This is a genomic window from Streptomyces sp. WMMC940 (genome assembly GCF_027460265.1).
Taxonomy (GTDB): Bacteria; Actinomycetota; Actinomycetes; order Streptomycetales; family Streptomycetaceae; genus Streptomyces.
On record NZ_JAPZBC010000001.1, the window covers coordinates 5,322,060 to 5,378,083 of the forward strand.

Genomic DNA, 56,024 nt, shown 5'->3' on the forward strand with positions numbered 1-56,024 from the left:
GGCGAAATCCTCGACCGCGCGCCGGGCACCGGGAGAGCTGTCCACGGCCGTGATCGTCTCGATGGAGATCCGCAGGTCGCGCTGGGCGGTGTCCAACTCGTAGAACGCAGCTGCGGCGGCGTCCTTCGCGGCCTGGGCGTCGGCCCGGTGGCTCTCGCCGCGGCCCCCGAACCATCGCCGCGTCCCGCCTCCCGCGAATGCGAAGGGCAGCGAGGCGACCACCAGCGGCAAGGGCAACAACACCAGGGCGGCCACATCCCGCACGACACCCGCTCTTGCCTTCGCTCCTGCGTGCGGCCGTGCGTGTGTCGCCGTCACATCCCTCTCCCGTGCCGTGTCCGCCCTGCCGCTTCATTCTCCCACTGGGTAAGGACGAACACACGGGCCTGTCAGTTCATGCTTCACATGACAATCCTGCGGGAGCGGGAGCGGAGGCGGACGACGTGGCCGGGAGTCGCGCCCGGGGACGCGCCGGCGTGACGCCGTGCCCGCGAAGCCCCACGCACCCGGGTGTCTCGCTCGCTGGTGCAGCCCGGGGAACACCCTCCTCACCGCGAGCCGCGTGGAGTACCTGTCGACGGGGCCTCGTGTCGTTTCGGGCGCCGACGGCGGCACGATCTGCGGAACAAACCTCGATGGCTCTTGTCCACGCCCCACCCGAGAGCCGCCCCCATGGCGGGCGGCAGGGAAGCCCACCCTGCGGCTGGCCCCGGACCGGGTCTCGGGCCCCGCTCACCACGGAGGATCCCCTTGTGATCTGGTTTGCGGCACCCACCCCGGGGCCATGTAGGCTGTTGCCTCATTCTCGGGTGCGTAGCTCAGGGGTAGAGCGCTGCTCTTACAAAGCAGATGTCGGCGGTTCGAAACCGTCCGCGCCCACCAGTGCAGAGGCACAACAAAGGCCCAGGTCATCCGGCGGTTTCCGGAAGCCTGGGCCTTGTTCGTTCCCCAGCCGTGGCGACGGCACAGGGGGCGTCGTGCCAGTTACGTGCCAGATGGCTCGTCGGGCTCCGCCGGCCGCGCCTTCCTGATCTGCTCGTCGACGTGCGCGACGATGACGTGCGCGACGATGGCGTGGTCGCGGCCGTTCACCAGGTGCTGATAGATCAGCGCGGCACGCACCGAGGAGTGCCCCATCCGCTGCATCAGCTCACGCGTCGTGGCACCACCGGTCGCGGCGAGAGTGTTCCCGGTGTGGCGCAGATCGTGGAAGTGCACATCCCTCAGCCCGGTCGTCTTCAGGGCTCGCAGCCACACGCGGCGGAAGTTGTTCCGGCAGAGCTGGCCGCCCCGCTCCCCGGTGAACACCAGCCCAGTACGGCCGAGCTCGGCGTACGCGGCGAGGTGAGCGGCCAGCTCCGCCGTCAACGAGGCAGGAAGGCCACGGTGCGCACACCGGGCGCGCTCTTGGGCGTCTTGACCACGATGCCGTCCGTCCGCGTCTCTGCCAGCACGCCGTACGGCCAGGGTTCGCCGGTCGAGGTCGATGTCATGACGCTGGGGTCCTGCCAGCTCCCCAATCGCGTGCCGGTGAACGCCGCCAGGAGGATGAGCACCCGGAAGCGCGTCGGCGAGCTGGATGAACCGGGAGACGTCGAGGAACGGTCGCTCCGCTGTCTTGGCCGCTCCAGCGCCCTGGCTCGCGGGGGCGGGATCGACGCAGGCAAGGGCCACCACTGGGCTGCGGTAGTCGACGAGGCCGGTGCCACGCTGTGGTCAAAGAAGATCGACAGCGACGAGTCGGCAATTCTGGCCGCGCTCGTCGAGATCCTGGACCGGGCGGACGAGGTCTACTGGGCGGTGGACATCTCCGGGACGTCGTCCGCGCTGCTGCTGGCCATGCTGGCGGAGATCGTCGAGTCCCTGCCCGGCACGGGCCCGATACTCGGGGCCGAGTTCTTCGTCGTGGCAGGCGACCTGTCGGCCTACGCCGACGCCGGTCACCTGGCTTCGGCGGCAGGGCTGGTGCCGGTCCCGCGCGATTCCGGCCGCCGCACCGGCAACCTGCACCGCCCCAAGCGCTACCGCCGACGCCTCCGCCGCGTCTTCTGTTTGTCCGCTCGGACCAGCATCATCCGCGAAGGACCGAACCGGGACTTCTGCCTCAAGAAGCGCGGCGAGGGCTACAGGCACGTCCAGGCCGTCATCGCTCTGGCCCGTCGACGGGCGAGCGTGTTGTGGGCGCTGCTGTGTGACGGACCGGGCCTTCACCGCCGCCCCACCGGTCACGCAAGCGGCTTGCCCTCGTCATCGAGACCCCCGCCCAAAGCCACTACACCGACCCAATACGCCAGCTGTAGACCGTGATCGGCGTCGTGAGACGCTGCCCTTCATGATTGCCAAGCTGCAGTGTGTGGTGCTGGACTGCGCCGATGTCGTTGAGTTGTCCCGGTTCTACCAGTCGGTTCTCGGCGGCGTTGTGAACCAGCCGGATCCGCGGTGGTCGCTCGGCGACGGCTGGGCGACGCTCCACACCGACGGGCTCGTGCTGGCTTTCCAGCGGGTGGAAGACCATCAGCCACCACGGTGGTCGGACCCCGCTCGGCCCCAGCAGTTCCACCTCGACCTGGGTGTCAAGGACCTGGACCAAGCTCAGGAAGACGTCCTCGATCTGGGCGCCTCACTGCTCGATGAGGGGGACAGAAAGCGGAGTTGGCGCATCTTCGCGGATCCGGCAGGGCACCCGTTCTGTCTCGTCCGGGACTGACAGGAGACGCCGCCGGGTGCGGCCACCGCCTCCAGCGCCGCTCAACGGCGGCGAGTTCACCGACGGTGACCTTGATGCCGTCCACGACCCGGCGGCGCCCGTCCACGCGGACGGCGAGTTTGTCGATGCCGGACTGGGCCTCAGGTCCGACGCCCTGAACAAGCTCACCTGGATCGTGATCCGCAAGGGCGGGCTGGTCAGCGACATCAGCGTCGGCGACTGCATCGAGCTGACCGCCGCACTGGAGGAACACCACTTCCGCGGCAGCGCCGTCCGGCCGCTGTTCCACGCCCTGCTCAAGGAGACCGGGGTGCTCCCGGCCAGCGCACCGCTGCGGCTGCGGGCGCATCGCATCGAGGGTCGCCGCAGCGTCGAGCAGATCGTCGACGCGTACGGCATCGAGTGCCGGCCCGGTGGCCTGCTGGTCGAGTACTTCACTGAGCGGGCTCCCGAGCTCGACCACGTCTCGCTGCGGTCCATGCCCGAAACCTGTGCCGGTTGTTCTGGCGCGACCTGGAGGTCCACCATCCGGGCATCGACTCGCTGCGACTGATGCCCGAGGTCGCGAAGGCGTGGAAGGAACGACTGGCCTTCATCCGTGACGCCCGGGCCAGCCGGTGCGGGAGCGGGTGAACTTCCGCAGCGAGCTGGTGTTCGTCCAGGTGTTCTACCAGGACATCGCCGGCTGACGATCCAGTGCGGTGGGCGCCCTGCGTGGCACCGTGTCCGATCAAGGTGAGCGAGTGCGCGACGAAGAAGTCCAGGTCCGGGGTGAAGTCCCGGATGGACCAGCGGACCCGGACCCAGCTGCCGCTACTGCCCGCCCTGCTTCGCGCCGTCGAGCGGCAGCGCAAGGACGCCGAGGATCGCATCACCGCGGCCCGCGCGACACCAGCCGGTGGACGGTTCCTCGTTGCCGGGGAGGAGTTCGAGCGCTGCGGGTCCGGGCTGGCCCGCCGCGTCCACGTCACCGAGGTGGCCGCCGGCAGGCGGCGGGACCTGATCCACGAGGAGGAGGCGGCGTCCTTCCCCTCGGATCCTAAGCTTCGCGGATGAGCTATGAGGAGTTGTGCTGGGAACCGATAGCGGTGCTTCCAGAAGGCGAGCCCGAGACGTCCTTCGGTGGGCGTTGGGAGGACCGGCTCTGGTTGAACGTTCCTGGCCCCTTCTACACCGGCATCGCCGACAACTGTTGGACGGGCCGGCTGGGTCGTGTCCCTTCTCGTGGTGTAGCCGATCATCCGGCGGTCGTGTTGGTGGTGTCGGGTAGCGCGGGGGCGCTTTCGGAGCGCTCGGCGGGGTAGAGCTGGTCCATGCTTCCTTCGGGCAGGTAGCGGCGGGGGAAGGCGATCCATTCGTCGTGCAGTTCGAAGAGCACGGCGGTGACCAGCCGTAGGAGCGCGTCATCGTTGGGGAAGACCTGGACGACGTCGGTGCGGCGCTTGACCTCGCGGTTGATCCGCTCCAGTGGATTGGTGGACTGGATCTTCTTCCAATGTCGCTCCGGGAAGGCGGCGAAGGCGGTCAGATCGTCCTTCGCGTCCAGCAGCATCTCCCTGACCTTCGGGAACTGCTTGCCGAGCATGTCGGCGACGGTGTCGAGCTGGGTGCGGACCGCGTCGGCTGTGGGCTGGGCGAAGATCGTGCGGATCGTCGCGGCGACCATCTCCGCCGCTTCCTTCTTGATCACGCTGAACACGTTGCGCAGGAAGTGAACGCGACACCGCTGGTAGGCGGCTCCGAGCATGACCTTGCGGATGGCCTTGACCAGCCCCAAGTGGTGGTCGCCGATCACGAGCCGGACCCCGGTCAGACCGCGTTCGCGCAGGTGACGCAGGAACTCGGTCCAGAACATCTCGGTCTCGCTGTCGCCTACCATCACGCCCAGCACCTCGCGGCCGCCGTCCTCGGTGATCCCGGTGGCGATCACCACTGCCCTCGACACGATCTGGTGATCGACCCTCGCCTTGCAGTAGGTGGCGTCCAGGTAGATGTACGGGAAGCGGACGTGGTCCAGGGTCCGGGCACGGAACGCGGTCAGCTGGCCGTCCAGGTCCTGGCAGATCCGTGAGACCTCGCTCTTGGATATCCCGGTGTCCGCGCCGAGGGCCTTGACCAGGTCGTCGACCGACCGCGTGGAGACGCCGTGGACGTATGCCTCCATGATGACCGCGTAGAGGGCCTGGTCGATGCGGCGGCGTCGCTCCAGCAGCGCGGGGAAGAAGCTCCCCGACCGGAGCTTGGGGATCGCAAGGTCCAGGTCGCCGGCCTGCGTGCTGACCGTCTTGTCGCGGTGGCCGTTGCGAAGCGCGGTGCGCGTCTCCGTGCGCTCATTCCACTCCGCGCCGATCCGGGCCGTGGCCTCGGCCTCGATCAGCTCCTGGAGCATCCGCTCGGCCACGCCGCGGACGAGTTCAAGCCCGTCCGCCGAACGTAGTGACTCCAGCAGGCGTAGTAGGTCAGACTGGGACAGGGCCACCGTGCACCTCCCGGGTTGAACTGGCCGTTCACCAAGGAGAGTTGCAGGTGGCCCGCCTGCTGGGCAGGGAGCGGAATCGCTGTCAGCGCACGCCCCCGGCGCACTCCCTAACCGTGATCGGCTACACCACGTCAAGGGACGCCATCGCCGGCTGCACGCACCGCGTCATGTGCTCTACGGCGGCGAGTACTTCGGTGAATACGTGTATCGCCAGCCGGCGACCACGGCCGAGGTCCTGAACCTGGTGACAGCGGCCCAGGAAGATCCGTACCGCGGCTATGCCTGCGACGGCGACAGCCGATGGACACCCGAGGCTGTTCGGGACTGGTGGCGCGACCGTGGGCGGGTTACCGAGTACCTGGAGTCCCTCCTGCCCGCATGGTCGTCCAGCGACAGGTCTGACGAGCGGGAAGCCGCGGAGGGGCTGAGGGACTTTGCCGCCTACATCACTGGAGGGCTCGGCGCGGACCTCCGGAAGTACCTCTTCCGGCTTGAAGAGGGCTGCTACCCAAAGAACTCCGGACCACTGCCTGAGCTCCGATAAGCGATGACGGCTATGGGGTGCTCGGTGCGCTCGCACCTGGATACCCGTGGAGTGGGCTCAGGTGCGAGGTGGGGCGACCTCGATGGCCGTGGCTGTGCCACACGATCGGCTCCGTGAGGCCCAGGAACAGGGTTGGCTGGGCGAAGTCGCCGCGATCGAGGCCAGCCTTGCCGCCGAACAGGAGCTCGCCGCCATGCGCGACTTCGCGGCCCGACACAGCACCGTCCCTCTCGGTATGCCCGGTTTCCGCAGCGTCGTCGCGCGCATCGACTCCGAGCAGCCAAACGAAGGTGCGAAGCAGTGCGCTCGTAGTGTCAGGCGGGGACCAGGGGGACTCGGCCGTTCTTGTCGCGGACCCGGCGAATGATCGTGGAGAAAACCTCGGCGAGCTCGCGGCTGACGGCATGACGACCTTGTCATCGGGCCGGTCGTGGAGCGGACGGGCCCCACGACCGGCCGGTCCCGACCTGGAACGACGCGACGCGGGGTGAGGGCGCCGCCCCTCTGATGCACGGGCGCGAGCCCGGACGGCGTCCCAGCCGATCACCGGTCTCCGCTGCCCGCGGGGTGTTCTCCGCCCGGGCAAGGGCAGGCACCCCGTGGTGAACCGGTGTGCCGTGCCCGGACGGGCCGTGTCGGAGCATCCTTCAGGCCCTGTCCGGCCCACCCTCCTTGTCCACGAAGAAGGAGTCGTGCCGGACGAGGAAGTCGGCGAACTCCTTGCCGCCCTTGCGCGCCATCTCGCCGACCCGCTCGAAGTACTCCTCGCGCGGCGCACCCGGCACGAACAGCAGCAGCATGGACACGGGTGCGTCCGCGTCGTTCCGGAAAGCGTGGAGTCCGCCGACCGGGACGTAGAGGAAGTCGCCCGGGTGCCCGGACGTCCAGCGCTCGCCGTCGAACAGGCTCAGTTCTCCGTCCAGGACGAAGAACGACTCCGAGATGGCCCGGTGGAAATGCGTGCTCGGCCCTGGTGAGTGCGGGGCCAAGTCGACCCGGTACAGCCCGAATTCCCCGCCCGTCGTGGTGTGCGTCGCGAGATAGCTCGTTCTGTTGCCCGATTCCGAGGCTGTGTCGGCAGGGGTGTCCGCCGATCTGAAGACGGCGTTGACCTCACCTCCTTCCCCGAGGTACCGCGGTTCCGGATACTCGGGGTACGACATGGTCGGCTCCTTGAGATGACGGCTCACGGCAGACGTTCCGCGCCCCTCGTCCACTATGGCGCGGTGGGCCGAAGCGCGCCGCTCGGCCGCGCGGTTCGACACCGGAGGGCGGCTCCGTACCCCTCCGGTGCCGGGCCGTGACCCCTCCGGTTTCGCGCCGTGCGCGTGCCGGTTCGGTGCGTGGGGCGCGGACTCGCAGGTGGGTGGTCACTCTGTGGCGGCGTTTCCGGGACCGCCCTGCGCACGTGGCCCGCACACCGGGGGGTGGGCTCGTGTCTGTTGGACGGGGCGAGCCTCTGCCAGAATCAGGCGCGTGAACCGGGTTTCGACGTCCGCGAGACTGAGCAGGGCTCTCGACTGGGCGGGGCTCGTACCGTCGGGCCTGCTGCTCACCGCCGGCATCGGGGAGTACCAGGAGAACGGGTCCGTGCTGTGGCCGGCGGGCGGAGTGCTGCTGGTCCTGGTCAGCGTCTGGGTGGTCTGGCGTGGGAGGGCACGCGGGAAAGGCGGGACCGCGGGGGTGCCGTAGAGGCGGGGCGGCGGCGGCGCGGACGCCTGAACTCCCGTGGCCCCTCGCCGGGGCGACGGGCCACGCGTCCCGGCTCCGCGTCGGCGACCGGATCCCGGGCGCCCCTCCCCGGGGCGAGAGGCCCTGCGGCTGGACCGGCCTCACCGGGGTCTTCTCCGCCGCTGTGCACCCGGAGATCGACAGACAGGGCCCGGTGGCAGATCCGTGCCGTTGCACGAGGTACCGGTGGCGCCCGGGGCGGCGGGCATGGACGCGCCTCGGGTCCTCGTGGAGACACCGAGGCGGTTCCGGCCTTGTCCGCGCTGGACGTTCCGGGGTCGGCGCGCGCCACGGGTCTGTCCACGGGGCGGGCCCGGAGCGCCGGTGTCACGCGCGTCCCGCTGAGCCCTTGGCTCACGAGCAGCGGGTGAACTCTCGTCCGGCGCCGCCCTCTTCGGGCCCGGTCGGGGCGGGGACGTGGACGGCTCGGGGCGGGGTCGTGGACGGCGAGGCTGCTCGACACGGTCAGCTGCGGAGGGTGGCGCCCGGGCTCGTTCCGTACACACGGCGGTAGGCCGCGGCGAACCGGCCCTGGTGGGCGAAGCCCCAGCGGGTCGCGATGCCGGCGACGGTGACGCCGGCCCGGGGGTCCGCGGCCTCGAGGTCGGCATGGGCGCGGGCGAGCCGTACGCGACGCAGATAGGTGAGCGGCGTGGTGTCGGCGTGACCGCGGAATGCGTACTGCAGCGCGCGGGGTGTGACGTACACGGCGGCGGCGATGTCGGCCAGGGAGACGTCGGTGTGGGCGTGGGCGTCGATGAAGGCGATCGCCCGGCGCAGGGTGTCGGGGGTGGCGTCGCGGGTGTCGGCCGGCGACGAGCCGTCGGTGGTGGTGGCGGTGTTGGGGAAGACGGTGAGTGCCGTGGCCGCCAGCAGTCGGCCCGCCTGCCCGAGTACCAGGGGCGAGCTGACCCCGGAGGCGAGCGTTTCGGCGACGAAGGACTGGGTGCGCGTCCACAGGGCGGTGAGCGAGGGGTCCAAGGGGGTGGAGCCGGTGAAGCGGGGGAGGCCCGGACGCCGGGGGTTCGCGACGGCGGCCGCCTCGGTGAGCAACGCGGCCGACAGGTTCACCGTCGTGCAGCGGGTGTCGGTGTGGCGGGCGAAGCAGGACCGTCCGCCGGGACGTACGAGGAGGACGTCCCCGGCCGCGAACCTCTCGTCCACTCCGGCCGCGGTGCGCTCGAAGAGACCGGCGGACATCGCGACGACGGTCAGGGCGGTGACCTCGTCCGTGGTGAACTCGATCCGGGCGGGCAGGGACACCGTGCCGTCGGCGAAGGCCCCGGCATCCGTGCGGACCATCCCGTACTCGGGCCCGTCCGCCGCGGCGCCCAGCCGCAGGTCCAGTCCGTAGGCGGCGCCCAGGATCCGCCCGGCCTCCTCGGCTCGGCGGGTACGGAACTCCGTGCGCACCACGCCACCGGTTCGCGCCGCGGCCGGACCGGGGAGCTCCGCGCGAGCGACACCGTCGGTGCGGTCGGCGGCCGGACCGGGGGACCGGACGTACGCCTCGGGCTCGTGGATGGTGGTGGCCGGACCGGGGGACTCCGCGTACGTGACGGCCGGACCGGGGACTTCCGTGGGCGCCACGGGGCCGGCGCCCGTCATGACGGGGCTGTCGTCGCGCCGCCGTCGTCCCGCAGGGTCGTCGAGGGGGAGACGCCGTACGTCCGGCGGTAGACGACCGAGAAGTTCCCCGGTTTGCCCCATCCCCAACGTGCGGCGATCATCGCGACCGTCTCACCGCCCGCCGGGTCGGCCTCCTGCAGCTCGCGGTGTGCGCGTTCGAGGCGTACCCGGCGCAGATAGCCCATGGGGGAGGTGCCGTGGCGGCGGCGGAAACCGTACTGGAGCGCCCTGGCGGACACGCCCGCCGCGGAGGCGATGTCGGACAGCGAGACCGGCCCGTGGGCGTGGGCGTCGATGTACGCGACGGCCCGGCGGATGGTGGCCGCGCCGACGTGGCCGGGGCCGCGCGACAACGGGTCGTGCGCCGTGAAGGTGTTGGGGAAGACGGTGAGTGCCGCCCCGGCCAGCATGCGGGCGGCCGCGTCCAGGACCAGTGGAGTGCCCGCCGCCCCCTCCGCGCCGAAGAGGTCCCAGACGTAGCGCGTCGCCGACCGCCACACGGCCGCGTGCGTCGGCTCGGCGGACGCGTGGAGCCGCAGCAGACGCAGGGGTGTGCGCGACTCCTCCCGGTCCAGACCCGCGACCTCGCGGAGCAGCGCCGGTTCGATGACCGCGACCCGGGTGCGGAGTCGGTCCAGATGCGAGTGGAACGGGACGTCCGGCTGGGCGGGTGCCATCACGGCCCCGACGGCCGAACTGCTGCTGACGCTGTCGCATTCGACCCTCATGGCTCCCGACACGACCTCCAGCACCATGAGCGGGCCCACCGGTTCCACGTCGTAGGACGCGTCCACGGGGAACGTGATCGAGTCCAGGGCGAGGGGGCCCACCGCGCGCCTCTCGTAGCGGTAGTGCCCGCCGCCGACGGCCGGCCGCGTCACCTGGATCCGCGTGCCGTACGCGGAGGCCAGGGACGCCAGGGCCCGCTCCACGTCCGGTGTCGAGAAGGTGCTGCGGACCACGTCGCAGCGGCGGCTCCCAACCACGGCTTCTCGCCTCATTCCACAGCACGGTCGCCGCGCGCGCGGCCGGGCGGCCGGATGTCGGCCCCGCCTCTTGCCGTGCCGACGCTACGCCGGACTTACCGGGTTGCGCGCAGGAAGCCGTGCCGCACATCTGCCCACAGGGTCACCCGGCGGGGTCGGCGCGCCGAGACCCGGGCCCGGGGTGGCACCCTGCCGGGGCGGCGGCCCGGAGCGCGTACCCGCGGCGGTGCGCGGCGGACCGGACCGCGGGAAGGGCGCGTTCGACCTCGGGCGCTTCGAACTGCCCGCCGCGATCTGCGCGCTGGTGCGGACGGCGATCGCGCTGATCGTGCCGGCGGTACCGGGGGAGGTGCCGGCTCCCGCTCCGGTCGTGGTCGGCGCGCTCGCCGTCGGGGGTCGTTCTTCCTCGGCAGGCTGGTCCTCGACCCGGCGCGCCGGAGTGCGGGCCCGGCGACGCGGACGTCTTCCGGCATGGGGCGTCCGTATGACGGCAGGACTCATTCCACCCGTGGATCGATATGCAATCGCAGGTTTGAGAAAGGCTTTCGCGGATTCACGTACGGCAAGCAGGCAGGGCATGAGCAATTCCCATGAACCCATGCCGGTAAATGAACCCTACGACCCCTGTCCCCCGCAGCGAGAGGGTTATCATCCCAACCGGGACGGCGCCGGAGCAAACCGGGCGGCCCTGATCATCCACACGATGGCGGACATAGCCGCTGGATTTCTGATCCTCTGGATCCTGCTCCATCTGCTCGGCGCCAACCAGGGAAACGTGTTCGTCGGCTTCGTGCACGATGTGGCGAGCTGGCTGGCGGGCTGGTCGCAGGACGTCTTCACCATGGACGGCGAAGGTCTCCGGGTCATCCTCAACCACGGGCTTCCGGCGGTGATCTATCTGCTGGTCGGGCATGGGATCGCCGCGCGGGTACGCCGGCTCTGACGGATTCCTCATCGACTCGGCCGCACACGCGGGTGAGGTCCGTGATCCGATTCCCCTCGCCTGACGGCAATCATGCGGAAAGTCGCGGACCTCACAAAGCGGCGTCCCCGTCGTCCGATTCGTGGTGACCGGGCCGGGAACACCCGGGACGGTCGTCGGGAAATCTTCGCAGCAGCATCACAAGGGCTGCGCGTTCCGTTCGGCTCGGGCCGTTAGCGTTACTGGCCGCTCGATCCCGCGTGCGTGAAAGTTCGCCGGCGTCCCCGGCGGCGCAGTCAGCACAGAAAGACCGCAGATGGACTACTGCTCTTCGTGCCGCAGAGACCTCAACGGGGCACTCGTGTGCCCGGGGTGCGGTGCCTATGCTCCGGATATCGCCCCGCCCGCACATCGACGTCACGGCGGCGGAGCCTCGACCGTGACCGCATGCCTCGCGACGGACGGGCAGGACGTCCGCGACCGGGGGGCCCACCCCGGCGGTGCCCTGTACGTCGACGTCCCGCCGGCCGGCGCCGGCCCGGACGGGTACCTCGACACCGGTGACGCAGACAGCGGGGTCGGCGACGACGCCGGCATCTCCGGCGAGGCGGCAACCGGGCAGGGCCGTGCGGCTCGGCGGCGGCAGCTCGCGCGCTGGAGGAAGCACCGGCGCCGGGCCGCGGCGGCGACGGCCGTCGCCCTGGTCGGCGGCGGGCTGACGTTCGCCGCACTGTCCAACGGCAAGCCCTCCGCCAGTCACGCACAGGCATCCGCACCGCCGGAGCCGGCGTCCGCGGCCACTCCGTCCGGATCGGTGTCGTCCGGCGGCGCGCCGGCCGAGGTACCCGACACCGCTGCACAGCCCCGGCCCGGCGCCGACCGGCCCGCGGTGGGCGGCGGCCGGCAGGGCGGCGCCCGGGCCGTGCCGCCCCCCGCCGACGCGGAGGCGACGACGAGGGCGGCCGGGCAGCCGGAGTCCGCCGCCCCGCACGAGCCGGCCAGGCAGCGAACCTCCACCGTCCCGCGCACTTCCCCGCCCTCCGCGCCCCAGGCGCCCGCGGACACCCCGGCGACACCGGCCCCCGGGGCCACTTCGCCGCCCCCCGCCGCCGCAAGTCCCGGACCGGCCGCACCGCCCGCCGGACTGCTGCCGACGGCGCCGGGCGAGTCGCCGGTCCAGGTGTGCCTCGTCGGGCTGTGCATCGGCTGATCGCCGCGTCGTGCCCGAACGCGGGCGGCCTCGGCGCTGGCTCCGGCGGCGCCGGTACGTCGCCGTCCCCTCCGTCCCCCCGCCCGAGTCACCTCCGTCCCCTGCGTGGCTGAACGAGTGCCGCACACCGGCCCACCGCTCGCCGTACGCGGGCTCGCCCGTACCCGTGGAGGCGCCCGTCGAGAGCCCGTCGAGCGCCTGCGGAAGCCCTCGCGATACCACCGGCGCCCGCCGCCGAGAGCCGAAGCGTCACACCCGGCGCCCGTCGCCGAGAGCCGAGAACCGAAGGAGGCCGAGTCCCCATGAGCACTGGCTACCGAGCACGGCTGCGCAGAATCGGCCGCTGGTGGGCCGTCGACATTCCGGAACTGGCGATCCACACGCAGTGCCGCACCCTCGACGAGGCCGAGGACATGGCCCGCGAGGCCATCGCCGGGGTTGTGGGGACACCTCCGGACGCGGTCGCCGTGGACCTGGTGGTTCCGGAGTTCGCGCCCCTGCTGCACACCGTGACGGAGGCGCGGAGACGGCGGGCGGCGGCCGATTCGGCCGAGCGCCAGGCGCTGTCCGACGCCGTGCGCACCCTGGTCGAGGACCTGCGCATGAGCCAGGGCGACGCGTGCCGGCTGCTCGGCATGTCCCACCAGACGGTGGCCCGGCTGTCCCCGGCCCGCGGCTCCGCCGACCCCCGCCCGCGGCACCTCGACGGGCGGCCCGAGCCGGGGCCACGCGGTTTCGGCGGCATGGGACGCATCGGCGCCGCGGGCGCCGCCCGTGCGGGCGGCGGCGACGGCGTCGGTGGTGGTGACGGCTTCGGGAACATCCGCGGCGGGGGTGTCGGCCGTGCGGGCGGCGGCGACGGCGTCGGTGGGCGCTCCGGTGCCGGTGACGGCCTCGGGAGCCTCGGTGATGCCGACACGGGGCACGACGTGCACGGGCATCGGCGTACGGCCGATAACCGCCTGGCCGGCTCGCCCCACCCGGGCGGCACGACGCTGCCGCACGGTCATCGGACGGCCTCGTCGACGGTCCGGCCGCGCTGGGCGGTCGGCGCGGAGGACGAGGTCTGAGAGTCGCGGGCACGGCGGCGTCGACGCGCTGTTCCGGCGCTGCGGCCGGCCCGTGCAAGCCGGGCCGGGACCGCCTGCCCGCCCTGCACCTCCGCCGGCGGCCGGGGCAGCCGGGGGTTCGGGGGCGGCTCGGTCCCGTTCCCGCCCCGGCCCTGCTCCCCACCCGGTCCCAGTGCGGTCTCCGTACCGGCCCCGTTCCCGCCCCGGCCCTGCTTCCCACCCGGTCCCAGTGCGGTCTCCGTACCGGTCCCGGGCCCGTTTCGGCTCGGCGCCCGCCCCGTGTCCCGGTCTGTCTGCCTTGGGTCGTCCTGTGCCTGCGGGCCCTGCGGCGCCCGGGCGCGCGGGGTGCCGGGTGCGCCGCGACACTGGAGGCATGACAGGCCAGACCCCTGCCCACTGCACTCGGGCGGCGCCGCCGACCGCCGCCCGGCGGGGTGACTACACCGGTGCCGTGTACGGGTCCCTCCTCGCCGCCTCGGTGGTGGTCGGGGCGGGGACGCTCGGGTCGTTCCCACGGCTGGAACTCGTCCTGCTTCTGCTCTGCACGGGCGTGGTCTTCTGGGCCGCGCACGTCTTCGCCCGGCTCTTCGGGGAGCGCATCGCCTACGTGTCGCCGAACGGGCACGAGATCCGGCGCGTGTGCCGTGCCGAGCGACCGATCCTCGAGGCGGCGGTCCCGCCGGCCGTCGCGGTCGCCGTCAGCCCTCTGCTGGGACTCGACCTGGAGGGGACGGTGTGGCTGGCGCTCGCCGTCGCGGTGGCGGGCCAGGTCGGTTGGGCGGCCACGGCGGCGTTCCGGGCGGGAGCCTCGGGGCGCATCGTGCTCGCGGCCGGAGCGGTCAACCTGGTACTCGGCCTGCTCATCGTGGCGTTCAAGGTCGCCCTGAAGCACTGATCCACGTCCCGAAGGGACTTCTCCCATGCCTCTGCGCATGTCCTGGCAAGTGTCACCGGTGGCGTCGGCGGGTGAGGAAGTGCCCGACGTGGAGGGCGCCGTGGCCGCGCTGGACCGTTCCGTTCGACGCATCCGGGAACGCATCCTGAACGGACCCGAGGGCAGGGACCTGGGCGAATCGGCACGGCTGATGCGTACCCGCATGCTCGACGACGGGCGTGCGGCCGTGGAACGCGGAGAGCGGTGGTCGGCGACGGTCGGAGAGATCGAGGTGACCTTGTCGCCGCTGGACGAGCGCGCCTGAGCAAATGACGTGAGGGTTTGACCGGGTGACGTGAACGCCTGACCGAGTGAGGGAGCGGTCGCGTCGCCACGATCTGCCGGGCAGCCGGTTCTCGACGGCAGGGGCCTGCGGCAGGACGCTTCCGCCACCCCCTGGCTCATGCCGGCTCCTGCCGGCTCATGCCGCGAATTCCACGGTTGCGGCACTTTTGCTGGTGTATGAGCATGAAGAGGTGCTTTCTCTGGAGGTGTGCCATGTCCGCACGCGGCCCGGCCCTGACCGAACGAGGGGCAGCACTCGAGGAACGGGGTCCCGGTCCGGTCCGGGTCAGGCTGTCGATCAACGGCACCGAGCACACACTGGACATCGAGCCCCGCGTCAGCCTGCTGGACGCACTCCGTGAACGGCTGGATCTGACGGGTGCCAAAAAGGGATGTGACCAGGGCACTTGCGGGGCGTGCACGGTGTGGGCCGACGGGCGGAGGGTGCTGGCCTGTCTCACCCTCGCGGTGACCTGCGAAGGCCGCGAGGTGACGACCGTCGAGGGCCTGGCCGAGGAGGGTGAACTGCACGAGATGCAGCGGGCCTTCATCGCCGAGGACGCCTTCCAGTGCGGCTTCTGCACCCCCGGGCAGATCATGTCGGCCGTGGCGCTGATCGAGGAGGGCCACGCCGGTGACGACGACGAGATCAAGGAGTGGATGAGCGGCAACATCTGCCGCTGCGCCGCCTACCCCAACATCCGGGCTGCGGTACGCGCCGTCCGCGACCGTACGTAGTCCGCGACCGAACGCCGGCCCCGAGGACACGGCGCGGTCCGCGACCGAACGCGGTCCGGGGCCCGACCCAGTCCGCGACCGAACGTAGGGAGCCCCGCCGTGCGGCCGATCACCTACCTCCGCGCGACCGACACGGCGACCGCCGTCGCCGCCGTGAGCACCGACCCCACCAGCGACTTCCTCGCCGGCGGGACCACCGAGGTCGATCTGCTCCGCCAGAACGTGCTCAACCCCCGGCGGCTCGTCGACATCAACGACCTTCCGCTGACCGGTGTGGAGAGCACGCCGGAGGGCGGTCTGCGCATCGGCGCGCTGGCCCGGATGAGCGACGTCGCCGCCGCTCCCGTCGTCCGTGAGCGCTTCCCGATGATCGCCCGGGCCCTGGAGCTGGGCGCGTCGGCGCAGCTGCGCAACATGGCCTCGATGGGCGGCAATCTGCTGCAGCGCGTGCGCTGTTCGTACTTCCGCGACGCGGAGTCCGCGTGCAACAAGCGGGAGCCCGGCTCCGGCTGCTCGGCCGTCGAAGGGTTCAGCCGCGGCCACGCGGTGCTCGGCACGAGCGAACACTGCATCGCCACGCACCCGTCCGACGTTGCCGTGGCGCTGACGGCGCTCGACGCGCTCGTGCACACGCTGGGACCGAACGGCGAACGGACCTACCCCATCGACGACTTCTTCCTCCTGCCCGGCGACTCCCCGCACCGCGAGCACCCCCTGGAACACGGGGAGCTGATCACCGGGATCGAGGTCCCCGCCACGCCTCCTGCCCGGCACTCCCTCTACCTGAAGGTCCGGGACCGTGAGTCCTACGAGTTCGCGCTCGTCTCGGTCGCGGCCGCGCTCTCCGTGGTGGACGGGACGATCGCGGATGTGCGGATGGCCCTGGGCGGGGTCGCCACCAAGCCCTGGCGGGCCAGGCGGGCCGAGGACTTCCTGATCGGCGCGGCCACCGTGCGGGACAACTTCGCCATGGCCGCCCGCGTGGAGATGGCCGACGCCCGGCCCACTCCCATGAACGCCTTCAAGGTGGAACTCGCGCAGCGCGCGATCGTCCGTGCCCTCGAAACGCTCGGCGACGGAACGGGCAGCGGTGTCGGCACCGACGCCGGAACCGGCGCGGGGAGCGGGAGCTCATCATGACCACGACCACCCCCTCCGCCATCGGACAGCCGCTCGACCGGGTCGACGGCCGCGCCAAGGTCACCGGTCACGCCCGCTACTCCGCCGAGATCCCCGTCCCGGACACGGCGTACGCGTACGTCGTCGGTTCCCGCATCGCCGCCGGCCGGGTAACCGACATCGACGCGAGCGCCGCGCAGGCCGAGGAGGGCGTCCTCACGGTCCTCACCCATCGGAACCTCCCGAGGATCGCGGAGCAGCCGCCGCTCATCCCCTCCCTGGCGGGCACGGCGGCTCCCGGGCAGACGTTCTTCCCCATGCAGGACGACACCGTCCACTACGCGGGCCAGCAGATCGCGATCGTCGTCGCCGACACCTGGGAACGCGCCCAGCACGCGGCACGCCTCGTGCGCGTCTCGTACGAGGAGACCACCCCCGTCACCACCCTCGACCAGGGCCGGGACCGCACGTACGTGCCCCAGCGCATCTTCGGTGGCTGGATACCCGGCCGACTGGAGCGCGGAGACGTCGAATCCGGGCTCGTGGAGGCGGACGTACGGGTCGAGGGCACGTTCACGTACGCGGCGAACAACCACAACCCCATCGAGCCCGCGTGCACGACGGCCCAGTGGGAGGGCGACGAACTGCTGCTGTACGACACCACCCAGGGCGTCAACGCCACGCAGATGACCGTCTCCCGGCTGCTCGGACTCCCGATGTCGAAGATCCGGGTGATGGGCCACTACGTCGGAGGCAGCTTCGGCTGCAAGGCGATGATCCACGCCCATTCGGCGCTCGCGGCGATGGCCGCCCGCGAGGTCGGCAGGCCGGTCAAGCTCGTGCTCACCCGCGAGCAGATGTTCACCTCCGTCGGGCATCGCGAGGAGCAGGAGCAGCACCTGACGCTGGGCGCGAAGCGCGACGGGAGGCTGACCGCGATCCGGCACCACAAGCTGTCCCCGACCTCCCACTTCGACGACTGGGCCGAACCGTCGATCGGCGTCTCCTCGGAGATCTACGCGTGCCCCGACTACGAAGGGCTCTACCGGCTGTTCCGGGCCAACACCATGACCCCCACGTTCATGCGGGCACCGGGCGAGGCGAGCGGGATGTTCGCACTCGAGTGCTCGATGGACGAACTCGCCCACGAACTCGGCATGGACCCCATCGAGTTGCGGCTGCGCAACCACACCGACGTGGACGCCATGTCGGGCCGCCCGTGGTCCAGCAGTGGTCTGCGGGAATGCTACGAGCGCGGCGCCCGGCGCTTCGGCTGGTCGGGTCGGGCCCCCCGGCCGGGCACCCGCCGGGAGGGCGACTGGCTGATCGGCACCGGCATGGCGACGGCCTGCTATCCCGTGGCCCCGCCCGCCAACCCCCAGCGCGCCCGTGCCCGTCTGTACGCCGACGGCACCGCGGTCGTCCAGGCCGCCACCCCGGACTTCGGTACCGGAGTCGCGACGGTCATGACCCAGGTCGCCGCCGAGGGCCTCGGCATGGGCGTGGACCGCTGCCGCTTCGAGAACGGCGACACGGACCTCCCCAACATCGCCGCCGCGGTCGGTTCCGCGGGCGCCGGCATGATCAGCGCCGCGGTGCACGCGGCGGCCACCGCCCTGCGCGAGCAGCTGATCAGACGGGCCGTCGGCGACCCCCGTTCACCGCTGCACGGGGCGGACCCGGTCGACGTGGTCGTCCGGGACGGCGTCATGTCAGCCGGTACCGCTTCCGACGCCTACGCCGATCTGCTGCAGCGCAACTTCCAGCCGGACGCCGAGGCCTCCGGCCAGTGGAGTCCGCCGTCGGGGGACGTCCCCTACGGAATGATGACCTTCGGCGCACAGTTCGCCGAGGTCGCCGTGGACGCGGAGCTGGGTCTGGTCCGGGTGAGGCGCATGACCGGCGCCTTCGCACCCGGCCGCGTGCTCAACGCCAAGACCGCCCGCAGTCAGCTGATGGGCGGCATGCTGTGGGGCCTGGGCCAGGCGCTGCTGGAAGCCAACTACATGCATCCGGGCACCGGGCGCTGGGCCAACTCGAGCCTCGGGGAGTACCTGGTAGCGGTCAACGCGGACGCGCCGGACGTCGACGTCGAGCTCATCGAGGTCGAGGACGCCATCGTCAACCCCCTGGGCGTGAAGGGAGTCGGGGAGATCGGCCAGGTCGGCGCGGCGGCCGCGATCGCCAACGCCGTTCACCACGCCACCGGCCGCCGGGTGCGCAAGCTGCCGATCACGATCGAGGACCTGCTCTGAGGGACCGCTGGGAGGGGGCGCGGGTGTGCGCGGGTTCCGTGGGAGGGACTGCCGGTACCACCGGGAACCGTTTCCCCCGGAGGAGTGCCGTGTCCGACGTGGCAGCGGCGTTCACCGCATCGGGTGTCGCGGTACGCGCGGGAAGAGCGTGAACCTGAGCCGGTGCTCCGGTGTCGGTGCCCAGCGCCGCGTGCAGTGCGTGCAGTACCAGCGCCACCGGTCCTCGAAGCCGGGCGCGGTCCGGCTGGTGTCCTTCCACAGCGGCGGACGAGAGGGGCACTGCGGGCACGACGGAGGTTTCGGCACCATGCGGACTCTCCTTCAGGTCCGGTCCAGCGTGGTGCTTCGACGTCCGGTCGGGGGCGCGGACCGGCTGCCGCCACCCGGATGGGGGAGCGGGCCGGGCGGCCCGGACCGCGACAGGGCAGCCGGTGGTGAGGGCGGTCGGCGAGGCGACGGCGAGCGCGGAGGGCTCGGCCGGAAGCGCATGGTGTCCACGAGTCCGGTACGGATACCGCTCTTCCGTCGGTGTGTCATCCACCCCGTGAAGGGTGCGCGGAAGCCTGGAAGCGGCGAACGTACCGGCGCTGCCAGGGCGTTTCGACGGCGTGGCGGTCGTAGTGCCGCCGCACGAAGGCAACCGCCTCGGCGGCCGGTACGCCGTCGAGGACGGCGAGGCACGCCAGCGCCGTGCCCGTTCGGCCCCGTCCGCCCCCGCAGGCGATCTCGACCCGCTCCGTCGCAGCTCGCACCCAGACCTCGCTCAGCGCGGCGTGGGCACGGTCCCGGTCGCCGGGCAGCCGGAAGTCCGGCCAGCGCAGCCACTCGGCCTCCCAGGGGACCTCGGGAGGCCGTTTGCCCAGTAGATACACGGCGTACGTGGGTGCGGGCCCGTCCGGCAGCGGACGCCGCAGCCCGCGCCCCCGCACGAGCCGCCCGGAGGGCAGACGGAGGACACCGGGAGCGGTCGCCGGCCAGGGCTCGGTCATGGGCCCAGCAGACCACGTCGTCGGCCGGTTGCGCGACGGATCGACGACGGGACCCGCCGCGTCCGGGCGGCGGGCGGTACCTCGCCCGAACGGCGGGGGACCGGTCCCGTCCGGGAACGGGTCGTCGATCCTCGTCGACGCCGGAACGGTGATCCCGTGAACTCCGGGCGCCGGCAGTGGCCGTTGAGAGGTGTGAGAGAGGACACGTCGCGCACGGGTGCCGGGCGCCCCCACCAGCCACGACCACGCTGCGCGGGCCCGTGGCGTACGTCACCGCGGCGGTTCGACGGGCCACGGTTGTCGGTCCCGCCGCGTAACCTTGTGCCCATGTCCCCAACCCTTCGCGAGCTTGGTTCCGTGCGGTCCGCTGCCATGGTGAATGCGGAGATTCGTGCGTTGTGGGCGAAGTCCGGGAGCCGGCTGTCCGCCGCGGACGAGGCGAAGTACCAGCACCTGCTCGTGGAGTGGGCCGCGGCCGTGGACGCCGAGCGGGCCGAGGACGCCGAAGCCGACGAGGAGGCCGGCACCGCTCCCCCGGCCCCGCGCACGGGCGCTCCCCTCCGCCTGACCCGCGCCGCCTGACCCACCGCGCCTCGTCCGCGTCGGCCGTCCGTTCCCGCGCCGCCCGCGCCCGCCGTTCTCGCGCTCCATGAGCCACCCACGAGGCAGGTCCCCCGAAGTCCTGGGACCGGTGCGGGACCACGCCCGTCCCGTGGCCCGAGGCGGGCCCGTGGGCGGTCGCCGGCGTCTGCGTACGTACGTCCTACGGACACAGCCCGACACGCGGCGGAGTCATCGGCACGGAACGGCGCCGGCGCGCTGACCGGACGGCCCCAAGAGCGGGGTGACGGGACGGCCCGCAGGGGAGAGGGCGTCTGTCGGCGGTGTGGCCCACACTGGACTCATGTGCCGCAGCATCAAGACGCTTCGACCGCCGGTCCTCCCCGAAGAAGCCACCGAGGAGGACATCAGGGCCGCGGCCCTGCAGTTCGTACGGAAGGTGTCCGGGTTCCGGGCGCCCGCCGCGCACAACCGGGAGGTGTTCGAGCGCGCCGTGGACGAGGTGACGGAGGCGACGCGCAGGCTCCTCGACGGGCTGGAGGTGCGCGGCGGCGGAGGCGGGGCCGGGAAGGCTACGCGGGCTCCGGCGCCGGACGCCGCATGACGTAGGCCGCGACGAAGCCCGCGGCGAAGAGGGCGAGGACGGACACCGTCAGGCCCACCCAGGTCGCGCCCAGCCACTGTCCGCCGAACCAGCCGAGGCCGACGCTGTAGCCCGCCCATGTCACGCCGGCCAGGGCCGACCAGGGCAGGAACTCCCGCACCCTGCGGTGCGCCGCGCCCGCGCCCAGCGAGACGACGGAGCGGCCCGCCGGTGCGAACCGGGCGATGACGACGAGCAGTCCGCCGCCCCGGCTCAGCGCCGTGCCGAGACGTTCCTGCGCCGTGACCAGCCGCCGGGAGCGGGCGATCGCCCGGTCCAGCCGCTCCCCGCCGCGCCGGGCCAGCCGGTAGGCGACCAGGTCGCCGAGCACGGACGCGGTCGCCGCGCACAGCAGCAGCGCCAGGAGCGAGGGCACCTCGCCGGACACCTTGCCGGCGGCCGACGCGACCGTCGTCGACCCGGCCACGGCGCTCTGACCCGCGGCGGCCGTCGATCCGGCCGCCGCGGCGGTCGCGGCGGTGATCACCAGCACACCGCTCGGCAGTACGGGCAGGAACACGTCGAGGAGTACGGAGAGAGCCACGACCGCGTAGATCCATGGGCTGCCGGTCAGCAGCTCCACCGCCTCGAACACCACGACTCCCCACAGGACGACAACGCCGCGACGTCGCAGGGGGGCGGCAGGAGCGGCATGACAGCCACAGAGCGTACGCCTGTGCAGATCGGAGAGATCGCCAGGGGGCGGGTGAAGTCGGACACGGCCGTACGAGTGCAGTCCGCCGCGCCGTCGCCCGGGTCCGGGCGCGGCTGGGCACACCGTCGGTCCTGCCCGCGGTACGAGGGCCTGGTGCGTACGCCGGTACGGCGCGTACGTGCGAGGCGAACACCCGGACACGAGGAGTGGCACATGGCGGCAGCGGCAGGCGCACTGGCGGGGGCGGCGGCCCTGGTGACGCTGGCGGTGGGGGCCGTGGGCGCGGCCTGCGGTGCCGGTGACGGGCCCGGCGGGGGCGATCGGTCCGGCCCGGCCGCCGGAGCCGGGGCAGCGGTCCTGTCCGGCGGCGCCGTCCCGGCCGACGGTCCCGGGTCGGGCGTAGCCGGACCGTACGACGTGGCCCGCCTGTCCGGTGCGGTCGGCGAGCCCGTCGCGGGCGAAGGGGTGGCGCTGCGGGCGTACGGGCGGTTCGCTCCGCCCGGTTCGTTCGTTCCGTCGACGGCTCTCACCTATGACCGGACGCTCGTACCGGCGGGGGCCAGGATCGTGGTGGAGCAGTCGACCGAGCGTTCGGGGACCGTGGTGCGGGCGCGTGTGGGCGGGCTGAAGGCGGGGCACGCCTTCGGCGCCCATGTGCACACCGCGCCGTGCGACGCGGACCCGGCCGGGGCCGGGCCGCATTACCAGCACAAGGCCGCACCGGGCGCCCATCCCGCGAACGAACTGTGGCTGGACTTCGTCACCGACGCCGCCGGGGAGGGCAACGCCGAGACGCGGCACGACTGGGGGCTGCGGCGGGGCGGGGCGCAGTCGGTCGTCCTGCACGCCGAGCAGGGCGGGGCGGGCACCCGAGTGGCGTGCTTCACCGTCCCGTTCGGCGGATACGGCACACCGTGAGGCCTTCGACGCCCGAACCCGGTCCCGGTGCCCGGGCCCGATCCTGAACCCTCGGTTCCGCTCTGGGCCCCCGAGTTCTGGACCCGGGTTCGATCCCGGCCACCGACCGTCCTCCGAGCCCGATCCTCAACTCCCGTGCCCGATCCTGTGCCCGATCCCGGGTCCTGGGCCCGATCCCCGCTTCGCGCGGTCGTGCGGCGGGGTCGGGGCCGCGCACTCAGGCCCCGCCCCCGCCGCCGACGCGTTCGCCTCAGGCCGCGACCGGCGCCGAACCCTCCTGCCCGGCCCCCTCGTTCGCGCCACGCGACGAGAACAGGCCGTCCAGCGCCAGGGCCCCGGGCCCGGTGAAGACCAGCAGCAGGAACGCCCAGCTGTAGAGGGCCGCGCCCTCGCCGCTGTTCTGGATCGGGAACAGGCCCTCGGGCTGGTGCACCGTGAAGTACGCGTACGCCATCGCGCCCGACGCGACGAACGCCGCGGCGCGGGTGCCCAGGCCGACCAGCACCAGGACGCCGCAGACGAGTTCGATCACGGCTGCGTACCAGCCCGGCCAGGTGCCCGCCGCCACCGTGCCGCCCGCCTTCTCCGCGCCCAGCACGCCGAAGAGCGAGCGCGCTCCGTGGCAGGTGAACAGCAGGCCGACGACGACGCGGAACACGCCGAGCGCGTACGGACGGGCCTGATCCAGCCGTGAGGTCAGCTGACGAGTGGCCATGTGGGGGGTCTCCTTCGGTCTGGGGACATGAACCGATGGGACGTAAGTTAGGCGGACCTAATCAATACTTGCAAGTTCAATATTCTGTCGGCGATCGCCCTTCATGAGAAGTTCACGCCGCGCGCTCACGCGCAGTGCGGCCCGTGCCACCGCGTCCGCGTCGGAGAGTGTGACCGAGTCCACGCCGGGCCGCGCCCCCGCGGCCGTCACCCAGTGCACTCCCTCGGTGGGGACCCCGATGGCGAACCGCCCCGGGTGCGGCCTGCCCTGACGATCAATCAGGTGATAGGGGCGCCCGGTCACGTCCAGGCCGCCCGTTTCGTAGCCGTCGATCGTATGCGGCCTGCACTGGCCGGTCCGCAGCATCCGGGACAGCAACTCGTCCCGGCTGCGGCGCAGATCGGGTTCCGGCAGCCGCGCCTCGATCAGTGCCGTCGCGGTCACCGCGGAACCCGGCACGTCGGGCGACTCGGCCACGAAGACCCCGCCCTCCGCCCGCACGGTCGTCCTCGGGCCGACCACCACCAGCACCCCGGCCGCGATCAGCGCCGCCATCTCCTCGATCCGCCGGCGCGGCGGGCCGATCGAGAGGAAGGCGTTCAACGGGGTGTACCAGCGGTCCAGGTGGTCCCGCCGCGATCTCCCGGACAGCCCGCGGTGGTCCACGATCTGCCGCACCTCGTTGCGGACGTCCCGCAGCACGTCGAGGGCCGCCTTGACCGGCCCGTCCACGTTGCCGAGCGCGGCGTGGCCCGCGTCCCGCCGCAGATGGCCGAGCAGCCAGTCGCGGAAGGAGTCCGGATCGTCGAAGGTCTCTCCCGCGTACGGCCGGGAGATCCGCTCCCAGGACCAGCGTGCGGATTGCGGGCAGCCGTGGGCGTCGAGGACCGCCGCCTCCTCCGCGCTGCCGTGCGCGGTGGCGAGGAACGCGGCCCGGAAGCCGGTGTCCGGGGCGGCGGACGGTCCGAGCAGCGTCTCGTAGTAGACCGTCTCGACCTCCTTGGCGATCCTCGGCCATATCTCGCCCAGGAAGTCCGGCGGATCGCCCGCGTCGACGCGCCTGCGGAAGCGCGTGATCACATCCGGGGTGAGCACCAGCGGGTGGTGCCGGCCGGACGCGCCCTTCGCGTTGTCCCCGCGGGCGTGGTGGGGGATGCCGCGCCGTGAGCCCGCGTACAGCCTCGGCTCCTGGCCGGAGGGCCGGTACGCCAGCCGTTCCCCGCCGTCCGCGGTCCTCTCCCGTGCGTACGAGCCGCCGCGGCCCGTCGTCAGCAGCGCCATGTGGTCGAAGAAGTTGAGTCCGAGGCCGCGCAGCAGTACTGCTTCGCCGGGCGCGATCCCGCTGAGGTCCAGATCGGCCGGGTTGGCGGGGGCGAAGTGGCGCAGCCCGTGCCGCCGCGCGTACGCGCCGAGCCGGGTCGGCACCGCCCCCGGCGCCACCGGGAGATGACCCTGCGCCAGCACCACCGCGCTCAGACCGGACAGTGTGGTCCCGTCGTCCAGGACGAGTCGTTGTGAGCCGTCCTCGGCGTCGTCGAGGCGCACCGCACGCGCCCGGTGCGTCTCCACCCGGACCGTGTCCGGGGCGTCGGCGACGACGGTGCGGAACGCCCAGGCCAGATAGCGGCCGTAGCAGGCGCGCGTCGGGTAGTCGTCGGGCCCGAGCGCCGGGTCGCCGCCGGCCGCCGCCCAGGCGTACAGGCTCGGGCCCGGCCGGACCGGCCCCTCGCAGGCCACGCTCTCGTCGGTGAACAGCGTCACCTGCGAGGCGACCGTGTTCATCAGCAGGCCGGCGGGCTGGTCCGTGCGCCACACCTGCCCGGGGCCCGCCGGGGCGGGGTCTATCACATGCACGGTCAGCGGGACGTCCGGTGCCAGCTCGGGGACCGAGGCGCAGAGCCTTTCGAGGACCGAGGTGCCGCGAGGGCCTGCGCCGACGAGGGCCATGACGGGGGGAGCTGGTGGGAACACGGACAAAACACTGACTCCCGGGGCGATGTGGCGGTGTGTGGCGGCGGGGGAAGCGGATCGTCCGCCTCATCATGCCGTTGTCGTGTGAGGAGTCCGGGGGGCGGGGGTGAGGATCGTCGCCCGCCGTGTGAAGTGTCACGGGCCATTCGTCAGGTTCCGCTCGTCCACGGTCAGGAGTCGCGTACCCGCACGATCCGCACGGACCTGGTCCAGCCGGAGCTCGGCCGAACGCCCGTTCAGGGTCAGGGTCATCAGCTGGTTGCCGAACCAGGGGCCGCCGGTCTTGTCCCAGTGGACGACCGGCCGTCCGACCCTGCCGTGCCGGGCCATGGCGTGCCCCAGGCGCCGCCCCGCCCGGCTCCACCCGAAGCGGAATCCGACCCGCACCGAGGCGTGGATCGCGTTGTGGACGGGGGAGCAGGTCAGCTGGAGCACCCGGGCGGCCGGTTCCGGCTCCGGCCAGTGGGGCTCCGCGACATAGGCGTGGTGGACGTCCCCGGAGAGCACGCACACCGTCGACGGTGCCAGCGGTCCGCTGCCCACCTCCCCGATCAGCGCGGTCAGCTCCTCGAACGAGGACGGGAACGCGGCCCAGTGCTCCAGGTCCGCCCGTCTGCGCAGATTCTCCCCGACGCGCGCCCACCGCTCGCCCCGCTCCCCGCGGCACAGCGCCGCGTTCCAGCTCTCGACGTCGTGGATGGCGGGGGGCAGCAGCCAGGGCAGCGAGGTCCCGAGGAGCAGATGGTCGTACGAGCCCGGCGCCTCCAGCACCTGCTCGCGCAGCCAGCCCGCCTCCTCGTCGTCGAGCATCGCCCGGCGCCGCTCGTCGAGGACGCGGCCGGCACGGGTGTCGATCATCAGCAGCCGCGTCCTGCCGAAGTCGCGCCGGTAGCTCCAGCGGACCGAGGCCGGGTCGGTGTCGGCCCGGGCCGCGAACGACCGCAGGGCGTCGGTGCCGTCCGGGGTGGCCCGCACGGCCGCGTAGAGCGGGTCGTGGGCGAGTTCGGCCGGGGAGAGGTTGCCCAGGTGCTGGTGGACCCAGTACGACATCAGACCGCTGAGGATGCGCTCCCGCCACCACGGCGTCGCCCGCATCTCCGCCAGCCAGGAGGCGCTGGTGTTCCAGTCGTCGATGACGTCGTGGTCGTCGAAGATCATGCAGCTGGGGACGGTGGAGAGCAGCCAGCGGACCTGGGGGTCCAGCCAGGACTCCTCGTACAGCCGGGTGTACTCCTCGTAGTCCGCGACCTCCGTGCCGGGGGGCTCGCTCAGGTCGCGGCGGGACGCGAGCCACCGCTGGGTCTCGCGGGAGGTGGCGTCCGCGTACACCTGGTCGCCCAGCAGCACGAGCACGTCGGGGCGCTCGCCCTCCGGCTCGGCCGCGATCCGGGCGGCGAGGGTGTCCAGCGCGTCCGGTCCGATCGGATCGTGCTTGCGGGCGGGCGGCGCGGCCCAGCGGCAGGAGCCGAACGACACCCGTACGCCCTCGGCCGGGATCGCGGGCGTGCGGATCACGCTCGGCGGGTACGGCGAGTCGGCCGGCGGCCAGACCCGGCGGCCGTCGAGGAGCACCTCGTACGCGGTCGACGAGGCGGGGGCGAGGCCGGAGACCGGGACCAGCGCGTAGTGGTGGCCCTCGATCTGGAACGTGCGGGCGGAGCCGCCCGCGCACTTGGACGATCCCGGCCGGGTGCCCTCCGGCGGGCCGTCGCCGCGGGGACCCTCATCGCCGGGGCCGCCTCCGCGCGCGTCCCCGCCATTGGGCCCGGTGCCCTCACCGGGGGGTGCGCCGAGGCAGCGCACCTCGGCCGTGCACGGCCGGTCCGCCTCGATCCAGACGGTCGCGTGCTCACCGGTCTCCCAGTCCACGTACCGCAGTAGTGGTCCCAGGCGCAGCCCCGCTGCCATGTGCCCTCCTCCGTCGCCCCCGTACGGTACGGAACGACGGGGGAGGGTAGCGCGGTTCCATGCCGCAGGACCCGGTTCGGAGCGTGTCCGGGCGGTCCGGCGCGTCCGGGTGCGTTGCCCCGGCCCGTGGTGCCCACGGCCCCTCGGGCGGGACGCCCCCGCGGCCGGCCGGCGGGGAACCGGTCCCCGTCGGCCGGCCGCGGGCGGTGGGTCAGCAGCCGTTGAGGACGGACTGCAGGGCGGACTTCTCGGCGGAGTCGACGGAGAGGTTCCAGTAGTACTTCGTGTGCACCCACATGCGGGCGTACATGCAGCGGTAGGAGCTGCTCGGCGGCAGCCACTCGGCGGGGTCCTTGTCGCCCTTGGCCTGGTTCACGTTGTCGGTGACGGCTATCAGCTGCGGGCGGGTCAGGTCGTTGGCGAACGCCTGGCGGGAGGAGGTGGACCACGAAGCGGCCCCGGAGCGCCAGGCCTCCGCGAGCGGTACGACGTGGTCGATGTCGACGTCGGAGGCGGCGTACCAGGTGGCGCCGTCGTAGGGGGAGTACCAGCTGCCGCTGACGGCTGCGCAGCCGGAGTCCTGGACGACGCCGGAACCGTCGCGCTCGAGGACGACCTCGCGCGTATTGCAGGCGCCCGACTGGGTGATCCAGTGCGGGAACTTGTCGCGGCTGTATCCGGTGGAGGAACCTTCCGCCTTGACCGTGAGCCAGCCCAGGTACGTACGGGCGGTGGAGGCGCTGACCGGCGTGGGCGGGGCGGCCTGGGCGGCGGGCGCGGTGAGCAGCGCGGTGGTGGACGCGAGGGCGACGGATGCGGCGAGGACGGCGGTACGGATCACTCGACGCGCGTAGACACCTGACATGCGGACTCCCGTGAGGGTGGGGGGCGTTGACCGGAGCGGGCCCTGTGCGGCAGGGCCCGCGCCATCGTTGCGGCGCCGGATTGCCTGGGGATGGGCGCCGGGTAACAGAGTGGCGACATGAACACGTCACTTCAAGGGGTCTGACGCCCCGGTAATTCACTTCGCCCGGCTTAGGGTTGATGCGTGCTGTTGCCGGTCAACATGACGTTCGGGATCGTCCTCGCCGTGCTCCTGGCCGCTGCCGCCTGTGTCGCCGCCGCCGCCCACCTCGGCCCGGGCCGCGCCCGCGAGATGGCGGTGGCGGGCCTGCGTGCCGCGGTGCAACTGGGCGCCGTCTCGCTCGTCATCGGCTGGGCGGTCCGCTCCGTCCCGCTGCTGCTCGCCTTCCTGCTGGTGATGTACGCCGTGGCCGTACGCACCGCGGGCCGCCGCGTCACCCCGAACGGCACCTGGTGGCTCACCGCGCTGCCGATCGGCGCGGGCGTCGTGCCGGTCGTCGCCGCACTGCTGCTCACCGGTCTCGTCCCCGTGAAGGGCATCGCCCTCATCCCGGTGACCGGCATCCTCATCGGCGGCGCGCTGACCGCGACGGTCCTCGCCGGGCGGCGCGCGCTCGACGAGCTCACCACCCGGCGCGGTGAGGTCGAGGCCGGGTTGGCGATCGGACTCCCCGAGCGCGACGCCCGTCTGGAGGTGGCCCGGGACGCGGCCGCCGACGCGCTGCTGCCTGGGCTCGACCAGACCAGGACGGTGGGGCTGGTCACACTCCCTGGCGCGTTCGTCGGGATGCTGCTGGGCGGGGCGTCACCGCTCCAGGCGGGCGCGGTCCAGCTGTTCGTGCTGGTCGCGCTGATGGCCGTGCAGGCGGTCGCGGTCGCGCTGGTGCTGGAACTGGTGTCGCGGGGGCGGCTGCACCGGGAGCCCCCGATCGTTTCGGCGCCGGGCAGGGACCGGGGTGTCTGATGGTGGGTCTGCCGGGGTGGGGCCGTGGTACCTGAAGGCGGGTCCGCCGGGGCGGGATCGAGGCCGCTGACGGCCGCCCGCCGGCATCCCGTACCCTGTACGGAGCAGAAGGGGAGTAGCTCTTCGCCGGAACGTCGACATGCTGCCGGGCTCGCCCGGCCGGCGCCCGGGGGCGGTCGCGCAGCGGTCCGCCGGCGAGACCTTCGGCCAGTAGTGACCATGACCATTCATGGCCGCTGCCGCGCCGAAGCGACCCCTGGAACACTCTTGCTCAGGTCTCTCGGTGCGGCAGGGCCCGACCGATCGAGGAACCCTTTCCCGTGCTCAGTATCACGATCATGGCGATCACCTTCGGCGTCGTCTTCCTCGCCGAGCTCCCCGACAAGACGGCCCTGGCCGGGCTGATGCTCGGCACCCGATACCGCGCCTCGTACGTCTTCGCCGGAGTCGCCGCCGCCTTCGCCGTGCACGTCGCGCTGGCGATCGCGGCGGGAAGCGTGCTGAACCTGCTGCCGCAGCGGTTGGTGCAGGCGGTCGTCGGCGTGCTCTTCCTCGCGGGCGCGGTGATGCTGCTGCTGAAGAGGTCCGATGACGGCGACGAGAGCGTCAAGGCTCCGTCCGACCAGTCCTTCTGGAGGGTCTCCGGCGCGGGGTTCATGCTGATCCTGGTCGCGGAGTTCGGCGATCTGACCCAGATCATGACCGCGAACCTCGCGGCCCGCTACGACAGTCCGCTCTCCGTCGGCCTCGGCGCGGTACTGGCCCTGTGGGCGGTGGCCGGACTGGGCATCGTGGGCGGCCGGACGCTCCTCAGGTACGTGCCGCTGAAGCTGATCACGAAGATCGCGGCCGGGCTGATGCTGGTGCTCGCCGGCCTGAGCCTGTACGAGGCGATCGCGGGCTGAGCCTGTACGAGACGATCGCGCGGGCTGAGCCGGACCGGGCGGCGCGCGTTCGGCGCGGGCTTCCGGGGGCTTCCGTGGAGTTTGCGGTGTGCGTTCGCCGGCGGAGTGCCCGTACGGTCGGCGGCCGGAGCCCTCGCGGCCGTGGTTCCGGGTGCGGGGGCGCGCGTGGCGGTGTGCACGCCCGGTCGTGGTTCGGGGTGTGCCGGCGGGTGCCCGCTCGTCGCCCGCCGTCCTCGTGCTGCGCCTTCCACCCGCAGGCCCTTCCGGCTCTCCGGCATCCCCGGCCGTCCCCGCGGGGGCGTTCCGGGACCCGGATTGGCGCTGAGGCGTTTTGGTTTGTATCGTTAAGGAACAAAGTGGCCTCCGCCCGCATTCCCTGACCGGCGGGTGGAGGCCGCTCTGCACCCGGGCCCGCGGCCTCCCGTCGACGGAGCCCGCCATCCGCACCGGACTCCTAGGACGGCCCCGTTGTCCCGCTCAGAGACGCCCGCAGAGACCACGGCCCCGGCATCTCGCCCCGAGGCCATCGGCGCCTTCAGGGCGCTGCTGCTCGACATGGACGGCACGCTCGTCAACTCGGACGCCGCCGTGGAGCGCGTCTGGCGCTCCTGGGCGATCGGTCACGGCCTCGACCCGGACGAGACGCTCACGGTCGTCCACGGACGCCAGGGATACGCGACCATGGCCGCGCTGCTCCCGGAGCGGCCGATGGAGGAGAACCTGGCCGAGAACCGGCAGTTGCTCGCGCAGGAGACGGCCGACCTGGACGGCGTCGTGCCGATCGGCGGAGCGCCCGCATTCATGGACGCCGTCGCCGCCCTGCCGCACGCGCTGGTCACATCGGCCGACGAGGCGCTCGCCACGGCCCGGATGAAGGCGGCCGGGCTGCGCATGCCGGAGACGCGGGTCACCGCCGAGTGCGTCGGGGCGAGCAAGCCCGACCCCGAGGGCTTCCTCAAGGGCGCGGCGGAACTCGGCTTCGCACCGGAGGACTGTGTGGTCCTCGAGGACTCCGAGGCCGGCATCACGGCCGCGCGTGCGGCGGGAATGCGGGTCCTCGGCATCGGCCCCCGTGCCGCGGCCTTCGCCCCGGACGCCCACGCGCTCGACCTCACCGACGTCCACGTCCGGGCCGACGCCTCGGGCGCGCTGACGTTCGCGCCGGCGCGCTCGGACTGATCGGGCGGCAGGCTCCCGGCGCCACGCGTCCGCGGGGTGTCCGGCGCGCCCGCCACGCCGAACACCTGTCGGCGCAACGCCCGCCGGCGGGCGTTACGCCGCGGATGTGTCGCGGACGCCGGCGGGTCCTCGCGGATGTGTCGCGTGCGCCGGCGGGTCCTCGCGGATGTGTCGCGTGCGCACCTACGGGTTTCCGCGAGGGCGGGTGTTCCCGCGACCGCGGCGCGCGCACCACCCGTTCCCGCAGCCGCGCCGCGCACACCGACGGGTCCCCCGCGACCGCGGCGTTCAGCCGCGGCCGTCGCCGTCCCAGCCGCCATTGCCGCCGCCGTCGTGGTCGTACGGGTAGCGCGTCTCCGCCTCCAGGGCGCGGCGGGTCGCCGGGCCGTAGACGCCCTCGGGGTCGTCCCGGATGCCGTTGTCGTCCTGGTACTCCGCCACGGCGTCCTCGACGCGGCCGTCGTAACGCCCGTGGGACCGTCCGCCGTACAGGCCGACCTGCTCCAGCCGTTCCTGCAACTCGACCACCTCGGGGCCCTCGTCGCCGCGCTGCAGCGTGACTCCCGGGGCGGGGGAGGAGGGCGCGGGCGCGGTCCCGCCCGTCGGGGTCGCCGACGGGGACGTCGGGCCCGCGGCGAGCGGGGCCGGGGAAGACGCGCCGGGACGTGGAGAGGCGGAGGCCGGGGTCGACGCCGCGGATGACCCGGACGCCGAGGGCGAAGCGCTCCGGGGCGCCGACTCCGAGGCGGACACCGAGGCGTCGGGTGCGTCGGGCGCCGCCGATACGAACGGGGCCGTCGTCTCGCTGTCGGGCAGGGCGTCGTTCCCACCGTCGTCCTTCGTGAGCAGTCCGCTCGCGTAGGCCGCGGTCCCCAGCACCGCCACCACGGCGGCGACGGCCACGGCCACACGCCGCCCGCCACGGCCGCGTCCGCGCCGCCGCCCTCCGGCCGCGAGGTCCGGCTCCGCCCCGGTCATGTCGTAGGCACGGCCGTGTTCGTACCGGTGGTCGTACGCGCCCCCGTGTCCGGCCGCCCCGTGCGGCGCGTCGGGCGCCCCGTCCTGCCCGGCGGCGCCGTGGACCGCGGGTGCGAGCAACTGCGTCAGCTCGGGCGGCGGCCCGGCCACGGTCGCGGCCGGGGCGTTGGCCGGATCCGGAAGCGCCACGTAGGGCCGGACCCGCAGCGGATCGAATCCCTCCGTCGTCGCGGCCCGCCCGCAGTCGCAGCCCCGGACTCCGCCGGATCTGCCGTCCGCGTCGTCCTGCCTGCCGCATTCAGGACAGACGTGTCCCGTCATCGTGGGTTCCCTCCCCTTGCGCTGCCAGCGATTATGCAGCCCCTGTCCAGTGCCCGGACGGTGAGCCTCCGCTCGGCAGGCCGTAGCCGGGCGAAACACCCAGGATGGGAGGAGCAGACGAGCGCGCTGCGGACCGGAGGTCGACTCCATGGCGCAGGAAGCGAACACGCCGGCCGCCGGCCCCGGACCGATACCCCGGCCCGGCGAGGGTGCGAACCGCCGGACCGTTCTCGTGGCGATCGGCGCACTGCTGCTGGGCCTGCTGCTCGCCGCGCTCGACCAGACCATCGTGGCCACCGCGCTGCCGACGATCGTCAGCGACCTCGGCGGCCTGGAGCACCTGTCCTGGGTGGTCACCGCCTACATCCTCGCTTCGACGGCGGCGACCCCGCTCTGGGGCAAACTCGGTGACCAGTACGGCCGCAAGAAGCTCTTCCAGACGGCCATCGTCATCTTCCTGATCGGCTCGGCGCTGTGCGGCATCGCGCAGGACATGCCGCAGCTCATCGCCTACCGCGCCGTCCAGGGCCTCGGCGGCGGCGGCCTCATCGTGCTGTCGATGGCGATCGTCGGCGACATCGTCTCCCCTCGCGAACGCGGGCGCTACCAGGGGCTGTTCGGCGCCGTCTTCGGGGCGACCAGTGTGCTCGGGCCGCTGCTCGGCGGCCTGTTCACCCAGCACCTCAGCTGGCGCTGGGTGTTCTACATCAATCTGCCCATCGGCGTGGTCGCGCTCTTCGTCATCGCCACCGTCCTGCGCATCCCGGTCCGCCGGACTCACCACACCATCGACTACCTGGGCACGGTCCTGATCGCGGCCGTCGCCACCTGCCTGGTCCTGGTCGCCTCGCTCGGCGGCACCACCTGGGCCTGGGACTCGCCGCAGATCGTCGCCCTGGCCGTGCTCGGGGTCCTGCTCCTCGTCGCCTTCGTCCGCGCGGAGCGCCGCGCCGCCGAGCCCGTGCTGCCGCTGAAGCTGTTCCGGAACCGGACGTTCACCCTCGTCTCCGCCGTCAGCTTCATCGTCGGGTTCGCGATGTTCGGCGCGCTGACGTACCTGCCGACGTTCCTGCAGATCGTCCAGGGCATCACTCCCACCATGTCCGGCGTCCACATGCTGCCGATGGTGGTCGGACTGCTGATCACCTCCACCGTGTCCGGTCAGATCGTCAGCCGGACGGGCCGGTGGAAGGTCTTCCCGGTAGCAGGCACCGCCGTGACCGCCGTCGGCCTCCTCCTGCTCCACCAGCTGGAGCCGGGCACCCCGACCTGGGAGGTCAGCGGCTACTTCTTCGTCTTCGGTTCCGGCCTCGGCCTGGTCATGCAGGTGCTGGTGCTGGCGGTGCAGAACGCGGTCGGGTACGAGGACCTCGGCGTCGCCACGTCCGGCGCCACCTTCTTCCGTTCCATCGGCGCCTCGTTCGGCGTCGCGCTCTTCGGCACGGTCTTCACCGGCCGGCTGCGCGAGCTCCTCGCCGAGGCGCTCGCCGGCCGCCCGCTGCCGCCGGGGACCAGCCCCGAACGGATCGCCGCCGATTCGTCCGCCATCGCCCTGCTGCCGCCCGGACTGCGCCCGTCGGTCCTCCAGGCGTTCTCGACGTCCATCACGGACGTCTTCCTGTACGCGGCGCCGGTCGTCGCCGTCGGCTGCGTCCTCGCCCTCTTCCTGCGGGAGGACAAGCTGCGCGGCTCCGTCACCGCTCCCGAGGTCAGCGAGACCATCGCCCCCAATCCAGTCCAGCGCTCGTCGTACGACGAATGCGCCCGCGCGCTGTCCCTCCTCGGTTCGCGCGAGGGCCGCAAGGCGGTCTACGTCAAGATCACAGACAGGTCCGGGCTGGATCTCAGTCCGGCGGCGAGCTGGCTGCTGCTGCGCGTCAAACGCCACGGGCTGGTGGAACCCGCCCGGCTCGCCGAGGCCACCAACGTGCCGGTCAGGGCCGTCACCGACGCGTCACGGGAGGTCGAGGAGCGTGGGCTGGCCCGCCGGGAGGGTCTGTCGCTGATGCTCACCGACAAGGGCGTGGACGCCACGGCGAAGCTGTCCGAGGCGCGGGAGGAGTCGCTGGCGGAGCTGCTGGGCGACTGGTGGGGACCGGACCGGCCCACCGACCTCGTCCAGCTGGTGAAGGAACTGACCGCGGAGCTGTGCGGCTCCGACGGCGAGCGCCCCTCCAGCGGCGAACCGCACCGGGACCACCAGGCCTGGAACTTCCCCACGCACTGAGCGGCCCCTGGACGGCCCCGGGAGGGCCCTCCGAGGGCCCGGGGGGCCCGGGAGGAACGGGGCCCGTGCTGCCCCCGGCCCCGGGAGGGCGGCACGGCCCCAGGACGGGCGGCGGGAACGCTCCGTGCCGCCTGTCTCGTCTGCCCCGCGCCGCCTGTTCCGTGTCGCTGCCCCGCGCTCCCTGTGCCCCGCAGGCGGACCGGATCAGGCCGACGCATCCCCTTCCCGGGGCACAGGTTCCCCGAGGGTCAGCTCCTTGCCGTACCAGATCTCCATGTACGGCCCCTCGCAGTACGCGGGGATCTCCCGGTAGCCGTGTCGTGCGTACAGGGTGCGGGCCCCGACCAGGTCCAGCCGGGTGTTGAGCACCATCCGCCGCGCCCCGAGCCGCCGGGCCGCCTCCTCCAGAGCCGTCAGCAGGGCCGCGCCGCCTCCCGTGCCGCGGAACGCGGGGCGGACGAACACCCTGGTGAGCTCGGCCCGTTCGGAGTCCAGCAGCAGCACCCCGCCACAGGCCGCCGGCTCGCCGTCGTGGCGCCCGACGACGAACCCGCCGGTGGGGGCGCCGAGCCGGGCCACGCCGTCGTCCGCGAGGCCCTCGTCGACCTCCGCGTTCGTGGCGGGCCGCCCCCAGTAGCTGCCTGCCACATCGGCGTAGTAGTCGCGCCGCAGCGCCGTGGCGTCAGGGCTGTCGAAGTGCTCGGGAAGCACGGTCCATCGCGTCATACCGATGTCTGTACCTGGCCGGCCGGCCGCATCGCGAGCGGTTTACGGTTCCCCGCGACCGGTGCCGCCCGGCCCCGGACCGCGCGTCCCGAACCACCCGGCGCCCGCCGTTCGTTGCCGTCTTCCGTTGCCGTCTTCCGGTGTCGTCTTCCGGTGCTGGCGGCGGTGCCGCCGTCCGGCGCCGGGCCTGCTGTCGCCCGGCTTGTCGCCGGCCCGCGGCCGTCGCGAGGCAGGTGTGTCCGGCCGGGCCCAGAAGCGCGATCCGGCGCACGTGCCCGGCGGCGGGCGCGAAACCGAGCGGCACCATGATCGACGATATCGGGCCCCGCTTCCGTATCTGTACCTGTGACTCCACCCACGATTGAAGTCGCGCGCTTCCTGCGTCGGTGGCCAGGCCTCCGCGCAGAGGGCCGGCCCGGTCCCGTGCTCGACGTACAGCGCGCCGACGATGTCGGCGTTCTCCACGAACCCGCACCGGACGCACTCGAACTTCGCTTGGGTGACGGAATCGATTCCCCCACCGACTGAAGCCGGTGGCCCCTCGAAAGAAGCTCTGATGGCCGACACACGTCCTCCGACCGGCAGACACGACATCGGTCCGCGCCCGGGGCGGGTTGCTACGCGTCGCCGGTCGCCGCGCGGGGCCCGCCGGTACGCGTCCCCGGTCGCCGCGCGGGGCGGGCCGGTGCGCGTCCCTCGTCCGCGCCCGGAATCAGCCGGTACGTGTCCCCGGTCCCCTCCGCGCCGTTGACCGTCTGCGCCGCACGGCCGGGGAGTGCGGAAGGACCCGCGACCCGGCCCGCGCGGGGCACACCCTCACGGCACCGCACAGCACCAGTCCCGCCGACGGGAAGGAACCCGATCGATGCCCTCCATCTCCTCCAGCACCACCACCTCCCTCGACGACCTCGAAGCGGACATCCGGCGCCGCAACCCCGGCGAACCCGAGTTCCACCAGGCCGTCCACGAAGTGCTGGAGACACTGGGCCCCGTCCTCGACAGAAGGCCCGAACTCCGTGAGGCCAGGATGGTCGAGCGCATGGCGGAGCCGGAGCGGCAGATCATCTTCCGGGTGCCCTGGCAGGACGACCGCGGCGGGATCCAGGTCAACCGGGGCTTCCGGGTGGAGTTCAACAGCGCCCTCGGCCCCTACAAGGGAGGCCTGCGCTTCCACCCGTCCGTCAACCTGGGGATCGTGAAGTTCCTCGCCTTCGAGCAGATCTTCAAGAACGCGCTGACCGGCCTGGGCATCGGCGCCGGCAAGGGCGGCAGCGACTTCGACCCGCGCGGCCGCTCCGACGCCGAAGTGATGCGCTTCTGCCAGTCGTTCATGACCGAGCTGCACCGGCACCTCGGTGAGCACACCGACGTGCCCGCCGGCGACATCGGCGTCGGCGGCCGGGAGATCGGCTATCTCTTCGGCCAGTACCGGCGCATCACCAACCGCTGGGAGGCGGGCGTGCTGACCGGCAAGGGCACCGCCTGGGGCGGTTCCCACGTCCGCCCCGAGGCCACCGGCTACGGCAATGTGCTCTTCACCGCCGAGATGCTCAAGGTGCGCGGGGAGCAGCTCGCCGGCCAGCAGGTCAGCGTCTCCGGTTCCGGAAACGTGGCCCTCCACACCGTGGAGAAGGCACAGGAGCTGGGGGCGCATGTGCTCACCGTCTCCGATTCGGCCGGGTACGTCGTCGACGACAAGGGCATCGACCTCCCCCTCCTCAAGCAGATCAAGGAGGCCGAGCGCGGCCGGGTGAGTGACTACGCGAACCGCCGAGGCGCGTCCGCGCGGTACGTGCCCGGCGGCAGTGTCTGGGAGGTGCCCACCGATGTGGCCCTCCCGTCCGCGACGCAGAACGAACTGACCGCCGACGACGCGGCGGCCCTCGTGCGCAACGGCGTCAAGGCCGTGTCCGAGGGGGCGAACATGCCCACCACTCCCGCGGCGGTGCGTCTCCTCCGCGACGCCGGCGTCGCCTTCGGCCCCGGAAAGGCGGCGAACGCGGGCGGCGTGGCCACCAGTGCGCTCGAGATGCGGCAGAACGCGGCCCGGGACAGCTGGTCCGCGCCCCGTGTGGAGGAGGAACTGGCCCAGGTCATGTGCGCCATCCACGACACGGCGTACGAGACGGCGGCTCGCTACGGCAGGCCCGGCGACTACGTGGCGGGGGCGAACATCGCAGGCTTCGAACAGGTCGCGGACGCCATGCTCGCCCAAGGCCTCATCTGACGCACCCGGCGGGCGCGCGGCGCCCCGACGTCCGTCCGGACGTCTCCGCCCTCCCGGTGCCCGGCCGGCCGTGCCGGGCACCCGGTCCCCGTCCGACGTGCCGGCCGCCCGCGCAGGCTCGTCCGGCACAGCCCGATCGGCCTGCCGGCAGATCTCCTCCGGAAGCGGCCGCCTCCTGGCACACTGCACCCGGAAGCGGAAGAAGCGGGTGACGGGGGGCGGTTGCGGTGGACGACACGGCGAGTACGGAACGAGCAGGTGCGATACCCGGGCCACCGCTCCGGCCGGGTCCGTACCCCGGACGGGCAGGAGCCGTCCGGGCCGTCGGGGAGCGGTGGTTGCGGCAGTTCGACGGGCGAGGCGACTTCGTCTGCTCGCCCGCCGGGCTGTGGCTCGCACTCGGTGCCGTGGCGGCGGGCGCGCGCGGCGGCACCGCCGAGGAGCTGCGGGCGCTGCTCGGCACGGCCGGGGACGACGCGGCCGCGGCCGTCACCTCCGCGGCCCGGGAACTCGCCGACACGGAGGCGTTGGCCGTGGCGACCCGCGTGTGGAGCAGGGTCCCGGTCCACCGGGCCTACCGTGGGGCGCTGCCCGGCATCGGATTCGCCCATCTCGGCGACGGCCGGGACGACATCGACGACTGGGTGAAGCAGGCGACCGGCGGGCAGATCGAGAGGCTGCCGGCCCCCGTCCTCCCGGACACTCTCCTGGCCCTGGTCAACGTCCTCGCGCTGAAAGCCCGTTGGCAGACGCCCTTCCCCGGCCATGCGACCCGGCCCGCGCCGTTCACGGACGCATCGGGGACGCTCCACCAGGTGCCGACGATGCACCGGCGGCTGGCCCCCGGCGACGCGTGGACCACGGGCCCGGCCCAGGTCGCCCAGCTGCGCTGCGAGGGCGCGGCGGGCGCGGTGGTCCGGCTCGTCCTCGGCGCGCCGGACGCCGGCCCCGCCGACGTGCTGCCCGCGGCCTGGGCGCCGCGCGAGGCGTGCGCACCCGTCGAGGCGGAGGCCGTCGCCCTCGCCGTGCCCCGCCTCGCCCTGCGGACGACGACGGACGTCACACCCCAACTGCCCGCGCTGGGCGTCCGGCAGGCGACCTCGTCGCTCGCCGACTTCTCCGGACTGTCGCCCGAACGACTGGCGATCTCGATGGTCGTCCAGGAGGCCGTCCTCAAGATCGCGGAACTCGGCGTGGAGGCGGCGGCCGCGACGGCGGTCCTCACCCGCGCGGGCGGCGCGCCTCGTCCCGACCGGACCCTCCGGCTCGCCTACGACCGCCCCTTCGGCGTCGTCGTCCTCGACGCCTCCGGCCGGCTCCCCCTCTTCGCCGCCTGGCAGTCGACCGCCCCGGCGGGCGACCCGGTGCCCGAGCCGGACCACCTCGGCACGTTCCCGCCCCCGCCGCCGCTCCCGCCGGGGGCGACCGGTCCGGGACGCTGACGCCGTGTGGCCGACGGCACCGGAGCCCCGCCGGAACGACGCTCCGACGGGGCTCCTCGTCGCGGAACCGACTCAGGAAGGGGTCAGCGCAGGCTCCAGACGACGTCGAAGGACTCCGACGGATCGTCGGACCCGATGACTCCTGTGCCGCCGAGAAGGGCGGAGACCTTCTGGCACTGCACGTAGCCCGCACCGCTCCCGGACCGGAGCCCGATGACGAGCCGCCGCGACCTCCACCGGGAAGGCACACCGGACAGCTCGAAGACGCGTCCGCTCTCCGCGTCGTCGAACGCGTGGAGTTCCAGGCCGTCGTAACGGGTCACCAGTTGTACGGCGTCCACGCCCTCGAACAGGAGGTCCAGACGCAGCGGGTGCGCGGAGTCCGGCGCCGCACGGAGCAGCAGCCGTGAATGGCCGACGCCGTACCGCCAGACCCTGAAGCTCCGCTCGGAGGCGAAGAGGACGGACGCGTCGTCACCGGCGCTGCTCGGACGGACCGTCACCACTCCTCTCCCCGCCCCACTCCGGGTGTTCAACCCTGCTTCGGCGCGGCCTGCTGGACCACCTCGAAGGACCACAGGGTCGAGCCCGTCGCGGCCGGCTTCGGGCGTTCGCCCCCGCCGCCCTCGCCGCGGTGGGCGGCCTGCATGGGGCCGGACATCCAGTTCTGGAAGTCCTCCTCGCTGCGCCAGCGGGTGTAGACGAGGTAGTCGTCGGTGCCCTCCAGCGGGCGGAGCAGCTCGAACCACTCGAAGCCGTCCGAGGACTCCACGGCCCCCGCACGAGCGGAGAACCGCTGCTCCAGGGCCTCGCGTTGTTCGGCGGGGACGGTCAGCACATTGATCTTCACGACACTCATGAGGTGCAGGATAGGGCGGGCACGGGCCACTCGGCGTCCCGACCCGGCGGGGCGGCGGACGGCGCACCGGGCGCTCGCCGCCCCGCCCGGGCTCAGCCGGTGACGCGGGCCAGCAGGAGGCCGTCGTACCCGCGTGCGCCCACCGTCTGGACGGCGGTCGCCGTGAGCCGCGGGTGCTCCGAGACGACCTCGAACATCCGGCGGGTGCCCACGACCGCGGGGTCCTCGCTCGTAGCGTCGAGGACCGAGCCGCCGCGTACGACGTTGTCGACGACGATGACGCTGCCCGGGCGGGACAGCTTCACCGCCCACTCCACGTAGTGGGGGTTGTTGGCCTTGTCGGCGTCGATGAAGAAGAAGTCGAACGGGGCGCTGCCCTCGGCCTCCAGCGCTGCGAGGCTGTCGAGTGCGGATCCGACCCGTACCTCGACGTTCTTGTCGAGTCCCGCGCGGGCGAGGTTGGCGCGGGCCACGTCCGCGTGCTTCGCGCTGTACTCGAGCGAGACGAGTTGTCCGTCGGCGGGCAGTGCCCGGCCGAGCCAGATGGTGCTGTAACCCCCGAGCGTGCCGATCTCGAGGATCCTCGTCGCGCCCTGGGTGAGGGCAAGCAGGTGCAGCAGCTTGCCCTGGCTGGGCGCGACGGCGATCTGCGGCAGGCCGGCCGCGTCGCTCGCGGCCACGGCGGACTTCAGGGCGTCGTCCTCCGGAACCAGCAGGTCGGTCAAGTAGGCGTCCACGGCGTTCCATTGCTGTTCAGACATACGGGAAACGTATCCCAGGTCCGAACTCCCGGGCGGGACACGCATCCCGGACCGGCTTCACCGCCCACGGCAGGTTCCCTGCCGGGTGCCATGGCTCCACGGACGTCCCCTGCCGCAGGCCCCTGCCCCACGGCGACCGCGACCACCGCACGCCCGCACGCCCGCACGCCCGCACGCCCGCACGCCCGCACGCCCGCACGCACCACGTCCGGCGCCACATGCCCGGTCGGGCCCGGGAAGACGCCGATACGGCGCCTCCCCGGGTGGATCGTCGCGTTCAGCCAGCATCCCCCGACCGCGGCCGACGCGCCATTCGACCGTGACCTTCAGTGGGCGGCCGCGTACCGCCAGAAGTCCCTCATCAGTACGGGCGGCGTCGGCCCGGTCATCGCCACCTGGCTGAACATGACGCTCACGGTGCCGGTGGCCGGGACGATGTGCGCGGTGGTGCCGGTGCCGCCGACCCAGCCGTAGCGGCCGGGCACGTTCCACGGCTGGGTGGCCTCGATGTCGACCGCCCCGCCGAAGCCCCAGCTCTGGCCCTCCAGGAACAGATCGCTCGCCTCGCGCTGGGCCTTGGTCAGCCGGTCGCCGGTCATCCGCCGTACGGACTCGGGGGACAGCAGCCGGCGTCCCCCGAAGACGCCTTCGGCGAGCAGCATCCGGCCGAAGGCCCACCAGTCGTCGACCGTCGAGACCAGACCGCCGGCGCCGGACGGGAACGCGGGCACGCTGGTCCACTGTCCGTGTGCGTCGGTTCCGTCGACGAGTACGAGCCCGCCGGGCTCGTCGGGCCGGTAGTGGCTGGTGAAGCGGTCCAGTTTGCCCGCCGGTACGGTGAATCCCGTGTCGGCCATGCCGAGCGGCTCGAACAGCCGCTCGGCCAGGAACTCGGGCAGCGGGCGCCCCGTGACCCGGGAGACCAGTACGCCCTGGATGTCGGAGCAGGTGTTGTACAGCCAGGTCTCGCCGGGCTGGTGCAGCAGCGGGATCCGGGCCAGCGCCGCCATCCAGGCGTCCGGCGCCGGAACGCTCCGCGGCTGCGGCGGCCCCTGCTTCAGCTCGCTGAACAGCGGTGTGAGCGCGGGCAGCGAGAAGTCGGACGGAAACCCGTATCCGGCGCAGGAGCTGAGCAGGTCGAACACGGTGATGGGTCTGGCCGCCGGGACGACGTCGTCGACGGGACCGGACGGCGTACGGACGACCATGGGCGCCGCCAGCTCCGGCAGCCACGGGGCGACCGCGTCGTCCAGCGCGAGCCGGTCCTCGTCGACCAGCAGCATGACCGCCGCGGCGACGAGCGGTTTGGTGACCGAAGCGATCCGGAAGATCGAATCCCTTTCCATCGGGGCGCTGCCGTCGACGTCGACCGACCCGACGGCCGCGACCTCCACCCGGTCACCGTGCGCCACCAGTCCCACGGCGCCCGGCACCGATCCGTCGCCGACGTGTCTCATGAGGGTCTCGCGCAGGCCGCTCATCGGTCCCCTTCCGCAGAGTGCGTTCGGAGGTGGGACTACCGCCGCGGCCGGAACTCATCGGCGCTCCGCCGAACCGGCCGCCCGGGGTGTACCTCCGCCGGGACCGTCACGGCACATGACGGTCCCGGCGGCACTCGAACAGATTCCCCGGTGCGCCCGTGTGCGAGGGGCGACGGACGCTAGGACGTCGGTGACGGTGTCCGTGACGGGGGCGGGCTGCTCTTCTCGGACTGCGGCGCGGTCGGCAGGTCGAACACGTTGCGCGGTGTCACCACCTCGGTGACGGCGCGCCCGAGCATCGTGCTCAGCGCCTGGCCGCGGTAGTCGGTGTCGGAATTGACCAGGATCACCAGTGTGGCCCGCTGGGACGGCAGTTGCAGGGCCAGTGTCTCGTAGCCGGGAAGCTCCCCGTTGTGTCCGATCCAGCCCCCCACCCGCATGATGCCCAGTCCGTACTGGACTTGCGGGATGGTCGTCGGCCCGAACCGCAGACGTTCCTTCTGCGTGGAGGGGTTGAGTAGCCGTCCGTCGGCCAGGGCGGGCAACCAGGTGTGCAGGTCGTCGAGGTCGGAGATCACGGCGCCTGCCGCCCAGGCCCAGGAAGGGTTCCAGTTGGTGGCGTCGACCGTGCCGCCGGACGGGGTGGCCGTGGCGGCACCGGACTTGGTGTAGGCGGTGTAGCCGTGGGCGAAGGGTTCCGGCATCGCGTCGTCCGTCGGGAACGAGGTCCCTTCGAGCCTCAGTGGCGCGAACACGCGCTGCCGGAGGTAGTCCTCCAGCTGCTGTCCGGTGACCTTCTCGATCACCAGCCCGAGCAGCACCGTGTTGGTGTTGCTGTACTCCCACCGGGTGCCGGGAGGGAAGTTCGCCGGGTGCGCGAACGCGTAGTCGAGCAACTGCTGCGGGGTGAAGGTCTGCTGGGGATCGGCCTCGAAGGACTTCTCCCACTTGTCGTCCTCGGTGTAGTTGAACAGGCCGCTGCGCATGTCGGCGAGCTGGCGCAGGGTGATCCGGTTGCCCGCCGGTACGCCTTCGACGTACTTGCCGACGGGATCGTCGAGCCCGACCCTGCCCTGGTCGACCAGTTGCAGCAGGCCCGTGACCGTGAACGTCTTGGTGACGCTGCCGATCCGCATGTGCAGACCGGTCTTCATCGGTGTGCCGGACGACTTGTCGGCCACGCCGAAAGCCTTCTCGTAAGTGCCGCGGCCGGGAATCCAGACGCCGACGATCACGCCCGGAATCCCGGCTTTCGCCATGGTGTCGGTAACGGCCTTGTCGAGGGCCTCCGTCACGGCGGGATCGAACTCCTGACGTACGGTCTGCGCCTGGGCACCGGTCAGGCCCGTGGCGACCAGCAGCAGGGCGGCGAGAACCGCCGGCACGACTCTGAGACGGATCATCCGCAGCCACCTCTGATTTCTCGGCGAACGAGGTGAAACGGCCCCTTCGGTGAAATGGTCGATACAGGGATCATCCATCATAAGATCGCCGCAATCGGAGGGCGACTCGAACACGGACGCAGCCCGGACGCGCTCCGGCCGAGCCGCGTCCGGGCCGAGCCGCGTCCGGGCCGAGCCGCGTCCGGGCCGGGTGGGAGACGGGGCGGGCGCAGGGGGGATGGCCCCGCCTCCCACGGCGGGGGTGCGTGCGTCGCCGGGTGGGTGTCCGCCGGCTTGCGCGCGTCACGGCTGTGTGCTTCTCCGCGTCCGTGCGTCGGTCCCTGCGTCGGCGGGCGCGTGCACCGGCCGGTGGCTCTTGCGCCTCAGCCGCCGACGCTGACCCGGAGTTCCTTGATCCCGTTCAGCCACGCCGCGCGCAGCCTGCGCGGATCGCCGGCCAGGCGCAGGTCCGGCAGGGCGTCGGCGACTGCGTTGAAGATGAGGTCGATCTCCTGGACCGCGAGGGACTTGCCGAGGCAGAAGTGCGGGCCGCCCCCGCCGAAGCCGAGGTGCGGGTTGGGGTCGCGGGTGATGTCGAAGGCCCCCGGGTCCTCGAAGACCTCGGGGTCGTTGTTGGCGGACGAGTAGAAGAGGCCCACCCGGTCGCCCTTGCTGATCTTCTGGCCGCCGAGTTCGGTGTCCTGGGTCGCGGTCCGCTGGAAGGAGACCACGGGCGTGGCCCAGCGGACGATCTCCTCGGCCGCGGTCGTCGGGCGCTCCCGCTTGTAGAGCTCCCACTGCTCGGGGTGGGTGAGGAAGGCGTGCATACCGTGGCTGATCGCGTTGCGGGTGGTTTCGTTGCCCGCCACCGCCAGCAGCAGCACGAAGAAGCCGAACTCGTCGGAGGAGAGGTTGCCTTCGCCCTCGGCGGCGACGAGCTGGGTGACGATGTCCTGCGCCGGGCACTCCTTGCGTGCGGCCGCCAGGTTCATGGAGTAGCCGATCAGCTCCATGGCGGCCTCGGCGCCGATCTCCTCCGTGATCGCGTACTCCGGGTCGTCGTACGCCACCATCTTGTTCGACCAGTCGAAGATCCGGGCGCGGTCCTCCTGGGGGATGCCGATGAGTTCGGCGATGGCCTGCAGCGGGAGTTCGACGGCGATCCGGGTGACGAAGTCGAAGCCGCCGTCCGCGCTGCCCCTCGCGGCCGCCCTCGCCTCCTCGACGATCCGCCGGGCGCGGTCGCGCAGCGCCGACTCCAGTCCGCGTACGGCGCGCGGGGTGAAGCCGCGCTGGACTATCTGCCGGACCCGGGTGTGTTCGGGAGGGTCCATGTTGAGCATGATCAGGCGCTGCGCCTCGATCTGGTCGCGGCTGATGTGCTCGTTGAAGCGGATGACCGCGGTGTTCTCGCTGGAGGAGTACAACTCGGGATGCGTGGACACGTATTTGACGTCCGCGTGGCGGGTGACCGCCCAGTAGCCCTCGTCGTCGAAGCCGGTGATGCCGCGTGGCTGGGGGCACCACCAGACGGGAGCCGTTCGGCGCAACCGGGCGAACTCGGGGAGGGGGACGCGGCTCTGCAGGAGATCGGGGTCGGTGGCGTCGAACCCTTCGGGGAGATGGGGGCAGGGCATCGGCAACTCCAGGTCTCGCGGCTGGACAGCTGTGCGGCGGCTGCAAGGTTCTGACGACCCATCAGAATTGTCCGCAACGTAGTAACGGGTTCTACAACTGGCAAGACTCGCGGCGGGAACTGTTGCGTGCAGGAGCCTTGCGTACCTGGGGTAACCCTCATAAGACTGCTAGAGAACTAGAACGCGTACTAGTTCCTTTTGCGGTTCTTGCGCGCGGGGTACCGGGACACTCCGCGCCGGTGCTGAGGAGAGGACGAGCTCATGGCCGCGGAACCCGTCATCGTCGAAGCCGTACGCACACCCATAGGCAGGCGCGGTGGCGCGCTCGCCAATCTGCATCCCGCCTACCTACTGGGCGAGACCTACCGTGAACTGCTCGGCCGCACCGGCATCCACGCCGACTGCGTCGAGCAGATCGTCGGCGGCACCGTCACCCATGCCGGCGAGCAGTCCATGAACCCGGCGCGCAACGCCTGGCTCACCATGGGGCTGCCCTACGAGACCGCCGCGACGACCGTCGACTGCCAGTGCGGCTCTTCGCAGCAGGCCGCGCACATGACCGCCAACATGGTCGCCGCCGGGGTGATCGACGTCGGCATCAGCTGCGGCGTCGAGGCCATGTCGCGCGTACCGCTGGGCAGCGGCTCCAAGCACGGACCGGGCAAGCCCTGGCCGGACGAGTGGAACGTCGACCTGCCCAACCAGTTCGAGGCCGCCGAGCGCATCGCGCGCCGTCGCGGACTCACCCGCGAGAACGTCGACTCCCTCGGCCTGATCTCCCAGGAGCGGGCCGCGGTGGCCTGGGCGGAGGAGCGCTTCAAGCGCGAGACCTTCGCCGTCCAGGTGCCCACCACCGAGGAGGAGCAGCACGCCGGACAGGGCATGTGGCGGCTCGTCGACCGGGACGAGGGCCTCCGGGACACCTCGATGGAGGCGCTGGGCGGGCTGAAGCCCGTGATGCCGACCGCGGTCCACACCGCCGGGAACTCCTCGCAGATCTCCGACGGCGCGGCGGCGATCATGTGGGCGTCCAAGCGCATGGCGCGGGCCCTGAAGCTGAAGCCGCGCGCCCGGATCGTCGCGCAGGCACTCGTCGGGGCGGACCCGCACTTCCATCTCGACGGGCCGATCGACGCCACACGGGCGGTGCTGGGGAAGGCCGGCATGTCGCTCAGGGACATCGACCTGGTGGAGATCAACGAGGCGTTCGCCTCCGTTGTGCTCAGCTGGGCGCAGGTCTTCGACCAGGACCTGGAGAAGGTCAACGTCAACGGCGGCGCCATCGCGCTGGGGCACCCCGTGGGCGCGACGGGCGCGCGGCTGATCACGACGGCGCTGCATGAACTGGAGCGGACGGACAAGGAGTTCGCCCTGGTGACGATGTGCGCGGGCGGCGCGCTGGCGACGGGCACGATCCTGCAGCGGCTGTGAAGCCGTGAGGCCGTGAGGCCGTGAGGGAGTGAGACGTCATCCGCCTTCCGGAGGTGATCCGATGGTTCGGGGCGGTCGGGTTCGAACTCCCTTCGGCGGAAGGGGGCAAGGGCGTGGCTCGTCCGCACTCCCGGCCGTGGCACCCGGCGCGTGCCCGGCCGGGATCGCTCAGGTTCGGGGTTCCCAGCGGAACCTGCGGGCCGCGATCGCGGCGAACAGTGCGGTCCATGCCAGTGCCAGCACGAACCGGCCGACTCCTTGCAGCACGGAGAGTTCTCCGGTCCAGCCCGAGCGCACCAGGTCGATCGTCGGTGACAGAGGCGCGAAGAGGAGGACGTCTGCGGCCGCGTCGGGCAGCACCTCACGCGGGATGTAGATGCCTGAGATCATCGGCAGCACGAAGATCGCGGGCAGTGTCGCGACCATGACGGACTCGATGTTCTTGCACAGGGCCGCGGTCGCCGCTGCCATCGCCGTCATGAGGGCGACGCCGGTGAGCAGTGCCGCCGTCGCGGCGAGCGGTTGACGGGGGGCCACGCCGTACATCGCTGACAGGGCGGCCGCCACCCCGAGGATCTGTACGACGGCGATGGTGATGAACATGGAGGCGCCGCCTGCCAGGATCACCGGGTCGGAGACCTCGCCCGTGCGCAGCCGCTTGAGGACGAGTTCCTCCCTGCGGGCGACGTAGAGACCGGTGACGGAGGAGTAGAGGGAGAAGATCAGCAGGATGCCGGTGGCGGTGGACACCATCAGAGGTCCCGGGTTGAGGCCGTGCCCGGCGAGGTCCATCTGGTCCTGCACGAAGCGCATCGCCATGAGGATCATCAGGGGTACGAAAAGGACGAAGACGTAGTTCGCCTTGATCCGGTTGAACAGCTTCCACTCGATGCGGAAGAGGGCTCGCATGTGGCGCGTGGTCGTGCTGGTCACTCGGGGTCCCCCTGGCTGGCGATGCGGATGAAGGCCTCCTCGAGCGAGGCCGGCCGCGCCGTGAATCGGTCCAGTGTCACGTCATGCTCCGCGGCCCAGTTCAGCAGCCGGGTGGCGTCCTGCTGCAACCGCGCGGTGGTGACCGTCACACGGCCACTGTGCTCGTCGGCCGGGCCGCTGACCGCGGGGAGGTCGCGTGCTCGCCACGCGTCGGGCAGACCGAAGGTGAGGGTGGACGGGTGGTCGGCGACGATCTCGGAGACGGTGCCGGACGTCGCGATCCGGCCTCGGTGCATGATGGCCAGCCGGTCCGCGAGGGACTCGGCCTCCTCGAGGTAGTGCGTGGTCAGCAGGATCGTCGTGCCTTGTTCCCGCATGCTCCGGATCAGTTGCCATGTGGTGTGCCTGCCCTCGGCGTCCATGCCCGCGGTCGGTTCGTCGAGGAAGAGCACCTCGGGGTGGGAGAGCGTGGCAACGGCCAGGTCGAGCCGTCGCTTCTCGCCGCCGGAGAGGTTCTGGACCATGGTGTCGGCACGGTGTTCGAGCCCGGCTATGCCGATGGCCTCGGCGATGCTCCGCGGCCTCGAGGTGAGCTCGGCCCACATCCCCACGCTCTCCCGAACGGTGAGGTGGGATATGAATCCGCCCTCCTGCAGCATCGCGCCGGTACGGGGCCGGATTCTGGCCCGGTCGGCGACGGGGTCGAGCCGGCCGAAGATGCGGATGCTGCCGCGGTGCGGTGAGGCGAGGCCCTCCAGCAGTTCGACGGTGGAGGTCTTACCGGCACCGTTGGTCCCGAGGAGCGCGAACAACTGCCCCCGCCCGACGGTGAAGCTGACGCCGCGTACGGCGTCGAACGCGCTCTTGCCGCGCCCGTATCGACGCCACACGTCCTCGGCTTCGATGTGACTCGTTTCCTCTGGGGACATGCGTCCTTCCGAAATGGGTGTGGGGGGTGTGCAAGCCGATCATCGCATGCCCATAGGCCTGTAGGGGCGGCGGCATTTGCAGGTTCTGTGAAGCGGAAATACGCATCTGGAACCCCAAGTTCCCCGAGAATAGTTCGAATGTGGCGCCGGTCACACCGTAAAGTCTTGATCAACTCGCCTTGACCGTTCATATACTGACGTTCGCAAGCGGCGGGACCGACCAACCTCGCCGCCTGTCCGATGCGAGGCCCCGGACCCCTTCGTGAATGACCGGATGCTGCGGCTCCGGGATGTACCTGTCGCGGGCTGCGCGCTCTCACCCGAGGGGGAAGTTCATGCTTCTGAGCAAGGTGAAGCAGGATGCTTCGCTTGCGGAGTTCCTCGCCGATGGCGGCTCGGACGGCCGTGTCGCGCCCAACATGGCCACGCCGGGCGTGGTCGTCGTCACCTCGAAGTGGGCGGTCGCGGCCGCCGGCGCATACGTGGTCACCAAGAACGTCAAGTAGGCGACCGTCACGCACAGTTCATGGGTAAAGGCGATGTAATGCGCCTTTGTCGCCCCTCGCTCCATGAGTCTTTGCGGGGCGAAGGGGATTCTCGGTCCCCGCTTTTTTCGTGGGGAACAGTGCACCCCCATTCTTCCGGGATTCCTGTCCCCGTTCTTTTCAGGGCAGGACGGGATGTCCATCACCTGCAAAACGCAGAGAGGAGGGAAAAACATGCTGATGCAGAAGGTCAACGCCAACACGGCCCTCAAGGGGGCTCTCGACACTGGTGACGCCACCCGTGGCGCGGCTCCGGTCGTGGTCTGCCCTCATGGCTCCGGGCGGCGCGGGGCGGCGGGGTGCCAGGACCCGAGGATGGGCTCATGGTCACGGCGAAGGCCCCGTGCCGACGCGTGGTGCGTCGGCACGGGGCCCGGGTCCGCCGTGTGGGGCAGTCCGTCGTCCGCCGTCCGGCCGGCTCAGTACCAGTGGTTGGCCTGCCAGAAGTTCCAGGCGCCGCACGGGCTGCCGTAGCGCTCGTTCATGTAGTCCAGACCCCACTCGATCTGGGTCTTCGGGTTGGTCTTCCAGTCGGTGCCGGCAGAGGCCATCTTGCCGCCCGGCAGGGCCTGGACCAGGCCGTAGGCGCCGGAGGAGGCGTTGGTGGCCGTGTGGTCCCAGTTCGACTCGTGCGAGACGATCTTGTCGAAGCACTGGAACTGCGCGGCGGGCATCATCTGCTTCGCGATCTCCTGCGGCGTCGCGGCCGAGGCCGTCGACGTCGTCCCCATCACCGCGCCGGCCGCACCCAGAAGCACGGCGGTACCGGCGGCGAGGGACTTGCTGCGGGCGGAGATGCGGGTGATCAGCGAGCGGGACAAGGGCTTACCTAACGTTCGGGGACTCCGGGTCGCGAGGGGCGGGCCGAGCCGGGCTCGTGTGCCGGGCTTCCAGGCCCTGCTGCGCCTTGCGACGGGAACAGTTGTAGCCAGCCCCGGGGGCCCGTGCCGTGACCGGGCTCACGCCGTAGATACGACATAGAGGGGGCATCGAAGGTCGAAGGTCCCAAACCGGACATATGCGGTTTAAGGGCAGGTGGGGAGGGGTGTGGCGAGAACCCGCGTCCTCGGACGACACCTACGAACGCCGATAGTTCTGGGACCAAAGTCCTGTGGGCCGCCTCACCCTTCGGGAGAGGTTTTGGCCGCCTCGAATGTGACCTGGGCCTCGAACGCGGCCCGCCGGGTCGCCCGGCGGAGCGCTTTCAGCAGCGTCGGGCCCACCGCGAGGGTCAGTACGACGGTGAGGACCGCCCGCCCCAGGTCCCAGCCGAGGGAGGTGGCGAGGACGTAGGCGCCGAACCGGACCAGGTTCTCGGCCACGGGAGCGCCCTCCTGGAACGAGATGCCGGAGGCGAGGCCCGGCACGAGCGTCCAGCCGTAGAGGTTCATGGCCGTGCCGTACGCGAACGCCGCGGCGAAACCGTACCCCGCGAGCATCAGCAGCTCCGCACGGCCCCTGAGGCGGTGCGCACCCGGCAGCAGACCCGCGCCCATCGTGAACCAGCCCATGGAGAGCATCTGGAACGGCATCCACGGCCCGACCCCGCCCGTGAGCAGGGCGGACGCGAACATCGTCACCGAGCCGAGGACGAATCCGAACCCGGGCCCGAGCACCCGGCCGCTCAGCACCATCAGGAAGAACATCGGTTCCAGTCCCGCAGTGCCCGCGCCGAGCGGCCGCAGCGCCGCACCCACCGCGGCGAGCACGCCGAGCATGGCGACGGCCTTCGCGTCCATGCCGCCGTCGGCGATGGTCGCGACCACCACGCCGACGAGGAGGGGGAGCAGAGCGGCGAACAGCCAGGGGGCGTCCTGTGCGTGGCCGGTGACGGCGGCGTCCGCGTCGGCGAGCAGCGGCCAGCCGAAGGCCACGACACCGATCGCGCTGATGAGGGCGAGGGCGGTGACGGCGCGGGGGCCGAGGCGCACGGGGCGGGCGAGGACGGGGTGGGTCGCGGTCCCGTGCCGGTCGGCCTGTTCGGCCCGCTCGGCCCGGTCGTGCCCGTCGAGTCGGTCGGCCCGGTCGTGCTCCTCAAGCTGGTCGGCCCGGTCGGCCTGCTCGGCCTGCTCGGCCCGGTCGCGCAGGTCGGGTCGACCCAGCCGGTCGGGCCACCCGGGGATGCCGGCGGTGTTCACAGGGCGGCCTCCACCTGGGCGACGGTGAGCCACGGCTCCGGGGCGAGGATCTTGGCGACCTGAGGGGCGAAGGCGGGGGACGAGACGACCACGTCGGCCGTCGGTCCGTCCGCGACGACCTCGCCGCCCGCGAGGATCACCACACGGTCCGCGATCTCCGCGGCGAGTTCCACGTCATGGGTGGCCAGCACGATGCCGTGACCCTCGGCCGCCAAGCCGCGCAGCACGGTGACCAGTCGCGACTTCGCCGCGTAGTCGAGCCCGCGGGTCGGCTCGTCGAGCAGCAGGAGCGGCGGACGGGCGGTCAGCACGATCGCGAGGGCGAGGGTCAGCCGCTGGCCTTCGGACAGATCCCGGGGATGGGTGGCGTCCGCCACCCCCGGGAGCAGCGCGGAGACCAGCTCCCGGCAGGTCCCGGGCGCGGCCCCGGCGTCCGCGTCCGCGGCGGCGCACTCCGCCCCGACCGTGTCCGCGTACAGCAGATCCCGCGGCTCCTGGGGAACGAGCGCGACCCGCCGTACCAGCTCGGCGGGCGGGGTGCGGTGAGGAGTGCTCCCGCCGACCCGGACCGTCCCCGACGCGGGCTCGACCATGCCGACGAGGCTTCCCAGCAGCGTCGACTTCCCGGCGCCGTTGCGGCCCATGAGGGCGACGGTCTCTCCGGGCGCGACCACGAGATCGACCCGCCGCAGCGCCTCGATCCGCCCGCGCCGCACCCCGAGCCGCGCGGCCTCCACGAGCACCGCCGGGTCGTGGTCCCCGGCCGGCTCGACCCTCCGGGCCCGTCCGCGCCCGAACCGCGGCACCAGGGCGGCCGGCCCTCGTCCCCGGCCGGTCCGGCGCCCGCGCATCGCGGCGCCGGAGACGTCGGCACGCGCCGGGCCCGGTGCCGCTCCGCCGGTCGTGTCCGTACCGTCCGTCGTGCGGGCGGAGGGCGGGACGGGGGCCGCGGGCCCGGCCTCCGTCTTCCCCTCCCCGCGCACCGAAGGGCGTGTGCCCCGCGCGGCTGCCGGTGTCGTCCCGGCCAGCCGGGCGCGCAGTTCGCCCGCTCGGCGGCGGGCGTCGCGGATGGAGAGGGGGAGCGGGGCCCAACCCGCGAGGTGGCCGAGTGCGACGACCGGGGGGCGGACCGGGGAGAAGGACATGACGTCGGCGGGGGCCCCCGACACCGGGGGCTCGCCGGGCGCGGGCATCAGAACGACCCGGTCCGCGTACTGCACCACCCGCTCCAGCCGGTGCTCGGCCAGCAGGACCGTCGTCCCCAGGTCGTGGACGAGCCGCTGGAGTACCGCCAGCACCTCCTCCGCGGCAGCGGGGTCGAGCGCGGACGTCGGTTCGTCGAGTACCAGCACCTTCGGGTGCGGGGTCAGCACGGACCCGATCGCGACCCGCTGACGCTGCCCGCCCGAGAGCGTCGCGAGGGGACGCTCGCGAAGCTCCGCCAGCCCCAGCAGGTCCAGCGTCTCCTCGACCCGCCGGCGCATCACGGCGGGCGCCAGCCCCAGCGACTCCATTCCGTACGCCAGCTCGTCCTCGACCGTGTCGGTGACGAAGTGCGCGAGCGGATCCTGGCCCACCGTGCCGACGACGTCGGCGAGTTCGCGCGGCTTGTGGGTGCGGGTGTCGCGCCCGTCGACCGTCACCCGGCCCCGCAGCGTGCCGCCCGTGAAGTGCGGCACCAGCCCGGAGACCGCCCCCAGCAGCGTCGACTTACCGACCCCCGAGGGCCCGACCAGCAGGACGAGCTCGCCCTCCGGGACGGTGAGGTCCACCCCGGAGACCGCGGGCGCCGCCGCGGCGTCGCCGTACGTCACGGAGACGTTCTCGAAGCGGATCATGACGAGGACTCCTTCGGCGGCACGGGCGCCACGAACGCGGGCAGCAGGCCCACCAGCACCGCCGCGGCGGGCCACAGCGGCAGGGCGGGCACGGTCAGGGGTACGACACCGGGATGCAGCGCACCGGGCTGGTACGCACCCGCGCGGATCATCAGCGCCGCGACGACGACGCCGGACCCGGCCACCAGCCAGGCCCTCGGACCCCAGCGGTCCGGGCGGTACCGGGTGCGCATCTGGCGCCGTCCACCGAGCCACAGCCCGCCCAGCGCCGCCGCGAACCCACCGAGGAGCACGGGGAGTCCGTACCCCGCACCCTCCGCGGCGAGCAGCCCGTAGGAACCGGCGCACACGCCGAGCAGCCCGCCGAGGGTGAGGGCGGTGGTGGTGTGCCGCACGGCCGGGGGCACCCGCGCGGTACGGCCGTAGCCGCGCGCGTCCATGGAGGCGGCGACCGCGACCGAACGCTCCAGCGCCCCCTCCAGGACCGGCAGCCCGATCTGCAGGACGGCCTTCACCCCGCCCGTCGGACGGCCCCGCAGCCGCCGCGCGGTACGGAGCCGGAACACGTCGGCGACCATGTTCGGCGCGAACGTCATCGCGACGACGACCGCGACCCCCGCCTCGTACAGCGCGCCGGGGAGCGACTTCAGCAGCCGGGCCGGGTTCGCGAGAGCGTTCGCCGCGCCGAGACAGATCAGCAGGCTCGCCAGCTTCGCCCCGTCGTACAGCGCGAACACCATCTGCTCCGCCGTCACCCGGCCGCCGATCCTGACGCCCTGCGCCCAGTCCGGCAGGGGCACCTCGGGCAGCGTGAGCAGGACGCGGGTGCCCGGGACGGGCGAACCGAGGACGACGGAGAACACCAGCCGGATCGCGATCACGGCGAGGCCGAGCTTGACGAAGGCGCCGTACGAGCGGGCCCAGGGAGCGTCGGTGCGCCGGGCCGCCACGACGTACCCGGCGACGCCCACCAGCAGCCCGAGCAGGAGGGGATTCGTCGTCCGCGAAGCGGCGGTGGCGAGGCCGAGCGCCCAGACCCACCAGGCGCCGGCGTGCAGCGCGTTGCTCCGGTCGGCGGCGGGCGCGCGCAGGGCACCGCCCAGCGGCCGGCGCTCCCGCGGCGCCCGGCCGGACGGCCGACTGCCGCGGGGGGCGGCGACGCGCTCGCCGCTCCCGCCGCCGGGGTCGTTTCCGTGGTTGGTGGGGGTGGCGTTGCCCGGGCCGTTTCCGGGGCTTTCGCCGGGGTCCGTGACCGCGTGGGGGTCGTTTCCGTGGTGGGTGGGGGTGGCGTTGCCCGGGCCGTTTCCGGGACCTTCGCCGGAGACCGTGTCCGCGCCCGGTTCGCCGTCGCCGGGGCGGGCGTGCGGGACACCGCCCAGCAGCCGGACGGGGCGCCGCCGTCCGTGCGGCTGTACGGGATCGTCCGCCGGCGGGGGCACGGGCGTCGCGGTCATCCGCGGCGGCGGGACTGCCAGAACGCCGCCCCGCCCAGCGCGAGCACGGCCGCGATGCCCGCGAAGATCCCCAGCGAGGGGCCTCCGCCGGCCGCCCCGCCGCCGGCCGCTCCGGAGGGCTTCCCGGCCGGCGGGGCGGACGCGCCGGACTCCGCGGGTGCCGGATCCCCGGCCGAGACCTGCTCGCCGCAGCCGGTCCTCGGGTAACCGGAGATCGCGCACAGCAGCGCGTCCGAGTTGTAGCGGAGCGGCTTGGCGACCGCCGCCAGGGCCTCCGCGCTGGTGGCGTCCGAGGGGACCGCGGCGCAGCCGGACGCCGGCGCGGACGGGGGCCTCTCACCGGACGGCGCGTCCGCCTCGGTGCCGAAGTCGATCACGATCCCGACCCGCTTGGTGCCGGGCTTCGCCGGCGTGTCCGCGCACAGTTGCGAGAAGGAGGGGGCGGTACGCGGCTTCGCCGAGTCCTGCGAGTCCGCGCTGACGGAGAAGCGGTACCCGTCCACCGAGCCGTCGACCGGCCGCGCCGTGGCCGGTCCCTGGGTGGCGTAGGCCCAGGCGGTGCCGCCGGACTGCCAGAACGACCAGTACCGGTAGCCGGCCGCCTGCGCCTGCCCCGCCACGCCCGGCACCGCGAGCACGGCGCCGAGCGCGAGGAGGAGCGCGGTCACTCGCCTGTGCATCACTGCTGCTTGCTCTTGCGGCGGCCGCTGATCAGGATGCCTATGCCGGCACCCGCCGCGACGCCGGCGCCGACGATCCACCAGATCCCGGCGCTGTCGCCGCCCTTGTGCTCCTCGCCCGCGTCGCCCTTCGTCCGCGGAGCCGGCGGCGCGGTGGTGGAGACCGGCGAGGGACCGGTCGCGTTCAGCTGCCGTACGAGGTCGGCGCCGCCGAAGTCCCGCGGGTCGTCGCCGTGGGCGTGCGCGGCGAGGATCAGCTGCGCGTACGCCGCCGGGCCGCCGTCCTTCGCCCACGCGGCGGAGTTCTTCTCCAGCCACCGGACCGCCTTGTCCGCCTTGTCGCCGTGCCCGGCGGCGGAGAGCGCGAGGACCGCGTCCGCCGTGTTGCCGAAGTCGGGGAGCGGGGCCGGGTCGGCGGCGCCCGGCATCGGCGGCGAGTCCAGATGGCCGGTCTTCGCCAGCGCCGTGGCCAGGTACGCGGCGCCGTTGCGGGCCGACTGCTCCGGGGTGGCCTTCGCCGGGGAGACGCAGGCGGCGGGGGCGCCGTCCGACTCCGGGCCGGAGACGACCAGGCCGCGGCCCAGCCCGGCGAGCACGGCGGCCGCGGTGGCGTCGCCGTTGGCGAGGAGCTTTCCGGCCTTGTCCGGCTGGTAGGCGAACGCACCGCCGCCGGCCTTGTCCGCGCACGGCACGGCGAACGTGAGCAGCGCGTCGAACGGGCTCCTGCCGCTCTTCGACTTCACCTCGCCGGGCCGCGCCTTGGCCGCGGCGAAGGCGCCGATCACGACGGACGTGGAGTTCGCGTCGGACGGCATGCCCGGGTTGTAGCTCCAGCCGCCGTCCTCGTTCTGCACGGACTTCAGCCACCCGAGGCCCTTGTCCACGGCGTCCCCGTGGCCGCCGAGGGCACGCAGTGCCTGTACCGCCGCGGCGGTGGCGTTGGTGTCCAGCATCGTCTTCGCGTCGCACGGCCTGGACACGTCCGCACGGTAGGAGGCGAAGCCGCCGTTCTCGCACTGCTGCCCGGTGAGCCACCCGACGGCCTGTTCGGCGGGCACGGTCTTGACGACATCCTGGGCGAGCAGGGCCAGCGACTGCCGCCACACACCGTCGTAGGTCGGGTCCTTCGTGCCGTAGAGCCCGGCCGGGAGCGC

General features: G+C 72.6%; 53 protein-coding genes, 1 tRNA gene and 2 pseudogenes (2 of these 56 cut by a window edge). 27 read left to right on the forward strand and 29 right to left on the reverse strand.

The features are described 5' to 3' along the window. On the reverse strand, window positions 1–318 hold the 5' portion of the coding sequence (locus tag O7595_RS23385; protein WP_443071707.1) for a hypothetical protein. 1,053 nt of this gene lie to the left of the window's left edge; the window shows 318 of its 1,371 coding nt (coding positions 1–318); it begins with the start codon at window positions 316–318; the stop codon falls past the left edge of the window. A gap of 489 nt (window positions 319–807) precedes the next feature. On the opposite strand from O7595_RS23385, the gene O7595_RS23390 reads away from it, so the two are divergent. After that, a tRNA-Val gene (locus tag O7595_RS23390) sits at window positions 808–882 on the forward strand. A gap of 102 nt (window positions 883–984) precedes the next feature. Here O7595_RS23390 and O7595_RS23395 read toward each other — a convergent pair. Continuing rightward, window positions 985–1,581, reverse strand: coding sequence for a tyrosine-type recombinase/integrase (locus O7595_RS23395; RefSeq protein ID WP_269732599.1), 597 nt, complete (start codon window positions 1,579–1,581; stop codon window positions 985–987). Between O7595_RS23395 and O7595_RS23400 the strand changes: the two are divergent. From O7595_RS23400 to O7595_RS23420, 5 genes and pseudogenes are all read left to right on the forward strand, one after another. After that, a pseudogene (locus O7595_RS23400) lies at window positions 1,549–1,791 on the forward strand (IS110 family transposase); the annotation flags it as partial. The gene O7595_RS23395 and the pseudogene O7595_RS23400 overlap by 33 nt on opposite strands. A gap of 54 nt (window positions 1,792–1,845) precedes the next feature. After that, a pseudogene (locus O7595_RS23405) lies at window positions 1,846–2,196 on the forward strand (transposase); the annotation flags it as partial. Between the two features lie 136 nt (window positions 2,197–2,332). Further along, window positions 2,333–2,707 carry a VOC family protein gene (locus tag O7595_RS23410; RefSeq protein ID WP_269730575.1) on the forward strand — a complete coding sequence of 125 codons (375 nt, stop codon included), beginning with the start codon at window positions 2,333–2,335 and terminating at the stop codon, window positions 2,705–2,707. 16 nt (window positions 2,708–2,723) lie between these two features. Then, window positions 2,724–3,260: a hypothetical protein gene (locus O7595_RS23415; protein ID WP_269730576.1), complete on the forward strand. Its 537-nt coding sequence runs from the start codon at window positions 2,724–2,726 to the stop codon at window positions 3,258–3,260. A gap of 161 nt (window positions 3,261–3,421) precedes the next feature. Then, window positions 3,422–3,763: a hypothetical protein gene (locus tag O7595_RS23420; protein WP_269730577.1), complete on the forward strand. Its 342-nt coding sequence runs from the start codon at window positions 3,422–3,424 to the stop codon at window positions 3,761–3,763. A gap of 181 nt (window positions 3,764–3,944) precedes the next feature. On the opposite strand, the gene O7595_RS23425 is transcribed toward O7595_RS23420, so the two are convergent. Beyond that, on the reverse strand, window positions 3,945–5,186 hold the full coding sequence (locus O7595_RS23425; RefSeq protein WP_269729179.1) for an IS256 family transposase: 1,242 nt from the start codon (window positions 5,184–5,186) through the stop codon (window positions 3,945–3,947). Between the two features lie 169 nt (window positions 5,187–5,355). On the opposite strand from O7595_RS23425, the gene O7595_RS23430 reads away from it, so the two are divergent. Next, window positions 5,356–5,730 carry a hypothetical protein gene (locus O7595_RS23430; protein ID WP_269730578.1) on the forward strand — a complete coding sequence of 125 codons (375 nt, stop codon included), beginning with the start codon at window positions 5,356–5,358 and terminating at the stop codon, window positions 5,728–5,730. Window positions 5,731–6,377: 647 nt separating this feature from the next. Here O7595_RS23430 and O7595_RS23435 read toward each other — a convergent pair. Beyond that, window positions 6,378–6,893: a cupin domain-containing protein gene (locus O7595_RS23435; protein WP_269730579.1), complete on the reverse strand. Its 516-nt coding sequence runs from the start codon at window positions 6,891–6,893 to the stop codon at window positions 6,378–6,380. Window positions 6,894–7,206: 313 nt separating this feature from the next. Between O7595_RS23435 and O7595_RS23440 the strand changes: the two genes are divergently transcribed. Beyond that, complete coding sequence (locus O7595_RS23440) at window positions 7,207–7,422, forward strand: hypothetical protein (protein ID WP_269730580.1); 216 nt, start codon at window positions 7,207–7,209, stop codon at window positions 7,420–7,422. Window positions 7,423–7,926: 504 nt separating this feature from the next. Here O7595_RS23440 and O7595_RS23445 read toward each other — a convergent pair. Both O7595_RS23445 and O7595_RS23450 read right to left on the reverse strand, forming a co-directional pair. Further along, window positions 7,927–9,069 carry a helix-turn-helix domain-containing protein gene (locus tag O7595_RS23445; protein WP_269730581.1) on the reverse strand — a complete coding sequence of 381 codons (1,143 nt, stop codon included), beginning with the start codon at window positions 9,067–9,069 and terminating at the stop codon, window positions 7,927–7,929. Beyond that, a complete protein-coding gene (locus O7595_RS23450) occupies window positions 9,066–10,076 on the reverse strand; it encodes a helix-turn-helix transcriptional regulator (protein ID WP_269730582.1) in 1,011 nt (336 codons plus the stop codon). The genes O7595_RS23445 and O7595_RS23450 overlap by 4 nt, the downstream gene beginning before the upstream one ends. A gap of 598 nt (window positions 10,077–10,674) precedes the next feature. Here O7595_RS23450 and O7595_RS23455 point away from each other — a divergent pair. The 8 genes from O7595_RS23455 (at window position 10,675) to O7595_RS23490 (ending at window position 18,609) form a co-directional block, all read left to right on the forward strand. Continuing rightward, on the forward strand, window positions 10,675–11,019 hold the full coding sequence (locus O7595_RS23455; protein WP_269732600.1) for a hypothetical protein: 345 nt from the start codon (window positions 10,675–10,677) through the stop codon (window positions 11,017–11,019). A gap of 295 nt (window positions 11,020–11,314) precedes the next feature. Then, a complete protein-coding gene (locus O7595_RS23460) occupies window positions 11,315–12,208 on the forward strand; it encodes an SCO2400 family protein (protein WP_443071708.1) in 894 nt (297 codons plus the stop codon). Window positions 12,209–12,510: 302 nt separating this feature from the next. Beyond that, entirely contained in the window at window positions 12,511–13,278 is a 768-nt protein-coding gene (locus tag O7595_RS23465) for a type II toxin-antitoxin system HicB family antitoxin (protein ID WP_269730584.1), read from the forward strand. A 373-nt stretch (window positions 13,279–13,651) separates the two neighbouring features. Then, on the forward strand, window positions 13,652–14,173 hold the full coding sequence (locus tag O7595_RS23470; RefSeq protein WP_269730585.1) for a hypothetical protein: 522 nt from the start codon (window positions 13,652–13,654) through the stop codon (window positions 14,171–14,173). A 37-nt stretch (window positions 14,174–14,210) separates the two neighbouring features. Continuing rightward, on the forward strand, window positions 14,211–14,477 hold the full coding sequence (locus O7595_RS23475) for a hypothetical protein (protein ID WP_269730586.1): 267 nt from the start codon (window positions 14,211–14,213) through the stop codon (window positions 14,475–14,477). Window positions 14,478–14,710: 233 nt separating this feature from the next. Beyond that, window positions 14,711–15,235 (forward strand): (2Fe-2S)-binding protein, encoded by a 525-nt coding sequence (locus O7595_RS23480; RefSeq protein ID WP_269730587.1) that lies wholly within the window; start codon window positions 14,711–14,713, stop codon window positions 15,233–15,235. Window positions 15,236–15,334: 99 nt separating this feature from the next. Continuing rightward, on the forward strand, window positions 15,335–16,375 hold the full coding sequence (locus tag O7595_RS23485; protein WP_269730588.1) for an FAD binding domain-containing protein: 1,041 nt from the start codon (window positions 15,335–15,337) through the stop codon (window positions 16,373–16,375). Continuing rightward, window positions 16,372–18,609 carry a xanthine dehydrogenase family protein molybdopterin-binding subunit gene (locus O7595_RS23490; protein WP_269730589.1) on the forward strand — a complete coding sequence of 746 codons (2,238 nt, stop codon included), beginning with the start codon at window positions 16,372–16,374 and terminating at the stop codon, window positions 18,607–18,609. The genes O7595_RS23485 and O7595_RS23490 overlap by 4 nt, the downstream gene beginning before the upstream one ends. A 111-nt stretch (window positions 18,610–18,720) precedes the next feature. On the opposite strand, the gene O7595_RS23495 is transcribed toward O7595_RS23490, so the two are convergent. Together O7595_RS23495 and O7595_RS23500 are read right to left on the reverse strand one after the other, a co-directional pair. Beyond that, complete coding sequence (locus O7595_RS23495; protein WP_269730590.1) at window positions 18,721–18,918, reverse strand: hypothetical protein; 198 nt, start codon at window positions 18,916–18,918, stop codon at window positions 18,721–18,723. A gap of 224 nt (window positions 18,919–19,142) precedes the next feature. Then, window positions 19,143–19,598: a protein-tyrosine phosphatase family protein gene (locus O7595_RS23500; protein ID WP_269730592.1), complete on the reverse strand. Its 456-nt coding sequence runs from the start codon at window positions 19,596–19,598 to the stop codon at window positions 19,143–19,145. A gap of 327 nt (window positions 19,599–19,925) precedes the next feature. Between O7595_RS23500 and O7595_RS23505 the strand changes: the two genes are divergently transcribed. Further along, entirely contained in the window at window positions 19,926–20,180 is a 255-nt protein-coding gene (locus O7595_RS23505; RefSeq protein ID WP_269732722.1) for a hypothetical protein, read from the forward strand. 322 nt (window positions 20,181–20,502) lie between these two features. Beyond that, a complete protein-coding gene (locus O7595_RS23510; RefSeq protein WP_269730593.1) occupies window positions 20,503–20,763 on the forward strand; it encodes a DUF2277 domain-containing protein in 261 nt (86 codons plus the stop codon). Here O7595_RS23510 and O7595_RS23515 read toward each other — a convergent pair. Then, window positions 20,732–21,397: a DedA family protein gene (locus tag O7595_RS23515; protein WP_269732601.1), complete on the reverse strand. Its 666-nt coding sequence runs from the start codon at window positions 21,395–21,397 to the stop codon at window positions 20,732–20,734. The two genes, O7595_RS23510 and O7595_RS23515, sit on opposite strands and share 32 nt — an antisense overlap. A gap of 273 nt (window positions 21,398–21,670) precedes the next feature. Between O7595_RS23515 and O7595_RS23520 the strand changes: the two genes are divergently transcribed. After that, window positions 21,671–22,375, forward strand: coding sequence for a superoxide dismutase family protein (locus O7595_RS23520; protein WP_269730594.1), 705 nt, complete (start codon window positions 21,671–21,673; stop codon window positions 22,373–22,375). 250 nt (window positions 22,376–22,625) lie between these two features. On the opposite strand, the gene O7595_RS23525 is transcribed toward O7595_RS23520, so the two are convergent. From O7595_RS23525 to O7595_RS23540, 4 genes are all read right to left on the reverse strand, one after another. Next, window positions 22,626–23,090: a DoxX family protein gene (locus O7595_RS23525; protein WP_269730595.1), complete on the reverse strand. Its 465-nt coding sequence runs from the start codon at window positions 23,088–23,090 to the stop codon at window positions 22,626–22,628. A gap of 57 nt (window positions 23,091–23,147) precedes the next feature. Continuing rightward, window positions 23,148–25,037: an FAD/NAD(P)-binding protein gene (locus O7595_RS23530; RefSeq protein WP_269732602.1), complete on the reverse strand. Its 1,890-nt coding sequence runs from the start codon at window positions 25,035–25,037 to the stop codon at window positions 23,148–23,150. 159 nt (window positions 25,038–25,196) lie between these two features. Then, entirely contained in the window at window positions 25,197–26,969 is a 1,773-nt protein-coding gene (locus tag O7595_RS23535) for an alkaline phosphatase D family protein (RefSeq protein ID WP_269730596.1), read from the reverse strand. Window positions 26,970–27,180: 211 nt separating this feature from the next. Then, on the reverse strand, window positions 27,181–27,834 hold the full coding sequence (locus tag O7595_RS23540; protein ID WP_269730597.1) for an HNH endonuclease family protein: 654 nt from the start codon (window positions 27,832–27,834) through the stop codon (window positions 27,181–27,183). A gap of 183 nt (window positions 27,835–28,017) precedes the next feature. Between O7595_RS23540 and O7595_RS23545 the strand changes: the two genes are divergently transcribed. The 3 genes from O7595_RS23545 to O7595_RS23555 all read left to right on the forward strand — a co-directional run bounded on the left by O7595_RS23545 (window position 28,018) and on the right by O7595_RS23555 (window position 30,881). Continuing rightward, a complete protein-coding gene (locus O7595_RS23545) occupies window positions 28,018–28,797 on the forward strand; it encodes an ABC transporter permease (protein WP_269730598.1) in 780 nt (259 codons plus the stop codon). 320 nt (window positions 28,798–29,117) lie between these two features. Then, window positions 29,118–29,702 carry a TMEM165/GDT1 family protein gene (locus O7595_RS23550; RefSeq protein ID WP_269730599.1) on the forward strand — a complete coding sequence of 195 codons (585 nt, stop codon included), beginning with the start codon at window positions 29,118–29,120 and terminating at the stop codon, window positions 29,700–29,702. A 555-nt stretch (window positions 29,703–30,257) separates the two neighbouring features. Then, window positions 30,258–30,881 (forward strand): HAD-IA family hydrolase, encoded by a 624-nt coding sequence (locus O7595_RS23555; protein ID WP_269732603.1) that lies wholly within the window; start codon window positions 30,258–30,260, stop codon window positions 30,879–30,881. Between the two features lie 288 nt (window positions 30,882–31,169). Here O7595_RS23555 and O7595_RS23560 read toward each other — a convergent pair whose 3' ends face one another. Further along, window positions 31,170–32,180 (reverse strand): peptidoglycan-binding domain-containing protein, encoded by a 1,011-nt coding sequence (locus tag O7595_RS23560; RefSeq protein ID WP_269730600.1) that lies wholly within the window; start codon window positions 32,178–32,180, stop codon window positions 31,170–31,172. 148 nt (window positions 32,181–32,328) lie between these two features. On the opposite strand from O7595_RS23560, the gene O7595_RS23565 reads away from it, so the two are divergent. Then, the gene (locus tag O7595_RS23565) at window positions 32,329–34,407 is read left to right on the forward strand and encodes an MDR family MFS transporter (protein ID WP_269730601.1); all 2,079 of its coding nucleotides are present in this window, start codon (window positions 32,329–32,331) and stop codon (window positions 34,405–34,407) included. A gap of 204 nt (window positions 34,408–34,611) precedes the next feature. Here O7595_RS23565 and O7595_RS23570 read toward each other — a convergent pair whose 3' ends face one another. Then, on the reverse strand, window positions 34,612–35,133 hold the full coding sequence (locus O7595_RS23570; protein ID WP_269730602.1) for a GNAT family N-acetyltransferase: 522 nt from the start codon (window positions 35,131–35,133) through the stop codon (window positions 34,612–34,614). 865 nt (window positions 35,134–35,998) lie between these two features. On the opposite strand from O7595_RS23570, the gene gdhA reads away from it, so the two are divergent. Continuing rightward, window positions 35,999–37,360: an NADP-specific glutamate dehydrogenase gene (gene gdhA, locus O7595_RS23575; protein WP_269730603.1), complete on the forward strand. Its 1,362-nt coding sequence runs from the start codon at window positions 35,999–36,001 to the stop codon at window positions 37,358–37,360. A 338-nt stretch (window positions 37,361–37,698) separates the two neighbouring features. After that, window positions 37,699–38,802 carry a serpin family protein gene (locus O7595_RS23580; protein ID WP_269730604.1) on the forward strand — a complete coding sequence of 368 codons (1,104 nt, stop codon included), beginning with the start codon at window positions 37,699–37,701 and terminating at the stop codon, window positions 38,800–38,802. 83 nt (window positions 38,803–38,885) lie between these two features. Here O7595_RS23580 and O7595_RS23585 read toward each other — a convergent pair whose 3' ends face one another. The 6 genes from O7595_RS23585 to O7595_RS23610 all read right to left on the reverse strand — a co-directional run bounded on the left by O7595_RS23585 (window position 38,886) and on the right by O7595_RS23610 (window position 44,922). Next, window positions 38,886–39,305, reverse strand: coding sequence for a hypothetical protein (locus O7595_RS23585; RefSeq protein WP_269730605.1), 420 nt, complete (start codon window positions 39,303–39,305; stop codon window positions 38,886–38,888). A 29-nt stretch (window positions 39,306–39,334) separates the two neighbouring features. Continuing rightward, window positions 39,335–39,661 (reverse strand): antibiotic biosynthesis monooxygenase family protein, encoded by a 327-nt coding sequence (locus O7595_RS23590; RefSeq protein WP_138055552.1) that lies wholly within the window; start codon window positions 39,659–39,661, stop codon window positions 39,335–39,337. A 92-nt stretch (window positions 39,662–39,753) separates the two neighbouring features. Then, window positions 39,754–40,422: an O-methyltransferase gene (locus tag O7595_RS23595; RefSeq protein ID WP_269730606.1), complete on the reverse strand. Its 669-nt coding sequence runs from the start codon at window positions 40,420–40,422 to the stop codon at window positions 39,754–39,756. A 326-nt stretch (window positions 40,423–40,748) separates the two neighbouring features. Further along, on the reverse strand, window positions 40,749–41,903 hold the full coding sequence (locus O7595_RS23600) for a serine hydrolase domain-containing protein (protein ID WP_269730607.1): 1,155 nt from the start codon (window positions 41,901–41,903) through the stop codon (window positions 40,749–40,751). A 179-nt stretch (window positions 41,904–42,082) separates the two neighbouring features. Continuing rightward, window positions 42,083–43,306: a serine hydrolase domain-containing protein gene (locus tag O7595_RS23605; protein WP_269730608.1), complete on the reverse strand. Its 1,224-nt coding sequence runs from the start codon at window positions 43,304–43,306 to the stop codon at window positions 42,083–42,085. Window positions 43,307–43,668: 362 nt separating this feature from the next. Continuing rightward, window positions 43,669–44,922, reverse strand: coding sequence for a cytochrome P450 (locus tag O7595_RS23610; protein ID WP_269730609.1), 1,254 nt, complete (start codon window positions 44,920–44,922; stop codon window positions 43,669–43,671). A 261-nt stretch (window positions 44,923–45,183) separates the two neighbouring features. On the opposite strand from O7595_RS23610, the gene O7595_RS23615 reads away from it, so the two are divergent. Next, window positions 45,184–46,353 (forward strand): steroid 3-ketoacyl-CoA thiolase, encoded by a 1,170-nt coding sequence (locus O7595_RS23615; protein ID WP_269730610.1) that lies wholly within the window; start codon window positions 45,184–45,186, stop codon window positions 46,351–46,353. A gap of 168 nt (window positions 46,354–46,521) precedes the next feature. Here O7595_RS23615 and O7595_RS23620 read toward each other — a convergent pair whose 3' ends face one another. Together O7595_RS23620 and O7595_RS23625 are read right to left on the reverse strand one after the other, a co-directional pair. After that, a complete protein-coding gene (locus tag O7595_RS23620) occupies window positions 46,522–47,286 on the reverse strand; it encodes an ABC transporter permease (protein ID WP_269730611.1) in 765 nt (254 codons plus the stop codon). Beyond that, window positions 47,283–48,215, reverse strand: a complete 933-nt coding sequence (locus O7595_RS23625; protein WP_269730612.1) for an ABC transporter ATP-binding protein — start codon at window positions 48,213–48,215, stop codon at window positions 47,283–47,285. Before O7595_RS23625 ends, O7595_RS23620 begins: the two co-directional genes overlap by 4 nt. 335 nt (window positions 48,216–48,550) lie before the next feature. On the opposite strand from O7595_RS23625, the gene O7595_RS23630 reads away from it, so the two are divergent. Further along, window positions 48,551–48,721: a hypothetical protein gene (locus tag O7595_RS23630; RefSeq protein ID WP_269730613.1), complete on the forward strand. Its 171-nt coding sequence runs from the start codon at window positions 48,551–48,553 to the stop codon at window positions 48,719–48,721. Between the two features lie 458 nt (window positions 48,722–49,179). On the opposite strand, the gene O7595_RS23635 is transcribed toward O7595_RS23630, so the two are convergent. The 6 genes from O7595_RS23635 to O7595_RS23660 form a co-directional block, all read right to left on the reverse strand. Next, window positions 49,180–49,581, reverse strand: coding sequence for a transglycosylase SLT domain-containing protein (locus O7595_RS23635; protein WP_269730614.1), 402 nt, complete (start codon window positions 49,579–49,581; stop codon window positions 49,180–49,182). A gap of 300 nt (window positions 49,582–49,881) precedes the next feature. Then, window positions 49,882–50,691 carry an ECF transporter S component gene (locus O7595_RS23640; protein ID WP_269732604.1) on the reverse strand — a complete coding sequence of 270 codons (810 nt, stop codon included), beginning with the start codon at window positions 50,689–50,691 and terminating at the stop codon, window positions 49,882–49,884. Window positions 50,692–50,894: 203 nt separating this feature from the next. Next, on the reverse strand, window positions 50,895–52,736 hold the full coding sequence (locus O7595_RS23645) for an ABC transporter ATP-binding protein (RefSeq protein ID WP_269730615.1): 1,842 nt from the start codon (window positions 52,734–52,736) through the stop codon (window positions 50,895–50,897). Next, window positions 52,733–53,839, reverse strand: coding sequence for an energy-coupling factor transporter transmembrane component T (locus tag O7595_RS23650; protein ID WP_269732605.1), 1,107 nt, complete (start codon window positions 53,837–53,839; stop codon window positions 52,733–52,735). Before O7595_RS23650 ends, O7595_RS23645 begins: the two co-directional genes overlap by 4 nt. 347 nt (window positions 53,840–54,186) lie before the next feature. Further along, window positions 54,187–54,870 carry an SCO2322 family protein gene (locus O7595_RS23655; RefSeq protein ID WP_269730616.1) on the reverse strand — a complete coding sequence of 228 codons (684 nt, stop codon included), beginning with the start codon at window positions 54,868–54,870 and terminating at the stop codon, window positions 54,187–54,189. Then, a protein-coding gene (locus tag O7595_RS23660) for a prenyltransferase/squalene oxidase repeat-containing protein (RefSeq protein WP_269730617.1) crosses the window boundary here: on the reverse strand, window positions 54,870–56,024 show its 3' portion. It continues 105 nt past the right edge of the window; only the last 1,155 of its 1,260 coding nucleotides appear in the window; its start codon lies beyond the right edge, outside the window — the gene reads right to left on this strand; the stop codon is at window positions 54,870–54,872. The genes O7595_RS23655 and O7595_RS23660 overlap by 1 nt, the downstream gene beginning before the upstream one ends.

Coding starts and splice junctions, on each gene's coding strand:
- O7595_RS23410 (WP_269730575.1), top strand. CDS start 2,333: ATGATTGCCAAGCTGCAGTGTGTGGTGCTGGACTGCGCCGATGTCGTT.
- O7595_RS23435 (WP_269730579.1), bottom strand. CDS start 6,893: ATGTCGTACCCCGAGTATCCGGAACCGCGGTACCTCGGGGAAGGAGGT.
- O7595_RS23445 (WP_269730581.1), bottom strand. CDS start 9,069: ATGACGGGCGCCGGCCCCGTGGCGCCCACGGAAGTCCCCGGTCCGGCC.
- O7595_RS23455 (WP_269732600.1), top strand. CDS start 10,675: ATGCCGGTAAATGAACCCTACGACCCCTGTCCCCCGCAGCGAGAGGGT.
- O7595_RS23460 (WP_443071708.1), top strand. CDS start 11,315: ATGGACTACTGCTCTTCGTGCCGCAGAGACCTCAACGGGGCACTCGTG.
- O7595_RS23465 (WP_269730584.1), top strand. CDS start 12,511: ATGAGCACTGGCTACCGAGCACGGCTGCGCAGAATCGGCCGCTGGTGG.
- O7595_RS23470 (WP_269730585.1), top strand. CDS start 13,652: ATGACAGGCCAGACCCCTGCCCACTGCACTCGGGCGGCGCCGCCGACC.
- O7595_RS23475 (WP_269730586.1), top strand. CDS start 14,211: ATGTCCTGGCAAGTGTCACCGGTGGCGTCGGCGGGTGAGGAAGTGCCC.
- O7595_RS23480 (WP_269730587.1), top strand. CDS start 14,711: ATGTCCGCACGCGGCCCGGCCCTGACCGAACGAGGGGCAGCACTCGAG.
- O7595_RS23490 (WP_269730589.1), top strand. CDS start 16,372: ATGACCACGACCACCCCCTCCGCCATCGGACAGCCGCTCGACCGGGTC.
- O7595_RS23495 (WP_269730590.1), bottom strand. CDS start 18,918: ATGGTGCCGAAACCTCCGTCGTGCCCGCAGTGCCCCTCTCGTCCGCCG.
- O7595_RS23500 (WP_269730592.1), bottom strand. CDS start 19,598: ATGACCGAGCCCTGGCCGGCGACCGCTCCCGGTGTCCTCCGTCTGCCC.
- O7595_RS23505 (WP_269732722.1), top strand. CDS start 19,926: ATGTCCCCAACCCTTCGCGAGCTTGGTTCCGTGCGGTCCGCTGCCATG.
- O7595_RS23510 (WP_269730593.1), top strand. CDS start 20,503: ATGTGCCGCAGCATCAAGACGCTTCGACCGCCGGTCCTCCCCGAAGAA.
- O7595_RS23520 (WP_269730594.1), top strand. CDS start 21,671: ATGGCGGCAGCGGCAGGCGCACTGGCGGGGGCGGCGGCCCTGGTGACG.
- O7595_RS23525 (WP_269730595.1), bottom strand. CDS start 23,090: ATGGCCACTCGTCAGCTGACCTCACGGCTGGATCAGGCCCGTCCGTAC.
- O7595_RS23530 (WP_269732602.1), bottom strand. CDS start 25,037: ATGGCCCTCGTCGGCGCAGGCCCTCGCGGCACCTCGGTCCTCGAAAGG.
- O7595_RS23535 (WP_269730596.1), bottom strand. CDS start 26,969: ATGGCAGCGGGGCTGCGCCTGGGACCACTACTGCGGTACGTGGACTGG.
- O7595_RS23540 (WP_269730597.1), bottom strand. CDS start 27,834: ATGTCAGGTGTCTACGCGCGTCGAGTGATCCGTACCGCCGTCCTCGCC.
- O7595_RS23555 (WP_269732603.1), top strand. CDS start 30,258: ATGGACGGCACGCTCGTCAACTCGGACGCCGCCGTGGAGCGCGTCTGG.
- O7595_RS23560 (WP_269730600.1), bottom strand. CDS start 32,180: ATGACGGGACACGTCTGTCCTGAATGCGGCAGGCAGGACGACGCGGAC.
- O7595_RS23565 (WP_269730601.1), top strand. CDS start 32,329: ATGGCGCAGGAAGCGAACACGCCGGCCGCCGGCCCCGGACCGATACCC.
- O7595_RS23570 (WP_269730602.1), bottom strand. CDS start 35,133: ATGACGCGATGGACCGTGCTTCCCGAGCACTTCGACAGCCCTGACGCC.
- gdhA (WP_269730603.1), top strand. CDS start 35,999: ATGCCCTCCATCTCCTCCAGCACCACCACCTCCCTCGACGACCTCGAA.
- O7595_RS23590 (WP_138055552.1), bottom strand. CDS start 39,661: ATGAGTGTCGTGAAGATCAATGTGCTGACCGTCCCCGCCGAACAACGC.
- O7595_RS23595 (WP_269730606.1), bottom strand. CDS start 40,422: ATGTCTGAACAGCAATGGAACGCCGTGGACGCCTACTTGACCGACCTG.
- O7595_RS23600 (WP_269730607.1), bottom strand. CDS start 41,903: ATGAGCGGCCTGCGCGAGACCCTCATGAGACACGTCGGCGACGGATCG.
- O7595_RS23605 (WP_269730608.1), bottom strand. CDS start 43,306: ATGATCCGTCTCAGAGTCGTGCCGGCGGTTCTCGCCGCCCTGCTGCTG.
- O7595_RS23610 (WP_269730609.1), bottom strand. CDS start 44,922: ATGCCCTGCCCCCATCTCCCCGAAGGGTTCGACGCCACCGACCCCGAT.
- O7595_RS23615 (WP_269730610.1), top strand. CDS start 45,184: ATGGCCGCGGAACCCGTCATCGTCGAAGCCGTACGCACACCCATAGGC.
- O7595_RS23625 (WP_269730612.1), bottom strand. CDS start 48,215: ATGTCCCCAGAGGAAACGAGTCACATCGAAGCCGAGGACGTGTGGCGT.
- O7595_RS23630 (WP_269730613.1), top strand. CDS start 48,551: ATGCTTCTGAGCAAGGTGAAGCAGGATGCTTCGCTTGCGGAGTTCCTC.
- O7595_RS23645 (WP_269730615.1), bottom strand. CDS start 52,736: ATGATCCGCTTCGAGAACGTCTCCGTGACGTACGGCGACGCCGCGGCG.
- O7595_RS23655 (WP_269730616.1), bottom strand. CDS start 54,870: ATGCACAGGCGAGTGACCGCGCTCCTCCTCGCGCTCGGCGCCGTGCTC.